We start from the raw sequence: 57,671 nt of genomic DNA, 5'->3' as shown, positions 1-57,671 counted from the left end.
GAAATGATTATTCTTTCCTCAACCACTTACCATTAATACCTTGCACGTACTCCCCCGGTTTAGCGCGAGCGACTAACTTTTGTCCGGCCATTTTTGCCACTTCCTCTGGCGGAATATTATTGCTCTCAGCCAGTTGCTGGTAACTGGCGCTTCGCGCCTTATTAATCTCACTCACCAGCGCCTGCGTTTCAGCATCGGTTTGTAGTGCCACCAGATAACCATTGAGTGTTTCCCCCACCCGCCCCTGAGTTCTGGCTTCATTCAGGGTCAACGCCCATGCATTGCTGGTGATAAAACTCAGCGCCACCAGGATCGCTGCAAGCTGTTTTTTCATCATTACCTCAGAACAGATCGCTGCGCGATTTCAATAAGCTCTCGACGTCTTTATCAACTTTGATATGAATCTCATGTTCGATTTTGACGTTCATATTAATCGTGATCGGCTCTTTTGGCGCAGCCACTTCGATTCTCGGGGTACAACCTACCACCAGAGATGAAGCCAGCAACCCCAGCATGGCGGCTATCGTTTTCATTGTTGTTCCTCACATTCCTTGCCTTCCAGGCAATGGGTTTCCGGCAGCGTTGCATTTTGCTCAAGCCATGCCTGTAAATTGTCGCCAAAACGCAAACTGCGCCATAGCGTAAAGACGTTTTCCTCGTGGGTGTAATTCAAATTAACCGTCCCCACTTTGCCATCTACCCGGCTATTGCCAGTAACGGTTGCCTGCATCGTTAAGACACCCAGGTTATCCAGGTTTATTTTCGTCCAGGAATGGGTTATTTCCATATAGCGCAGCCAGTTAATTGCCGCGCCAGCCGCCATATTATCTTTAACGACGGCATCCGCCGTGTCTTTATCAATACGCAGCGTCATCGGACCTGGGTTGGTTAACCAGCCGTCTTTGATGATCCACTTTTCGTTATCCAACCATAATGGCAACGCGCCGCTGACCGGACCCGACATAGCGAACTGCTTGGGGTTAACAGCGCTAATAAGCTCGCTGGAGGAGATATTCTGCACCCGTAATAAGGCCGGGTCGTGCTGTGGCATCCGCAGTTGCCGCATGATGACTTTGCCTCCCAGCAGTTCGGCGCTGACATCGCTCAGCAGTAACGGATTGCCTTCACTCCAGGGGTACGCTCCCTGTAGATCGGCAGTAATATTTTTCGCCGTCACCTGATTCACGATTTCCGCAATACGCAGTGAAACAGGACCACGCGTACCCAACTGCCATGCGCCTTCGCTAAACCGAAACGGTAAGATAAAATCGACGCCATTAATTTGGTTATCAGGCATCCAGGCGCTACCGCCTTTTAATACCCCATGACCGCCCGCTTCAAAGCCCTGTTCCGGCGCGGCCGAGAATGCGACCTGCGCATAGAGATCACCTTCACGCAGTTTCATTTTCCAGTCAGGCGGGAGCAGCGGCTGGAACACGGTGAGTGATTGTTTTGGCCACCAGGCCTGTCCGCGCAGACGGATCCCGTCCCAACGGCCATTTAGCTGTACGGGGCCAATCGCCCCTGCGTGAAGCTGGCCCTTGAACTGGAAAATCGTCGGGTCGCTGCCTTCCACGCTGAACTTTAGCGTTGAGGGAGGTAAGACGCTTCCGCCGGTGAAGACGGTTTTTCCTGCGTCCAGTGACAGTGCGCCGCTAAACGTCGGTTTGGTCGCGTCCCGTACCCATACGATCGGTTCGTCCATTACCAGGCGTGGGTTTTCCACCGTCATGGTGCCGTATTGCAAGTGGTCAAATCCGGTGGAGAGATCAAAGAGCTTCAGCGTGTTGTCATGCCACTCTCCCTTACCCGCCACGTCCCAGCGGGCATGCATCGGCGTAAAGCTGCCTTCGCCCCAGTAGCGCCATTGCCAACGACCAGCATCAGGAAGAAAATCATTTGCCAGACCATCCAGGTGCAGTTCAAAGCCCCCCATCTGGTTTTCATGCGCACGCAAAATAGCCTGTAGACGACCATCCACACCGCGTTGTGTTACCTTTACGCCCGCCAGCGGCCAACGAATCTCGTCAATATCCAGCGAATCAATTACCCGACCACGCGAACGCAGCAGCGCCCCTGGCTCAAACGCCAGTTGCGGATCGTTCAGGCTACCGGTGAGTTTGGCGGGTAATTTCGCGTAGAAGATCAGATCGCCCTGCTTCGCTTCGCCGATCAGCTGTAACGGCATCTCGTTGTTATCGATACCCAGCTTACCCGGCCCCAGCGTTAAAACGGCGTTTCCTTTGCCTGCATCGCCTTGCGTCAGAACGTTCAGCCGCCCGCTCACCACCGCGTTTTCCAGCCCGGCCTGCCAGTTTTCAACTTTCATGCCCAGCCGCCCGCTTAGCGGGAATCCCTGATAAGGCCAGTTCCAGCGACCGTCGCTGATAGTCAACTGCTGGCGGGTTATTTCCCACGGAAGATCGAGCAGCGGATCGGCACTATCGCGTGCCATGACGATCAGTTGTCCGCTGTTTTCTTGCCACTCCAGTTCGGCGTCCACAAGCGTAGGCTCCTGCGGCAAGTTCAGCGTCGCAACGGCATGACCGCTCACCGGTAACCCATCAGGAACCAGCGGCATGGTAAATTCACCGACCAGTTTTACCGGCGGTTGCCCTTCAAATGCAGCGATATCCAGCTCATTTACCGTGAGATTTTGCCCGTGCAGCCGCCCCTGGAATTTAACCTTTTCCCCCTGGTAGCGCAGTTGCTGAGTAGAGGGCGTTAGCGAAAGCGACAGTTTCCCCTGCCATTCCTGCCAGGGAGAGAGAATAAGTTTGTCGATGTTAATCCAGGTATTGGGCAGCATCGATTGCCATTCAGCCAGCGTTTTGGGTGCTACCGGAGACGCTTCTGTCTGCGGTAATTTGGCCAGGCAAGCGGAATCCAGCTCAATTGTCCCGACATTGAGCAACCAGCGGCTGGGATGGGACAGGTCCGCCTGAGTAATGCGCGCCAGCGGGCAATCATCGACCAGATAGCGGAGTTCAGGGATATGCAGCCCATGCCGTGTCAGCCGTGGACTCTCATCCAGCGCGATACGTGTCCCCACAGGTAACCAGACGCCCACCAGGGTCGGGACCCACAGCCCAAGCGTCATCACCAGCGTCAGCGGCACGAGAATCAATAATAAGAGGAGTGCCAGAACGGCTTTATATTTACCCTTCATGGGTAGTTAATATCCTGAATTAGCAAAAATTTAAGCCGGTTTAGGCCTGTATTGTGGCATGTTTAACTGCATATTCCCACATTAAGGACAGATAACAGCGTTATGTGGCACGCTGTTACACGTGCCGTCAGGAATGATTCCAACACAGTAGCGCGTGGATTCGGACTCAATGATGGTTCAGTTGTCCATCGCTATGTTTAGGTCCTATCCGACCAGCCTCTATCAGTATTTCTTCTATAAGTTCTTCAAGACACTCCTTGCCATGATGATCACAGACAAGATGCACCTGGCGGGAAATTTCTTCAGGTTTCATTCCATCGCATAAAGCCGCCTTAAGCATTAAGGTGGCCCATCGTTTTGCTTCAGAGTGAGTTAGCATAACTCCTCCCGATATCTGCTACCTGTATAAGCGTAGCTGTCTGGATGTGAATCACCTGGCTTTTTGCCCACACTACCTGCTCAGCGAATGGAAAATATCCAGTTGTTGAAATCGCGTAACCTGCCCACACTAACAAAAGATACGCTTTAAACATTCATTACTTCTATGACTATCAATAACTTTTTATATTTTGTAAAATAATTTTAATTGGATTAATGTGACGTCAAAATCACTGGAGAAAGTCTTATGAAACTCGCCATCTATAGTACAAAACAGTACGACAAAAAGTATCTGCAGCAGGTTAACGAGGCTTTTGGTTTTGAACTTGAATTTTTTGACTTTCTGTTGACGGAGAAAACAGCTAAAACAGCCCATGGTTGCGAAGCTGTATGCATCTTCGTCAACGACGATGGCAGCCGACCAGTTCTGGAAGAACTGAAAAAGCTGGGTGTGAAATATATCGCCCTGCGCTGCGCCGGATTCAATAACGTCGATCTCGACGCGGCAAAAGAGCTGGGCCTGCAGGTGGTACGCGTCCCGGCCTATTCGCCTGAAGCCGTCGCTGAGCATGCGATTGGCATGATGATGACCCTGAACCGCCGTATTCATCGCGCGTATCAACGTACCCGTGATGCCAACTTCTCTCTTGAAGGGCTGACCGGCTTTACCATGTATGGCAAAACGGCCGGGGTGATTGGTACCGGTAAAATCGGTATTGCTGCGCTGCGGATCCTGAAAGGTTTTGGTATGCGCCTGCTGGCGTTCGATCCCTACCCAAGCGCCGCTGCTCTGGAATTAGGCGTGGAATATGTCGATCTTAAAACGCTGTTTGCTGAGTCCGACGTTATCTCCCTGCACTGCCCGTTAACGCCGGAAAATTATCATCTGCTCAATCAGGAAGCCTTTGAGCAAATGAAAAACGGCGTGATGATTATTAACACCAGTCGCGGAGCGCTGATCGATTCACAGGCGGCTATCGATGCCCTGAAAAACCAGAAAATTGGTTCTCTGGGTATGGATGTGTATGAAAACGAACGCGACCTGTTCTTTGAAGATAAATCCAATGATGTGATTCAGGATGATGTGTTCCGTCGCCTGTCAGCCTGCCATAACGTGCTGTTTACCGGGCATCAGGCGTTTCTGACCGCCGAAGCGTTGACCAGCATTTCTGAAACGACACTGCAAAATCTGGAACAAATCTCCAAAGGCGAAACCTGTCCAAACGCCCTCTTTTAATCCCTGTGCTCCCCTGATTTAAGGGGGGCATTTTCAGACAATTGCCGATGATAAAACAGTCAGTATCATTATCATATTGAATGTATTCCGGTCACGAAATTAGAGAATGTTAATGAAGAAAGTTGTCACGTTGATTGCCCTCAGCACGCTGATGGCTGGCTGTGTGAGCAGTGGAAACATTTCCGTCAATCGCGACCAGTTACAGCATCACCGTTTCGTTTTGCAGAGCGTGAATGGTAAAGCCGTTACCGTCGCCAACAACCCACCCGAATTGAGTTTTGGCGAAAACATGACGGTATCGGGAAAGATGTGTAATCAATTCCACGGTCAGGGCAAGTTGTCCGACGGCGAGTTGAAGGTGAAAGATATGGCGATGACCCGCATGATGTGCGCCGATCCACAACTTAACGCGCTCGACGGTATCGTCAGCGAAATGTTTAAGCAAGGCGCACAGGTAGATTTGACTGCTGACCAGTTGACACTGGCGACAGCAGAACAAACGCTGACGTATAAACTTGCGGATTTAATGTAATGAACGCGCAGGCTCAATAGCTCCCACAGCTTCCGGCGGCAAGCGACTGCTCACTACAGCGTTTGCCGTTGGGTAGCGCGCACATCCCGATGGCTGAGCCATCCAGCTGACGGGCAACGGAGAGCGAACCACCAATCATGGCGCAATTAGCTTCTCCAGAACTGGACATTGCTGCCTTCATGCCCGGTGCGACATGTGCTGCCGTTGCCTGCTGAACAGGTTCACTGCTACACGCCGATAATAATAACGCGGCACACCCTACCCAAAACGCTGCGCGCATCTTACTCCCCTCTGAAGATTAACCAAACGACACAGCCATAAATAATAGGCAGCAGAGACACCGCCGTCGAGAGGCAAACCACGCATTTATGCGCGCTGTTTACATTTTCTGGCAATTTTTTGGCTCCTCCTTTGATCAAACCATACATTCTCTTTATTCCAGGGACACAAAAGCGAAAATGCGCCTGAATGGCTTTTGCTAAAATAGAAGGATAATTACAGGACTCGCAACGCTTTCGCGTGTCCCTCTTTTTGCGCAATGTAAGGGTGTCAGTATGATCACAATTGACGGTAATGGTGCGGTTGCTTCGGTCGCATTTCGTACCAGCGAGGTTATCGCCATCTACCCGATTACGCCCAGTTCGACGATGGCGGAACAGGCCGATGCCTGGGCCGGAAACGGGCTTAAAAACGTGTGGGGAGATATCCCTCGCGTCGTAGAAATGCAGTCGGAAGGCGGTGCGATTGCGACCGTTCACGGCGCGTTGCAGACCGGTGCGCTCTCTACGTCGTTTACCTCATCACAGGGTTTGCTGTTGATGATCCCAACGCTGTACAAACTGGCCGGTCAGTTGACCCCGTTTGTACTGCACGTTGCAGCGCGAACTATTGCCACGCACGCGTTATCGATCTTTGGCGATCATTCCGACGTGATGGCTGTACGCCAAACCGGATGCGCGATGCTGTGCGCCAGTAGCGTTCAGGAAGCGCAGGATTTTGCGCTAATTTCGCAAATGGCCACCCTGAAAAGCCGGGTTCCGTTTATTCATTTCTTTGATGGATTCCGTACATCACATGAAATCAATAAAATTGTTCCGCTGGCTGATAACACCATCCTCGGGCTGATGCCTCAGGCGGAGATCGATGCTCACCGCGCTCGGGCACTAAATCCAGAGCATCCGGTTATCCGCGGTACATCAGCGAATCCGGACACCTACTTCCAGTCACGCGAAGCGACAAACCCATGGTACAACGCGGTTTACGATCACGTAGAACAGGCGATGAACGACTTCGCCGCAGCCACGGGCCGCCAGTACCAGCCATTTGAATATTACGGTCATCCGCAGGCAGAACGCGTCATTATTTTAATGGGCTCGGCGATTGGCACCAGTGAAGAAGTTGTCGAAGAGCTGATGGCGCACGGCGAGAAAGTGGGTGTGCTGAAAGTCCGTCTGTTCCGCCCCTTCTCCGCCAAACATTTACTGCGCGCGCTGCCGGAAAGCGCGCGCAGCATCGCCGTTCTGGATCGCACCAAAGAACCCGGCGCGCAGGCAGAACCATTATATCTGGATGTCATGACCGCGCTGGCGGAAGCGTTTAACTGTGGCGAACGAGAAACCTTACCGCGTGTGATTGGCGGACGCTATGGTCTTTCGTCCAAAGAGTTTGGCCCCGACTGCGTCATGGCGATCTTTAATGAGTTGAATAGCACGAAACCTAAACCACGCTTCACGGTCGGTATCTATGATGATGTCACCAATCTGTCATTGCCGTTGCCGGAAAACACCCTGCCCGGCACCGCTAAGCTCGAAGCGCTGTTTTACGGCCTGGGTAGCGATGGCAGCGTGTCGGCCACCAAAAACAATATCAAGATTATCGGTAACTCTACGCCATGGTATGCGCAGGGTTATTTCGTGTATGACTCGAAAAAAGCAGGCGGCCTGACCGTCTCCCACCTGCGCGTCAGTGAGCACCCCATTCGTTCAGCGTATCTGGTTTCACAAGCCGATTTTGTCGGCTGTCACCAGTTGCAATTTATCGATAAGTACCAGATGGCCGAACGCCTGAAACCTGGCGGTATATTCCTGCTTAATACCCCATACAGTGTGGATGAAGTCTGGGCGCGTCTGCCGCAGGAAGTTCAGGCGGTGCTGAATCAGAAGAAAGCCCGTTTCTACGTGATTAATGCGGCTAAAATCGCCCGTGAGTGTGGTTTGGCGGCGCGTATAAACACCGTGATGCAAATGGCGTTCTTCCACCTGACGCAAATTTTACCAGGCGACAGCGCGCTGGCAGAGTTGCAGGGGGCGATTGCGAAAAGCTACAGCAGTAAAGGCCAGGATCTGGTCGAACGTAACTGGCAGGCGCTGGCTCTGGCGCGTGAATCCGTCGCCGAAGTGGCCCTGCAGCCTGTTGATCCGCATAGCGCCAACCGCCCACCGGTGGTTTCTGATGCCGCACCAGACTTCGTGAAAACCGTCACCGCAGCAATGCTCGCCGGTCTGGGCGATGCGCTGCCCGTTTCCGCGCTACCGCCGGACGGTACCTGGCCAATGGGGACTACGCGTTGGGAAAAACGCAATATCGCCGAAGAGATCCCAATCTGGAAAGAAGAGCTGTGTACGCAATGTAACCACTGCGTTGCCGCCTGCCCGCACTCGGCTATCCGCGCCAAGGTGGTTTCCCCAGAAGCGATGGAAAACGCCCCTGCCAGCCTGCATTCTCTGGATGTGAAATCACGCGACATGCGCGGCCAGAAATATGTCCTGCAGGTTGCGCCTGAAGATTGCACCGGTTGTAATCTGTGCGTCGAAGTGTGCCCCGCGAAAGATCGCCAAAATCCTGAGATCAAAGCCATCAATATGATGTCGCGCCTTGAGCATGTCGAAGAAGAAAAAGTTAACTATGACTTCTTCCTCGATCTGCCGGAGATTGATCGCACCAAACTGGAACGTATTGATATTCGCACCTCGCAGTTGATTACACCGCTATTTGAATATTCCGGCGCCTGCTCAGGCTGTGGTGAAACGCCGTATATCAAACTGCTTACGCAGTTGTACGGTGACCGCATGTTGATTGCGAATGCCACCGGGTGTTCATCAATTTATGGCGGTAACCTGCCCTCAACGCCATACACCACCGATGCCAATGGGCGTGGGCCAGCATGGGCAAACTCGCTGTTTGAAGATAACGCCGAGTTTGGTCTGGGCTTCCGTCTGACGGTGGATCAACACCGGGCGCGCGTTATGCGTCTGCTGGAGCAGTTTGCCGATAACATCCCGGCTGAACTCAATGACGCTTTGCACGCAGAAGCCACGCCAGAGGTCCGTCGTGAGCAAGTCGCAGCCCTGCGCGAGCACCTGAAAGATGTCGAAGGCGCACAGCAGTTGTTAACCGATGCCGACGCGCTGGTTGAGAAATCCATCTGGCTGATTGGCGGCGATGGCTGGGCCTACGATATTGGCTTCGGCGGGCTGGATCACGTTCTTAGCCTGACCGAGAACGTCAATATTCTGGTGCTGGATACCCAGTGTTACTCCAACACGGGTGGGCAAGCGTCAAAAGCCACGCCTCTTGGGGCTGTCACTAAATTTGGGGAGCACGGCAAACGTAAGGCTCGTAAAGATCTTGGCGTCAGTATGATGATGTACGGGCATGTTTATGTCGCACAGATTTCCCTGGGCGCCCAGTTGAACCAGACGGTGAAAGCTATTCAGGAAGCAGAATCCTATCCGGGGCCGTCGCTGATTATCGCGTATAGCCCTTGTGAGGAGCATGGTTATGATCTCGTGTTGAGCCACGATCAGATGCGTCAGCTCACGGCAACCGGATTCTGGCCGCTGTATCGCTTTGATCCGCGTCGTGCAGACGAAGGTAAACTGCCGCTGGCGCTGGATTCTCGCCCGCCGTCAGATGCTTTGGCTGAAACTTTACTTAACGAGCAACGCTTCCGCCGCTTAAATGCCCAACAGCCAGAAGTCGCTGAACAGCTGTGGAAAGATGCAACAGCCGATCTGCAAAAACGCTACGATTTCCTGGCGCAACTGGCAGGTAAAGCGGAAAAGAGCGGAACCGAGTAATACGTTTAGATCACTATTAAAGTGGAACGAAAAAAAAGCCCGAACAGTTGTTCGGGCTTGTCAATTTATTCGCTGGCTAATTAATATTGGCTATCAATACGACAACGAAAAAATAAAACGTGACAATAAAGGCATATAACACGCGCAGAATAGCTCAACAAAATTCACTTGTATAATTTTTATTTTATATATATTAAATCCATACATTCATAATAATTATCACTGTTTCTGTAGAATTATTTATTTAAGGTTTTACTTAAGACGTAACAATTCATATTTATCTGTTTACGGAACTTCTCCTTTAGCATGCTTTTACTCCCTACATGGGTAGTCACAGGTTAATAAAAAAACTAAAGGATTATTTCAATGAACAGAAAAGTACTGGCTCTCGTAATTCCTGCCCTGCTGGCTGCAGGCGCGGCTCACGCTGCTGAAGTTTATAATAAAGACGGCAACAAATTAGATCTCTATGGCAAAGTAGACGGCCTGCATTACTTCTCTGACGACGCGAACAGCGATGGCGATCAGACTTATATGCGTATGGGCTTCAAAGGCGAAACCCAGGTTAACGATATGATCACCGGCTATGGCCAGTGGGAATATCAGGTTCAGGCTAACACTACCGAAAACGATAAAGGTAACTCCTGGACTCGTCTGGCGTTCGCGGGTATTAAAGTTGGTGACTACGGCTCATTCGACTACGGTCGTAACTACGGCGTACTGTACGATGTGGAAGCCTGGACCGATATGCTGCCAGAATTCGGTGGTGACTCCTACACCAAAGCGGATAACTTCATGACCGGTCGTGCTAACGGCGTAGCGACCTACCGTAACACCGACTTCTTTGGTCTGGTTGACGGTCTGAACGTTGCACTGCAGTATCAGGGCGCGAACGAACAGACAAGTGATGAGCAGGAAGGCACCAACAATGGTGGCGACCGTAATGTGAAGAATTCCAACGGTGACGGTTTCGGTATCTCCTCTACCTACGATCTGGGTATGGGCGTAACCTTCGGTGCTGCCTATACCTCTTCTGACCGTACCAACGAGCAGGTGAACCATTCTACCGCTGGCGGCGATAAAGCTGACGCGTGGACTGCTGGCCTGAAATACGATGCGAATAACATCTACCTGGCAACCATGTACTCCGAAACCCGTAATATGACCCCGTACGGCGGCTCTGACGGTAGTGATTACACTATTGCCAACAAAACTCAGAACTTCGAAGTTACTGCGCAATACCAATTCGATTTCGGTCTGCGTCCGGAAGTGTCTTTCCTGATGTCTAAAGGTAGCGATCTGGCTACTGTAAATGGTAACGATGATAAAGATCTGGTTAAATATGCTTCTGTAGGTGCGACTTACTTCTTCAACAAAAACTTCTCCACCTACGTTGATTACAAAATCAACCTGCTGGACGAAGACGACAGCTTCTACACTCGCAATGACATCTCTACCGATGACACTGTAGCTCTGGGTATGGTTTACCAGTTCTAATTTTGTCAGCCCGCCGGCAACGGCGGGTTTTCTTTCTGTTATCGCAATTCTGTTTTATCCAGATCAAAACATTATATCTGTTGCTTCAAAACACATCCCTGATAGATGATATATTGCATAAAGACCTGTAGTAGAGGATACCTGCAATGAATCATCACCCTGTAAAATCATCCCGTATTGCATCCGTCGGTTATGACGAATCCTCCTGCACGCTTGAAATTCGCTTTCATCAATTGTCTACACTGCAATACCAGCATGTGCCTGCCCGTATTTTTCGTGATTTCCTGAGCGTAGTCTCTAAAGGTCGATTTTATGATGGGGTAATAAAAGGAAAATTCCCTGAAATCAAAATAAAGTGATGCCAAAATGTGATCTTTGTCATTGTACATAAAGTGCCATTACGCGGTAAGCTTTAGATGGATACTTAAACAGGAGGTTTTATGAACAGAACGATTCTTGTACCCATCGATATTTCAGACTCAGAATTAACTCAACGCGTTATTGCCCATGTTGAAGCAGAAGCAAAAATTGACGATGCGCAGGTCCATTTTTTGACCGTTATTCCGTCACTGCCCTATTACGCTTCCCTGGGACTGGCCTACTCGGCAGAGTTGCCGGCCATGGACGATCTGAAAGCCGAAGCGAAATCTCAACTGGAAGAGATTATCAAGAAGTTCAATATCCCAACGGACAGAGTGCACGTTCATGTCGCGGAAGGTGCGCCGAAAGATAAAATTCTGGAGATGGCTAAAAAATTACCGGCTGATATGGTCGTTATCGCTTCTCACCGACCTGACATCACCACTTACCTGCTGGGTTCTAACGCCGCGGCCGTGGTGCGTCATGCTGAGTGTTCAGTTCTGGTTGTCCGCTAAGCTGTCTGGCCCGCACATCGTGGCGGGCTTTTTGTTTTCCCCTTCATACCCCGATTCCTGTCCTAAATGTGCTGACATTTTTCCCGCTTATCCGTACCATACACGCCACGGTTTTTATATCAGACTTCTTTTGCCGGACTATCCGGCGTGATGCATACTCTTCTGATGCCACACTATGAATTGAGCCTCTATTAAATGTCGCAAAATCAAGATATTAGCAAGAAAGAACAATACAACCTGAACAAATTGCAAAAACGTCTGCGTCGCAACGTGGGCGAAGCGATTGCCGACTTCAATATGATCGAAGACGGCGATCGCATTATGGTGTGCCTTTCCGGAGGGAAAGACAGCTACACCATGCTGGAGATCCTGCGTAATTTGCAGCAAAGCGCCCCGATCAGTTTTTCCTTAGTTGCGGTTAACCTCGATCAGAAACAACCCGGCTTCCCCGAGCATATTCTGCCGGAGTATCTACAACAGTTGGGTGTTGAGTATAAAATCGTCGAAGAAAACACCTACGGGATCGTCAAAGATAAAATTCCTGAAGGCAAAACGACCTGCTCGCTCTGCTCTCGCCTGCGTCGCGGCATTCTGTACCGCACGGCAACCGAGTTAGGCGCCACCAAGATTGCGCTCGGCCACCATCGTGATGACATCCTGCAAACGCTGTTTTTAAACATGTTCTACGGCGGGAAAATGAAAGGTATGCCGCCGAAGCTGATGAGCGATGACGGTAAGCACATCGTGATCCGTCCACTGGCCTACTGCCGTGAGAAAGATATTGAACGTTTCTCCGAAGCGAAAGGTTTCCCGATTATTCCGTGTAACCTGTGCGGCTCCCAGCCTAATCTGCAACGTCAGGTCATCGCTGATATGCTGCGCGACTGGGACAAACGCTATCCAGGCCGCATTGAAACCATGTTCAGCGCAATGCAGAACGTTGTGCCTTCTCATTTGAGTGATATCAATCTGTTCGATTTTAAAGGCATTAAACACGGTTCAGAGGTGGTGGACGGTGGTGATTTAGCGTTTGACCGCGAAGAGATCCCGCTGCAACCCGCGGGCTGGCAGCCAGAAGAGGATGATACCCAACTGGATGCGCTGCGCCTGAACGTGGTGGAAGTGAAGTAACTTATCATGCCGGATAAACGGAGCGCCATCAGGCGCTCCGACGCGCATTTATTTCAATAAACGAACGCGGCAGGTCTTGCCTTTAATCTTACCGTTTTGCAATTGTTTCCATGCCTTATGCGCCACAGTCTGGCGAACAGCGACGTAAACATGCGCCGGATGGACGGCGATTTTGCCGATATCAGCGCCAGCCAGACCAATATCACCGGTCAGAGCGCCCAGAACATCGCCGGGACGCATTTTAGCCTTTTTACCGCCATCAATGCATAACGTGGCCATCTCAGCGTCCAGCGGCAGAATTGAACCATTGCCCGGCGCAGGCAACCAGTTCAGTTTTAGCTGCAGCATTTCAGCCAGGATATTGGCACGTTGCGCTTCTTCCGGCGCGCAGAAGCTAATCGCCAGACCGCTGTTGCCAGCGCGAGCGGTACGGCCAATACGATGGACATGAACTTCCGGATCCCACGCCAGTTCGAAATTAACCACCAGTTCCAGCGACTTGATATCCAGGCCACGCGCGGCCACATCGGTAGCGACCAGTACACGTGCGCTACCGTTGGCAAAACGTACCAGCGTCTGATCGCGATCGCGCTGTTCAAGATCGCCATGCAATGAGAGTGCGCTTTGCCCCGCCGCATTCAGTGCATCGCATACGGCCTGACAATCTTTTTTGGTATTACAAAAAACCACACAGGATGCAGGCTGGTGCTGGCTGAGCAATTTTTGCAGCAACGGAATTTTGCCGTGGCTGGACGTTTCAAAAAACTGCTGTTCAATAGCTGGCAGCGCATCAACCGTATCAATTTCGATCGTTAGCGGATCTTTCTGTACCCGGCCGCTGATGGCGGCAATCGCCTCCGGCCAGGTCGCAGAAAAAAGCAAGGTCTGACGTGACGCAGGCGCAAAGCGGATCACCTCATCAATCGCGTCGCTAAACCCCATATCCAGCATACGGTCGGCTTCATCCATCACCAGCGTATTTAGGGCATCCAGAGAAACGGTGCCTTTTTGCAGGTGGTCAAGTAAACGCCCCGGCGTGGCGACAATAATATGTGGCGCATGTTGCAGGGAGTCACGCTGTGCGCCAAAGGGCTGGCCGCCGCACAGGGTTAAGATCTTAGTATTTGGCAGAAAGCGCGCTAAACGACGCAGTTCCCCTGCCACCTGGTCGGCAAGCTCACGCGTTGGGCACAGCACCAGAGACTGCGTCTGAAACAGCGCGGCATCAATATGCTGCAACAACCCCAGACCAAAAGCAGCCGTTTTGCCACTGCCGGTTTTAGCCTGCACGCGAACATCCCTCCCCGCCAGGATTGCCGGTAACGCAGCAGCCTGAACAGGCGTCATTTCAAGGTAGCCCAGCTCGTTGAGGTTCTCGAGTTGGGCGGCAGGTAAAACATTCAGGGTTGAAAAAGCGGTCACAATTTAATCTCGCGGTAAAAACTCACATTCAGCAGGCGCGTATCCTCGCAGATCTGCGCCCGCGATGCGACAATTTAATCGGCTCCTCATCCGGTGGCGGATCCGGCATCGGCTGCGGACGAGGTAGCGGATCGGGAACAGGAACCGGGTCGGTGGGTAGCGAATCAGCGTTTGGTACTTGCCACTGTAGCATTGCAATCAGACAGGTCATATAGCCCTCCAGTCATCAGGTTGACTCTTTTAGGGTAGACGCTGATTTCCTGCAGGCAAAAAAAAGCCGACTAATCTAAGTCGGCGTCGTACGAATCAATTGTGCTATGCAGTAATTCAAAAAAGGAAGTAAGACAATATGGAGCGCAACGCCCATCGCTTGACGTTGCATTCACCTGCGAGTGAGATATTGCCCCGAATAGGTAGATGGTTTATTGACTTCGCTCAAAAACCTGGCCGTTTTCATGCGCAAAAGCCACTAAAAAATGTTGTTGTTACAACCATTTACTACGATGCAACCATAAAGTAACACCACCAATCAGGACCACTAACAGAATACAGAAAAATGAGAAACCAAACTGCCAGCCGCCGCCGGGGATACCACCGAGGTTAACGCCAAACAGTCCGGTTAAAAATGTACTGGGTAGGAAAACCATCGCCATCAAGGACATTGTATAGGTTCGGCGCGCCAGAGACTCCTGCATAACCTGCGCAATTTCGTCCGCCATGATACCGGTCCGGGCGATACAGGCGTCTATCTCATCCAGCCCTCTTCCCAACCTGTCGGCGATATCCTGCATCCGTCGCCGATGATCGTCGGTCATCCAGGCTAAACGCTCACTCGCCAGGCGCGCATAGACATCGCGCTGAGGCGCCATATAGCGGCGCATCACAATCAGTTGCTTGCGCAGTAATGCCAGGAACCCACGCGGGGGGATTTGCTGATCGAGCAGGTTATCCTCCAGGTCTATAATCTTGTCGTGCAGTTGCTCGATAAACTCGCTGGCATGATCGGTTAACGCATCGCAGACATCCACCAGCCAGCTACCGCAGTCAGCCGGCCCTGTACCTTCCTGGAGATCGCTGACCACATCATCCAGTGCCAGTACTTTGCGCTGGCGCGTTGAGACAATCAGACGTTCATCCATATATAAGCGCATAGCGACCAGTTGGTCAGGTCGCTCGTCGGTGCTGCCATTAATACAACGCAGCGTGATCAACGTACCTTCCCCGACTCTGCTTACACGTGGGCGCGTACTTTCACCCGCCAGCGCATCACGCACATTATTAGGAAGCAGAGGCGTGGTCGCCAGCCATTGCGCACTTTCAGAATGGGTATAATTAAGATGCAGCCAGCAGGGATGCTGAGCGTCGATAACATCGTTATTTTCCAGCGTTTTCACCCCGCCACGGCCATCCAGCAGCCAGGCAAACACGGCATCCGGCACATTAACATCCGTTCCCTTAATGGCTTCCACAGCGCCTCCACAAACATTCAGCTTTTTTCGATAGTCTAGCCGTCAGAATGGGTTAAGCAATATCTCATTGTCCCATTGCGCTGAAATGATTCATAAAAGTATCTGATAACAGAAAAAGCGCCGACGAATGCGACGCTTGTGGTGAGAGAGATCCTGTTATGCTCGCTGGCGTATTGCAGGCTCAAGAGTTTTACTTAAGCGAAATTGATGGGTTCGGGACTGGAGATCAATCACCTGGTTTTTCAGGATGCCCGAGGAATCAGAAAGCTCATCCACCATGGCGGCATTACTTTGGGTTACGTTCTCCAGTTCGGCCAGAGCATGAGTGATCCTGATAATCCCTTTCTCCTGCTCCTGGGTGGTCGTTAATATCTCGCCCATCAACTGGCTTAATTGTCCGGCGCCCCCGACGATATCCTGCATATTTTTTTCTGCTTCGCGTACGATAGCCGCGCCTTGCTGAACATTTTGATGAGTCTGGGCAATCAGCTGTTTAATATTTTTAGCTGCATCTGCGCTGCGGTGCGCCAGCTTCCTTACTTCACCAGCCACAACGGAAAACCCTTTTCCATGCTCCCCGGCCCTCGCCGCTTCCACCGCTGCATTCAATGCCAGAATATTTGTCTGGAATGCGATACCATCTATCAGCGTAATAATTTCGGTCATCTGCTCCGCGCATTCGGTGATTGAACGCATATTTGCCGCTACCTGCACCATTAGTTCTCCTCCCTGTCGGGCGCACTGCGTAGCAATTGTCGCCTGAGCGCTGGCTATTTGCGTGTTATCAGCATTATTTCGCGTATTCACCGCGATCTCATCCATGTTGGCAGCCGTCTGCATTAATGCTCCGGATTGCTGTTCTGTTTTCACTGAAAGCACAGCGCTGCGTTCTGCAAGCTGTTCTGAGAGCGCCATCGCCGTTTGTGAGGATATCCTGATCTCATTCACAAGTGTTGAAATATTACTTGATAAGCTATTGATGCCTGGTATAAGTCTACCCGCGCAGTTATTACCAAATTCTGGAATGCTGATCGCCAGATTTCCGGACGTAACCTCTTCAATACTTCTTTTAACCGTATTAATCGGCATCACCAGATATTTGGTCATATACCACCACAGACATAATAGAGAAATAATGCTTACCGAATTGCTGCCAATAATAACATCAATACCGGCTGCAAGTATTATCTCCACCACATTAAGAGTCACTGCTGTTATTACCAGAAATAAAACAATAAAAGTCCTGACGCTAATATTATTTAACATTTTAGCCCTGTTTACCAAGAAAATGAGGTGAATATTATTTTTTATAGCACCTGCCATGCAAATTGCCATTACCCTGATACAAAAGGCGAATATTCAATAAGAGTCGGCAGCCCTTTCACTTAAATCACAGAATGATGCTGATTATTTGTCTTAATCTGGTGGTTTGCTCTACAAAAAATGATTGCCAGGCTTGTTATCAGATTATTGTGATGGTGAGCACGCAGAGAATACAAAATGTACAGAATTATAATTAGCATGAATGCTTATATAAGCATTACCGCATTAATATCAATATTTTCATGTTCTAACTAATACACATTGTAAAAGCATGAGTACAGCAAGGTGGCGATCTCTGGCCGACGTTGATCTACCTTCTGGCGGGTATCTGGTGGCGCGACAGTGTGTATGGGGATCACCATTTTTATTGATGATTCCAGCGCCATTCATTCAAATATATTGATGATTAAATCACGTCCAGCACTGACATTAAAAATTGAAAGTCTATTTGCCAAAGATTTTAGCGATAACAGTAAAAATACCAAAATAGTGTCTACTATTATTGGCATAGCCTGTAGCATGAACTGATAACAACATCAGACTAAAGCCAGTTGTATCCCCTTGTCTCACCGACAATCAATAACATTATGAGACGGTAATATAAAAACATTCGCCATTAAATGGGCAACACAGCAGATAAGATAACGGGATTATCGATGAGTATAACCGCGCTGCACTCACTGGACTTATTAACTCTTCCGGTGTGGATTGTTTCACCACATACCGAAGAACTTGTGTTCGCTAATACCGTTGCACGGGAGCTAATGCAGGATTCCTGTTTTGCTACACTGCGAAAAGGCATATTCTCGACATATGCCCAAAATGATTTAACCATGTATCTCAGTGACTTGAAAAATCATCACCCTATTGTGGAAATTCTCACGGTTTATCGCAACGGTGAAGAAATCGCGATGGCCAGCCGCCTGTCCATTAAGTCGCTCCCGGATATGGGGGACATCATTATTTTCGAAGGCATTGAAACACCGACCGCGCAGGGGTTGAAAGCCAGTCGTTCTGCGAACTATCAGCGAAACAAGCAGGGATTTTACGCGCGCTTCTTCCAGACCAATGCGGCGCCGATGTTACTTATCGATCCGTCCCGCGATGGTTTGATCGTCGATGCGAATCTCAGCGCACTGAATTTTTATGGTTACAGCCATGATGTGATGTGCCAGAAACATACATGGGAAATCAACATGCTGGGCCGTCATATCCTACCGGTGATGCATGAAATCGCCCACCTGCCCGGCGGTCATAAGCCCTTGCATTTTGTCCATAAGCTTGCAGATGGCTCCTTACGTCACGTACAAACTTATGCCGGGCCGATCGAAATCTACAGCAATAAGCTCATGCTGTGCATTATTCATGACATTACTGAACAAAAAAGGCTGGAGCAGGAACTCGAACAAGCGGCCCTGCGTGACGCCCTGACCGGATTACTGAACCGCCGACATTTTTATCAGGTAACCGAACCACATCAGACGCACGCGATGTCATTGACGCAGGACTACAGCCTGCTGTTAATCGACACCGATCGCTTTAAAAGCATTAACGATCTCTTCGGTCATTTAAGAGGTGACGATGTGCTTTGCGCTCTGGCGCGAACGCTGGAGTCCTGCGCGAGAAAAGACGACCTAATTTTTCGCTGGGGAGGTGAAGAGTTTGTACTCCTTCTGCCGCGAACCTCACTGGAGGTTGCCCTTAATCTCGCAGAAGTAATACGCGCGGCGGTGGCCAAGGTGACGCTTCCTGGCCTTCCCCGCTTTACCGTCAGCATTGGCGTTGCGCGGCACGAAACGAATGAAAGCATCGATGAGCTATTCAAACGCGTTGACGACGCGCTGTACAAAGCCAAAAACGAAGGGCGGAACCGGGTGCTGGCCGCCTGATGTTTATGTCGGTCAGCGACTGCGCTTAGCGTGACGCTCCCAGTTCTCCTGTTTTGCCTGCGCGGTTTTACGTAATGCCACATAGCATGCTCCGCTGCCGCCGTGATGCGGCAGTGCGGCGCAGTAGGCTTGTACATCTTCAAATTCCGTCAGCCAACGCGCTACATAGCTGCGAACAATGTTGGCATGAGAATTATCGTCGCGCCCCTTGCCGTGTATCACCAACACGTTACGCAATCCTTCTTGCTGCGCCTGCAGAATAAAACTGAAGAGCATCTGACGACAGGTTTCAACGGGCTGACGGACGAGATTGAGACTCGCCTGCTGCGGATATTTACCGGTTCGTAGTTTGTCAGTCACACCGTGCTGCAAACCTTCGCGGCGAAACTCCAATGGTACGCTCAACGGGACAATATCGAGAAAACCCGTTGAGAGAAAATTATCCAATTGCAGCGTATCAATACGAGCCGGAGCGCGGAGATTGCGTGTGGGCTGCCAGTGCACCTCGGTGCGGCTTTTCAGCGGTTGAACATCCCCCATCGCGTCAAGAAACAACGATGCGTCATCAAGGTTCATGTTTCATCCTCCAGCGTATTGCGACGGGTCTTATCATAACCGTGCACTATTATACCGACAACGGTTTACGATTATTTCCAATAATTCACCAGGTTCACGCAGTGGAAGCGATCTACTTCCAACAAACGGATATCCATTTTAGAGGTATAGCTGCGACGATAACTGGCGTGATAATGTGTCATCTTGCCTGTAATGTTGCAATGAGAGAAACGGATGCTGAACTTACTGGAAGACACCATCGCCACTCCGCTGGGCCCGCTGTGGATCATTTGCGATGAGCAATTTCGTCTGCGCGCGGTCGAATGGGATCAACACAGCGATCGTATGGTGCAGTTGCTGGACATTCATTACCGCGATGAAGGTTATCAGCGTATCGCTGCCAAAAACCCTGGCGGATTGAGTGATAAGCTGGCTGAATATTTTGCCGGCAACCTTAGCATTATTGACACACTGGAAACCGCCACCGCGGGTACCCCCTTCCAGCGTGAAGTCTGGCAAGCGTTACGTACCATTCCCTGTGGACAAGTCATGCATTATGGTCAACTGGCCGAACAACTGGGACGCCCTGGCGCTGCCAGAGCCGTCGGGGCGGCGAATGGGTCAAACCCGGTAAGTATTGTCGTGCCTTGTCATCGCGTCATTGGGCGTAACGGTACTATGACTGGATATGCCGGCGGTGTGCAGCGAAAAGAGTGGCTATTGCGTCATGAAGGCTATTTACTACTCTAGAATCCAGGCAATTAATGCCTTATTCATCACACTTCCACATAATACAGCCTTAAATAAAGTACGGTTAATCAGGTAGATACAAACATTCAACCCAGTTATGCCTGAATTATTCTCTATTGGGAGTAGCTCAGGCTTACGTGCTCACCAAAAAGATGTTAAAATTGACAAATATCAATTACGGCTTGAGCAGACCTATGATCCCGGAAAAGCGAATTATACGGCGCATTCAGTCTGGCGGTTGTGCTATCCATTGCCAGGATTGCAGCATCAGCCAGCTTTGCATCCCGTTCACACTTAACGAGCATGAGCTTGACCAGCTCGATAACATCATCGAGCGCAAAAAGCCTATCCAAAAGGGGCAGACGCTCTTTAAAGCAGGTGATGAACTTAAATCACTCTATGCTATCCGCTCCGGAACGATTAAAAGCTATACCATTACCGAGCAAGGCGATGAGCAAATCACCGGTTTCCATCTGGCAGGTGACCTGGTAGGTTTTGACGCGATTGGCAGCGGTCATCACCCGAGCTTTGCCCAGGCTCTGGAAACCTCAATGGTATGTGAGATTCCTTTCGAAACTCTGGATGACCTGTCCGGCAAAATGCCGAATCTGCGTCAACAGATGATGCGTCTGATGAGTGGCGAAATCAAAGGCGACCAGGACATGATCCTGCTGTTGTCGAAGAAAAACGCTGAAGAGCGCCTGGCGGCCTTTATTTACAATTTGTCCCGCCGCTTCGCCCAGCGTGGATTCTCGCCTCGTGAATTCCGTCTGACCATGACTCGTGGCGACATCGGTAACTACCTCGGTCTGACGGTTGAAACTATTAGCCGCCTGCTGGGGCGTTTCCAGAAAAGCGGTATGCTGGCGGTAAAAGGCAAATACATCACTATTGAGAATAGCGATGCGCTGGCAGTTCTTGCTGGCCACACGCGTAACGTTGCATAATCGTTCTGCAAGTATCTCTGTTATCCTTCTGTCAAATCACTAAATTTTCCCGATTTATTGATCTGGCAGGAGGTTCTCCCCTGTTTCAATCCACATTATTGGGTTACTCTTTTAATTACAAACTGCGATGACAGTTGTAAGGAGACCCTGTATGGCTATGTATAAAAATATGCTGGTCGTCATCGACCCTAACCAGGACGATCAACCAGCATTACGGCGAGCTGTTTATTTGCATCAACGGATTGGTGGCAAAATTAAAGCCTTTTTGCCGATCTATGACTTTTCCTATGAGATGACTACCCTGCTGTCGCCCGATGAGCGTACAGCAATGCGTCAGGGTGTCATCAGCCAGCGAACAGCGTGGATTCGTGAACAAGCGAAATACTACATCGAAGCAGGGATCCCTATTGAGATCAAAGTGGTCTGGCACAACCGTCCCTTTGAAGCCATCATCCAGGAAGTCATTAGCGCCAGGCATGACCTGGTGCTAAAAATGGCGCACCAACACGACCGTCTGGAAGCCGTAATTTTCACCCCGACCGACTGGCATTTATTGCGTAAATGCCCAAGCCCGGTGTGGATGGTTAAAGACCAGCCGTGGCCTGAAGGCGGTAAAGCCCTGGTTGCGGTGAACCTCGCCAGTGAAGAGGCCTATCACAACGCGCTCAATGAAAAACTGGTCAAAGAAACGCTGCAACTGGCGGAACAGGTTAACCATACCGAAGTGCATCTGGTTGGCGCCTACCCTGTTACCCCCATAAACATTGCGATTGAGCTCCCTGAATTTGATCCCAGCGTATATAACGATGCGATCCGTGGACAGCATCTGCTGGCAATGAAGGCATTACGCCAGAAATTCAGTATCGATGAGAAAGTAACGCACGTTGAAAAAGGATTGCCTGAAGAGGTTATTCCTGATTTAGCCGAACACTTACAGGCGGGCATCGTGGTCCTGGGTACCGTCGGACGTACCGGTATCTCTGCTGCATTCCTCGGTAATACTGCTGAGCAGGTTATCGATCATCTACGCTGTGACCTGCTGGTTATCAAGCCGGATCAGTATCAGACGCCAGTTGAACTGGATGACGACGAAGACGACTAACCACACCATACAATGCCGGATGGATATTCATCCGGCATGACAAACACTCAGTGTTTCTCGTCGCCACCAAGGAAATAGATGCCCAGCGGGATGGCCAGCAGAATGGTAAACACCATGCTGTAGACACAAATCATTGCAGATTGAATGGCATACATTGAGGCGGTCCAGTCGGATAGCGGAATGTCATACTGTTCAATAACGCCGCCGATCGTCGCTCGCGTGACTACCGACGCTGCGATAATAAACACTCCAAGCAGGCACAACAAAAACTTTCGTCCCTTCGCTGTCTTCAGCTTAGCCATGATCATAGTACTGTCCTTTTGCAGATGAAAATCTTGTTACTTTGCGCTAACAATACCATGACATCAGCTTACTGTCTGCTACATAACGCCCCTTCATCAGTGACGCCTGCGTGATTGCGCTGAAAATAGCGCTGATTGCATTATTTCTCTCGCCCTTTGATTAATGATCTGAGCGCCAAAACTGCGTAAAATATCCGATGAGCGGGATGTCAGATGATATTTAGCAACCACGGAGCTGCCAGGAAGGATCATGATCGCTGAACTGTTTATGAATAATGCGTTTAATTTGACGGTAATTCTCAGTTGCTTTACCGCACTGGTGCTGATGAGCGTTTGGTTTCACCGTGGTAAAAGACGTTGCAAAGGGTTCATATTTCATGCGGCACAATTTTTCGTCTATGCCATTATCATTGGAACCTTCGGCAGTATTGCCAATAACGTGATCGAGAGTTACGACCTGAAATTTATCTCTCCCAGCGTAGTCGATTTTATCTGCACCTCGTTAATTGCGCTGATTCTGACAATCAAACTTTTTCTGGTGATTAATCAGTTTGAAAAGACGCAGATTAATAAAGGCAGAGATATTACCAGCGCGAGGATCCTGTCGCGGATCATTAAGATTACCATCGTGGTCGCCATCATTTTGCTGTATGGCGAACATTTCGGCATGAGCTTATCGGGTCTGCTAACCTTTGGCGGCATCGGTGGTATCGCTGTAGGTATGGCAGGTAAAGACATTCTGAGCAATTTTTTCTCCGGCATTATGCTCTATTTCGACAGACCGTTTAGCATCGGTGACTGGATCCGTTCCCCGGACCGTAATATTGAAGGCACAGTGACAGAAATTGGCTGGCGAATGACCAAAATAAACACCTTCGATCATCGCCCCTTGTACGTCCCAAACTCGATTTTCTCCTCAATCAGCGTAGAAAATCCAGGGCGTATGACCAACAGAAGAATCAAAACGGTGATCGGATTGCGATATGAAGATGCCGATAAAATTGGGGCAGTTGTCGAGGCGGTCAGACAAATGCTGCAAAATCATCCGGGGATAGACCAGAAACAAACTCTACTGGTCTATTTCAATGAATTTGCTGATTCATCGTTAAATATCATGGTGTACTGCTTCACGAAAACTACCGTATGGCAGGAATGGCTTGCGGTACAACAGGACGTTTATTTGAAAATTATTTCGATAGTCCAGACAAACGGCGCCGACTTCGCCTTCCCCAGCCAGACGCTGTATATGGATAATCCTGAAGTATCGCCATCGACACACTAACAAACGTAAAGACGCGGAAATCCGCGTCTTTTTTAGCGTTATTTCAGCGAGGCAATATCAATCACAAAGCGGTATTTCACATCGCTTTTCAACATCCGCTGCCAGGCGCTATTAATATCCTGAATATTGATCACTTCGACATCGGCTGTAATACCATGCTGGCCGCAAAAATCTAACATTTCCTGCGTTTCTGCAATCCCACCGATAACCGAACCCGCGACGGATTTCCGCCCGAGAATCAGTGGAACCGTATTCAGGAACGGATCCAATGCGCCCAGATAGCCAACCAGCACCAGCGTACCGCTTAGCGCCAACGTTGGGATATAGGGATTCAGGTCGTGGACATACGGGACAGTATCAATAATCAGATCAAACTGATTACCGGCGGCCTTCATCTGCTCAGGGTCAGTGGAAAGCACAACGTGACTGGCACCCAGACGTCTGGCATCTGCTTCTTTATCTGGCGAACGCGTGAACAGCGTAACTTCAGCCCCCAATGCGTTAGCGAGTTTGATGGCCATATGCCCGAGGCCGCCCAACCCAACAACCGCGACTTTACTGCCCTCTCCAACCTGCCAGTGACGCAGCGGCGACCATGTGGTGATCCCGGCACAAAGCAGCGGCGCGGCGCCGCGTAAATCTATCCCTTCTGGAACCTTCACAACAAACTTTTCGGTAACGACAATCTTGTCGGAATAGCCCCCGAAGGTAGGCAGGCCATCATGACGATCGATATCGTTATACGTGAGCGTGTTACCCTCTTCGCAATATTGCTCTAGCCCCTGTTCGCAGGCGCTACAGTGCTGGCATGAGTCAACCATGCAGCCAACCCCGGCGAGATCGCCTACGGCAAATTTGGTCACCGACTTCCCGACATGCACCACACGGCCAATGATTTCGTGTCCCGGCACCATCGGATACTTAGCCCCGCCCCAGTCATTATAGGCATTGTGGATATCTGAGTGACAAACACCGCTGTATAAGATATCAATCACCACGTCATCTTCGCGCGGATCGCGACGAACAAAGCTGTGTGGAACCAGATCTTCTTTCACCGCCAGAGCGGCATAACCCTTCACGTTCATGACCATTAAGATTTCCTCAGGGATTAGGTATTACCTTAACCGCGACATTCATCAACAACCGCGCGGGCATTAGTTGCTATCTCACTACCACAATGCTGTTCGAGTATTGCAATAAATTCAATGAGTTGGTCAGTGGTAATGCCGATATTCAGACAGATAGCAAAATGGCTCTTCAGTTGACTGTCCACACCGCCTAATGCCGCTAACGCAGAAATCGTCGCCAGCTCCCGCATCTTCCAGTTGAGGACATCACGCTGAAAAATATCGCCAAATAAATGTGCCTTTAGCCAGACATCAATAGCAGGCGCAAAATCGAACAGCGGCCCACTGACCGGATGTCCGACGAGCTGGGTCTGGGTGCAACTCCCCGCCAGGAAACTGTCCCAGCCCTCCGTCGGCGGCGTGGCCGGATTTCCCTCTGGGTCGGTAATTCCTCTTTCTCTACGGTTTTTAACCACGGACATTAAACAAGCAAGTCCGTTCAGGCTGCGGGGGAAACCGCAGTAAGCATAGAGCTGTTGCAGAATTTCCTTCGCTTCATTGAGGGTGAGTCCCGCATCCAGCCCGGCATTTAATGCTGCATCCAGTTTTTCACTCTGACCTGTAGCGGTGAACGCGGCAATAGGTATGATTGCCTGCTGTCTGGCATCCAGATGATGTTGCATGTTTGATTCTCCAAAATAACGCCAGCGTACTGCCGGTGGGTACTGAAACAGTAAAATTATAGAGACCCAACGCACCGATGATTAGAGGGTTAAATAAGAACGAACCTATGAACAATATTCATCAATAATCAGCCACCGATGCCATTTATCAGCTGGGAAATTTGTACAACTTTAGGCGACAATCTCAATGAAATTACCATCAGGATCTCGTATTACCGCTTCGTAATAGCCATCACCGGTAGTTCGTGGAGCAGAAATTAAAATCCCCTGTTCCTGAGCGCGTTTCGCGATGGCATCAACTTTTGCCGCGCAGCCGACAGAGAGTGCAAGGTGCACCCATCCGCAGGTATTATTGTCTGGCTGCCATCTTGTCAGGCCCGGTTTGGTCATTATTTCAATCGCAATCTCATCACCAATACGAACAAAATAAGATTCAAATCCAGGGTTGGTTTTACTGCAGTATTTTTCGTTAATCTTGCCGTCAAAGAACGTGACCCAGAAACGCGCTTGCTGCTCGAGATCCTGTGTCCATAAAGCCATATGCGCAATCTTCATCGCGAACCTCTTCTCGTTATATTCCGAACAGTATGTTCTCAAGAATGTTGACATCGTTAATCATAATGCACGATCATGCGTGATTCTGCTCGATATTTTTATTTAACTGGAGTATTTATGCTCGATTATGCTGCTTTCCCGGAACAGCGCCAGGCGCTTATCTATCAGATCTTGCAGGAAAACGGCAGAGTTATTTGTTCCGAGCTCGCCAGTCGGTTAGGCGTTTCTGAACATACGATCCGCCGCGACCTGCATGAGCTGAGTAAAGATGGCGTGTGTAAAAAGGTTTATGGCGGCGCGGTCATTACCCTTCCTGAATCCGAAGACATCGCCGTACGCAAGAGCATTAATATGGCGAAAAAAAGCAGTATCGCGCAGAGGTGCGCCCGGTTGGTCAAATCCGGAAGCTGCATTTTTATCGACACGGGCAGCACAAATTTAGCGATGGCTGAAGCTCTGCCCGCCGAACTGGCATTAACCGTAGTGACCAACTCACCAGAGATTGCCGCCGTTTTGCTGGAAAAACCGCTGTTTGAGGTCATCATGTTGGGCGGCGCGGTGCAGAGATCCTCGGGAGGATGTGTGGGGTCCACCGCTACCGCACAAGTGCAGAACATCTTATTCGATCAGGGATTTATTGGCGGCTGCGCGATGTCGCCAGAATCCGGCTTAACCGGATTTGATTATGCGGATTGCGAGTTCAAAAAGGCGGTAATCAAACAGTGCAATGAAACTATCGTCGCACTGACGGCGGAAAAGATCCCGGCCGTCGCCCGTTATGTCGTCACCGAAAGCAGCAATATTGATGTGATTGTCGTGGAGGAAAATATCAGCAAAGAGTATGCCACGGCTTTCCAGGCGCATGACATTCGTATTTATACCGTATAGCAGCAGCGAATTTGTTGCGTCGTTACTCAACGAAAGCTCACGACGCTAAACGTCGCCCCGGCCGTCAGCGTAGCGATCGCAGACAAACGATCCAGACGAATTTTTTGTTGGTCGTCATGGCATTCCACCAGCAGAAATTCTTCTTTATCTCTGGTGGTGCAGGTGGTCAACGCTCTGGCATCCATACACGTGCCATCGGTTAGCTCAATACGCAACCAATAATGGTACAGGCAGGCGACCTCCAGATAATCATGAAGATCGCAATCTATCGGATGGTATTTTCCCGTCGCATTCATAACGTCTCTTCCTTACAGCTCCGTATGTTCGGGAAATTGCTTATGCCACTTCCCGAACGCACCGGGTTATTTCAGCGCTTCAATGGGGGCGCCAAAATTGATATGCAGCACATTGCCGTCGATCACCAGCGCCGGAACGGACTTCACGCCAGCCAGTTCGGCTTCCGCAACCCGGCCAGGTTGTTCTCCCAGATGAATAACATCGATTTCAACATCAGAGGACAGATGCTGAAGCAGCGCTTGTTCTGCGGAAACGCAAACCGGGCAACCGGCATGATAAAAACGGGCTTTCGTCATGATGGATCTCCTTTTAAATTATAGTATCGACTCGATACTATAATTCATGCTACGCCACTTTTATGCTTTGTCAATATAGTTTTTAATCGATACTATATATCGAGGAGGAAGTTGTTATGCACGATATGTCACTTTTCGATGTCCTGGACAGGCTTTCCAGCCTGACACGGATGTGGTTTCGCCAACATCCATTACTGGCGGATCTGCAGCCGGTACAACTCAGCGCGTTAATGTATCTGGCCCGTTGCAACCGTTATTCCAATACGCCGCTTGGCGTAACGGACTACCTCGGTCTCACCAAAGGCACCGTATCGCAATCGCTGAAGCTCCTGGAAAGCAAAGGACTGATTGTTCGCAAGCAGGATGCCCGCGATAAACGCAGCGTACATTTACAGTTAACTGAATCAGCCGGTACGTTACTGGATGCCCTGCTCCCGCCGACGTTTTTAGTGGCAGGTGAAACGGCGATGGGTGAACGCGCGACGGTACTTAAAGAGCTACTATTTGAACTGTTACGTGGGATCCAGCGGACTAACAATGTGCCTGGCTTTGGTCTTTGCCATAGCTGTCGATTCCACCAAAAAACGGGTGGACAGGGATTTTGTAATCTGACGAAAGAGGTGTTAAGTGAAGAGGATTCGTTGCTGATTTGCCGGGAACACCAGCCCCCGGAAACCTAAAATGGCTGGCGGAAAATCACACCAGCCATTTTAACGCAGGCAAAAAAGTTGTCCGTTTTACGAGCTCGCGACGTTTTCAACACGGTCAGTCGTGGATTTTAACGCCAAGGCAGCCGCGAACGAATTCAGGATTAAAATGCTTCACCGCCTCACCCACATAGCCTAGATCCAGCGCGCTGATTTGCGCCATTTCACTATCCGTGAGTGAGAAATCCCAGATGGCAAAATTCTCTGCAATACGCTCCTGCCGGGTGGATTTAGGAATCACCGTCACGCCGCGCTGCACGTTCCAGCGCAGAACAACCTGAGCAACGGTTTTTTTGTGGGTATCCGCAATCCCCTGAAGCATTTCATCTTCATATGGTTTATGCCTCCCACCGCCTAACGGCGCCCAGGCTTCAGGCTGAACGTTGTAGCGCTTCATCGTTTCAATGGCTACAGGTTGCGCAAAGTAAGGATGCAATTCGACCTGGTTCACCATCGGCTGAATTCTGACGGTTTCACAGAAGTTAGCTAACACATGCGCATAGAAGTTGGAGACGCCAATGGCCTTCAGTTTACCGGCTTCATAAGCCTCTTCCAGAGCGCGCCAGGCGCTGAAATAATCGCCCATGGCCTGATGCAATAAATAAAGATCAAAATATTCCAGGCCCGATTTTTTCAGCGACGCCTCAATACCGGCTTTAGCCATATCGTAGTTGGCCATATCCTGGACCCACAGCTTAGAAGTGATAAATAACTCCTCGCGGGTACACAAACCTTCGGCGATGGCTTCACGAACGGCCCCACCCACGGCATCTTCATTGCTGTATACGGCTGCGGTATCGATGAGGCGGTAACCGGTGCGAATAGCGCTTAAAACCGACTGCTTACACTCTTCCTTATCGGTGACCTTAAAAACGCCAAAACCAACCATCGGCATTCTGCAGTTGTTACTTAGTACTGAGTATTCCACGGCCTAGCCCCTGTCATGTTAAAACACTATTTTAGGCCAGAAACCCCGCCGTGATTACCCAGTCATCTCTGATTTGACCTATGCATGGCATTCATTAATACAGATGAGGTTGTTCTGTTAAAGATGAGGGTAAGAAAGGATAAAGGCTGCGATATCAGCCTTTATGAACGCATCAGGACAGGACTGGCTCTACGGAACCAACATGGCATATGAACCTAATTCATGGTTCCGGACATAGCCCCTTCTGGTCGACACTATAAACTCTGAGTAATGTTGTAGTCTGCATAACAGACTACAACATTCAGATGAGATCAAACTAATGATGCCACCTTTAATGGTGGCACCTGATCTGTAATACGTAACCATCAGCCATCGTCTGTATCCGTTTAAAGGATCCAGATGATGGTTTTACTGATTAAATCTTTCTTTAATGTGATTATCGCTTTTAACAAAAAAGTAGCACATCCCCATTACAACAAATATGAAACCGGAGCCAACGACCCAGTAACCGGGACCAAAGGCCTGGGGGTTCAGTATCATGTATATCAGGGATCCAATAGAGCAAAGCAAGACGCCTGTGCGTAAAACCCATTGGATAAGTTTTGTCTGTTCATCCTTCAGTAAATGCTGGGCAAACAACATAACAACCATAATAGCCGGAAATAATATCAAACTGACATCAAGATGCAGCATGCGGAATGCAAAACCATACTCCCCTAGTGGCACAGGGTTAGCTGAGTTATAAAGATCGGCTCGATACTCTTCCAGGAACCCCATACCTGCTACGGTAATCACTATGCTACACCATGTAAGGAAGATCCCCATAAGAGTGTACTTGCTGGATTTGTTTAGTTTGACGCCATTTTTCCCTTTTCCGAAAAGTATTGCGCCAATCAGAAGTAAACCGCCACATAAAATAAAGGTACCGATTGTAAAATCACCTAAATCAATACCAGCCACACTATGGCCTCTGGGTTCAAAGAATCCTTTTTCTGTAAATATATGAGGGATCTGTAAATGAGAACCACCGAAACCTGATACCACTAAAATAATAACAACAGCAACCAGCCCAAAAATAACCAGCCATTCACCAGTTGCTTTTATCTTTGCAGCATATCCGGATAAATATCTCCCGTATCTCCAGGTCACTGCCGACAGTATAAGACCAATGACAGCCACTACCATCATGTCAGAGTGAGAGCGTAGTAAATTGTCCTGCCATTCCGGTAGGGTATAACCAATCTTACCAGCATACCAACCTAATATTCCCAGCCAATCGCCAAAATCAAGAATGAACCCGGCTAAATCGCCAATCAGTGCGGCAATGACAGCTGTGCAGGATGCGGCTATAACCAGATAATATGTTCGTGATGACTTTAATTCTTTATTTTTTGACAGAATAAGTCCTGATAACATTGTTATCAGTATCACATCAAGCGATAAAAAAGAAAGAATTTGGTACCACAATGCAAGCTTGCTGTATTCCATAGAACGATTGATCGCACCACCACTTACACCAATTAAAATTGTGGCGATTGTGCAATAGAAAATAATTTTTTTGAATTTTCCGTCAAGACCATAAATCTGACTAACCAGTAGAGCAGTCAGACCAGCAAGACCTACAGACAAGCCATGAAAATACATTATTCTTGAGTAATCTACGGGAGTTACTCTGTCCACAAAAATAGAAAAAGGATTTGAAATAAAAACACTGCATACTGCATAAATGACCAGAATGATGAGTAGCCATTTAATTACCTGTGGCCAGCTATGTTTCCCCAGACCTGGTTCAGGTTCATAGTCCGTTGGTTTTATCATGTATGTTATCTCTGTTATGGCTTTTGCTGAGATTTTTGAACACGTGCCAGTGAGTCAAACTGACAGAGCAGTAAGACCAGTGGCCGCGTTTTCTTCTTCAAATTGCCTTATTAGTCCAAATATCTTTGTATAAAGTACCTTGCTCCTGGAGATCAGCCAGTGTGATCGTCAGGATCTGTTGGTCATATTATTGGTATAATAAGGTCAGTATATTGACCAAGATCTATAAATCTTTTGAAAGGTGACTCCAAAAAACGCAGATTATGTATGTATGACTCAGCAAGTCAGAAACGTTAATGACAGAATAGGCATAACAATAAAAACCCATAAAATCATATGGTTATATTCATCACCATAGCTTTAAGGGAGGTACTGTTGTCTGGAGATAGTCAAAACAAAGCAGGTCAGTGATTGAACAGCATCGCTATGCGATGAAAATGCCCGAGAGGCTGGTATTCTTCACCAGCCTTCAGTTTCCGGAGATAACAAAGCACGGGATCTGACAGACAGGTATATCGGGAACAAAGCCAGCCCGTAGTTATCTCTGAGAAATAGATCTTGAGCGTATGTCCGGACGATTTTTATCCCTACACATCTCACTCTTACGAGTTACTCAGGATGCTTTCTCATTCACTGTCATGATAAATATCAGTGGGCTCTCACCCCGGTTTTCATAGAAATGAGGGACATCCGTTTTGGCCGTTGCAGAACAACCGGAATTAACCAGATACAGATGCTCTTGTACGCCAAGCGTGAGCGTCCCCGTTTGTACATAAAACAATTCAAGTGTTCCCGTAGAGTGACCGGGAGAAGCAAACTTTTCTCCTGGCTGCATTTCCCACATCCAGAGCTCTGTCATATCCGGCCCCCCGGAACCAGCAAGAAGCCTTGCTCTTCCTCCTTTGTCGCCTTTCCAGAGTTCAGGGATCTCACCTTCAGCAATAAGATGGACGGTTGGTTTTGTTCCTACATCGACAAAATCAGCCACCGATACCCCCATTGCGGCTGCCAGACGGCATAACAGCGCAATACTGGGATTGGCCTTACATCCTTCAATCTCGACCAGCGCTCCCTTACTGACATTTGCCTGCCTGGACAGCTCATCAAGCGACATTTTTTTTTGTTTACGGTACTGCTTAATTCGCTGCGAAACAGCTTCATTGACGGTGCTGACATCCGCACCCGCATCGGTCATTAAGTTGACTTTTTTGGTCATTGGTCGATATCATAAAATAAATTGGTCATTACAGGATTATCCCGTGTTAACACATTCTCCGTCAATTGCCCCGGAAGTTTATCGTACTGCTCCCGGTTTTCGAGCGCTTAGTATCTACGTAAAAGCCGCGCCGGTACTGAATCCTGACGTTGGCAGGGCCGCCTTGCTGGAAGCTTGTGAGGCGGTTCTGGCAGGCAGACCGGAATGGGCGGAGTCTCATCTGGCCGCATGGGCTGGCGTTTTTCAATCATTTGGCGCCAAACCAAAGCGCACGCCTTGTTCAGCTGATGCGCTACGTAAGCGCGTGCTTCGTGATGGGATGATGCCAGCACTGGATCCTGTTGTTGATCTTTATAACGCCGTCAGCCTCCGCTATGCCGTTCCGGTTGGTGGCGAGAATATTTCCGCTTACCAGGGTATTCCGCGTCTGACCATTGCGGAAGGTACCGAGCCCTTTGACACGATGAAAGAAGGCACACCTGTTATCGAGTATCCCTCCCCCGGAGAGGTTATCTGGCGTGACAATGCTGGCGTCACCTGCCGTCGCTGGAACTGGAGGCAAGGGATAAGGACACGTTTAAGTGTTGAAGCGCAGCAAATGTGGTTTATTCTGGAAAGTCTGCCACAGATGCCGCTGGAAAAGCTTCATGAAGCAGGAAGAATGCTGACTGACGGTCTGGAAGAAATGATGCCGGGTCTGTGGTTTGAAAATACTCTCATCGAAGATCAGCACCAGTAATCTTATTCAGGACAAACACCTATGTTTACTGGCTTGTCTGCGTTTCCCTTAACTCCAGTCACCACCAGCGGCGTGGATGAAAAGGGCTTCAGTCATATTCTTTCTCGCCTAACAGAAGCCCGGGTTGATTCTATGGGTATCCTGGGGTCAACCGGAAGCTACGCTTATCTGACCCGGGAGCAACGCAAGCGCATCGCGACTCTGGCAACACAGCACGCCGGAGAGATCCCTGTCATGGTGTGTGTGGGAGCTGTCAGCACGGAAGCCATCCTGCATCTGTCAGACGATGCGCAAGCCGCGGGCGCAAGTGCCCTGCTGCTCCCGGCTGTCAGCTACCAGCCGCTCCGTGACGAAGAAGTCTTCGCACTATTTGAGACCGTTACCCGACACGCGTCTGTGCCGGTGTGCATCTATGATAACCCGGGCACCACACATTTTACCTTTACGGATGAACTGCACGGGCGTCTATCCTCACTGGAGGGGGTTCGCTCGGTCAAGCTCCCTGGTGTCCCGGATAGCCCGACTGCAGCGAGAGAGCGGGTAGAGGGATTGCGTCAACACCTGCGCCCTGACGTAACCATCGGTATCAGTGGGGATGCTTATGCCGGGCTGGGATTAAACGCCGGCTGCGAAGTGTGGTACTCCGTTAGCGGTGGTTTGTTTCCGGTGATGGCGAAACAAATTACTGACGCAGCGGCGGCGAACGATCATGAACGCGTTACTGCCCTGACAACGCGCCTTGAGCCATTGTGGGCGCTTTTCCGTAAACATGGCGGAAGCATCCGCGTTATTGCTGCTGCCGCAGGCGTGCTTGGACTTACCGATACGGACTGCCTCCCTCGCCCCCTGCAGCCTTTGTCAGCAGGTGATATCGCGGATATTGCCCGTGTGATAACCACACTGGAGCTGAAATAACCGCCCTTGAGGACCGGCTGTCTGCCGGTCCTTATGAAACCTGACCGGGCAATAACCTTCATGACGATCCTTCGGTGTACAAACGCTCCTGCAAAGGCAACTCTCGCACGCTATGCTCTGGCCGTAACGACCAGCGGGTCACCGCCTGACCGCCCTCAATACAGAAAACCTTCTCCCCGATAAGCAATTCCCGCTATTTCACCAGGTTTAGTGCTTCACAATATACATTGTGCGGCTGTATGCGACATCTTCAGGGTTAGTAATCGGGTACCCTTTCAGCCACGGTTTAATTAACCGCCCGTTGGTATACTGATAAATTGGCGCAATAGGTGCCTGTTCCATCAGAATTTTCTCTGCCGTATTATAATCCGCATTCCGCGCCTTCTCGGTATTTTCCAACGTAGCCTGAGTTAATACTTTATCGTATGCCGGATTATTAAAGCGGGAGATATTGCCCGTATGGGTCGATGTTAATAACGACAGGAACGTAGAAGGCTCATTGTAGTCCCCCACCCAGGAAGCGCGGATCACATCAAAATTGCCGGTATTACGGCTGTCGATATAGGTTTTCCACTCCTGATTCTGCAGTTTTACGTCGACACCGAGGTTTTTCTTCCACATAGAAGCCACTGCGATAGCAATCTTTTGGTGGTTTTCAGAGGTGTTGTACAGCAGCGTCAGTTTAAGCGGTTTCTGCGGACCATAGCCTGCTGCACGCAGCAGGGTTTTCGCCTGAGCATTCAACTCTTCCTGACTCATTTGCTCAAACGGCGAAGGTTCAGGTACAAATCCTGCCGTAACATCCGGCGTGAAATGCCAGGCGGGCTTCTCGCCGGTACCTAATACTTTCTCCGCCATCAAACGACGATCGATCGTCATACTCAGCGCCAGGCGCACGCGGGAATCGGCAGTCGGTCCCTTCTGGGTATTGAAGGCATAATAGTAAGTGCCAAGCTGAGGCGGGGTATAAACCTGGCCCGGAATATCCTTCAACAGTTTCTGATACATGTTTTTCGGGAAGGATTCCGTGATATCAATATCACCCGCAAGGTAGCGCTTAGTGGCTGCCGATTCCTGATTAATGGGCAGGAAGGTGACTTTTTGCAGAACCGTTTTACCGTTGTCCCAGTAATGCGTATTCGGTACAACGACCAGTTTTTCATTTACGACGCGATCTTTGAGCACGTAGGCGCCGTTACCAATCAGATTGCCCGGTTTGGTCCACTCTTTGCCGCTCTCAACGTTGGCTTTTTGTACCGGATAAAATGCAAAACTTGCCGTCAGATTGGCAAACCAGGGGAGCGGTTTATCCAGTTGAACTTTTAATGTACGCGCATCGACCGCGCTAACGCCAAGCTTATCAGGCGCTGCTTTGCCATCGATGATCGCCTGAGCATTGCTAATACCCGCCAGCGCAGCAAACCACGCAAACGGTGATAGTGTTTTGGGATCAACCAGACGCTGCCAACTGTAGACAAAATCCTGCGCCGTTACCGGTGTACCATCGGACCATTGCGCATTGTCGCGTAGCGTAAACGTCCAGATGCGGTTATCGTTACTTTTCCACTGGGTGGCGACGCCAGGAACAATTTCTCCCTTCTCATTCTGATTGACCAGCCCTTCAAATAAATCACGAATAACCTGAATTTCAGGAAGTCCGACGGCCTTTGCCGGATCAAGCGACGCCGGTTCATCTTTTATATGCCGCACCAGTTCTTGTTTCTCTGCCAGTACCGTTCCGCTGGGAACATCAGCAGCCCATGATAAGGAAATGCTACTAACCAACAGCGCACAACAGGTTACTGAAACAGAATGCTGCATAAAATACCCTCAATTCCGGCTACTAAGTGAATGTGTAATTATTTGTATCGCCAGCAGGAAATGCAATTAACTTCCGACAAGAAAGTGATATTACACCTGAAAAGATAAGTGTGTGAAAACGATTTGATTATCCATACATTTTGCACAACACTGCGAGTAACTATTCGAGCATTCAGAGATGACTATGACCGCTACCCGTCCCCGTGCCGAGCGCGGCGCATTTCCGCCAGGAACCGAACATTACGGACGTTCATCGTTAGGCGCACCGCTAATCTGGTTTCCTGCGCTGGCAGCCGATCATGAAAGCGGCCTGATACTGGCAGGTACGCACGGTGACGAAAACTCATCTGTCGTCACCCTTTCCTGCGCATTGCGTACGCTTAACCCTTCCCTGCGTCGTCACCATGTGGTGCTGGCGGTGAACCCCGACGGTTGCCAGCTTGGGCTGCGCGCAAATGCGAACGGCGTAGATCTTAACCGTAACTTTCCTGCCGCAAACTGGAAAGCGGGTGAAACGGTATATCGCTGGAACAGTAGCGCCGAAGAACGCGACGTGGTTTTGCTGACCGGCGAGCATCCGGGGTCAGAACCAGAAACCCAGGCGCTGTGTCAGCTTATTCACCGGATTCATCCCGCCTGGGTGGTTTCTTTTCACGATCCGCTGGCCTGTATTGAAGATCCCAGACGCAGCGAGTTAGGCGCATGGCTGGCGCAATCATTTGAATTGCCGCTTGTCACCAGCGTAGGTTACGAAACGCCTGGCTCTTTTGGTAGCTGGTGCGCCGACCTGAACTTGCACTGTATCACCGCCGAATTCCCGCCCATTTCATCCGATGAAGCGAGCGAGAAATACCTGCTGGCCATGTCCAACCTCCTGCGTTGGCACCCTAGAGATGAAGCTGTCCGGTCGTAAAATGCAGGGATGGCTCCGCGTCGCTGGCAAGCCAGGTAGGTCCATCGAGATCGGCAAAACTGACCTGCGGCGTGAGGGGTAACGCCGCGCTAATCGCCCGGGATGTACACAGCATGCAGCCCAGCATCAGCGCAAATCCCTGCTCGCGCGCATCGATGGCCAGCGCCAGCGCTTCGGTCAGGCCCCCTGTTTTATCCAGTTTGATATTGACCATTTCATAGCGCCCGTGCAGCGCTTTCAGGCTGCTGCGGGTGTGGCAACTTTCATCTGCGCAGATCGGTAGCGGATGCACAAAATTCTCCAGCGCGGCATCATCCTGCGCCGGGAGCGGTTGTTCCAGCATCGCAACCCCTAAATCAGCCAGAAGCTGACAGCGCGCGGCCAGGCCCTCTGCCCGCCAGGATTCGTTAGCGTCGACGATGATCGTGGCCTCAGGAACAGCCGCACGAATGGCAACCATCCGTTCGCTGATTAAACGGGCATCCAGTTTGACTTTCAGCAGTCTCGCCCCATTCTCCCACAGTGCCGCCGCGCTCGCCGCCATCTGTTCGGGCGTTCCAATCACCACCGTTTGCGCTGTCGTCACCACCTCAGCCAGTTCGCAACCCACCAGCTCAGCCAGAGACAACTGCTGTTGTCGCGCATTCAGATCCCACAACGCACAGTCCACCGCGTTACGCGCCGCTCCCGCTGGCAGCAGCTTTTGCAGTTCTTCACGCGTCAGTCCATTTTCCAGTTGTGGCGCAATGCTCATAATTTGCGCCAGCACTGAGGCATCGCTTTCACCGTAGCGCGGATAAGGCGTACACTCTCCGACGCCTGTGACACCATTTTCTTCCACTTCGACCACCACCACATGCGCTTCGGTTCTGCTCCCACGGGCAATAACAAAGGGAGTGTGCAGCGGCCAGGCTTCCTCATATACCTTTACTGTTCTCATTCGTTTTCCTTAGTGCAGTCCCTGAAGCGGATATCCGCAAATAGCGTTTGCCGTGTTAACTGCTGATGGCATAAACTAGCCTCGACGTTAACTATATGTAAACAGGAAGATAACCATGTCACAAACCGTTCATTTCCAGGGCAACCCGGTTGCAGTCGCTGGCTCCATTCCTCAGGCAGGAAGCAAAGCTCAGGCTTTTACCCTTGTGGCTAAAGATCTGTCTGACGTTACGCTGGGCCAGTTCGCCGGCAAGCGCAAAGTGCTGAATATTTTCCCAAGCATCGATACCGGCGTTTGCGCGGCATCGGTACGTAAGTTTAACCAACTGGCGACAGAAATCGACAATACCGTCGTACTGTGCGTTTCGGCCGACCTGCCCTTTGCACATTCTCGTTTTTGCGGTGCGGAAGGTCTGAGCAACGTTATCACGCTGTCCACCCTGCGCAATGCAGAATTCCTGAAAAACTACGGTGTTGAAATCACTGAAGGCCCATTAAAAGGGCTGGCCGCGCGCGCCGTGGTGGTTATCGACGAGAATGACAACGTTATTTTCAGCCAACTGGTCAATGAAATTACCAACGAGCCGGATTACACTGCCGCTCTGGACGTGCTGAAAGCGTAATAAACACTTAGCCTTCTATACAACACATTCTCAACCTCGCTACGGCGGGGTTTTTTATTGTGCACAGCCCCTCCAGCCAGGCTGGGGGTTTTCCATAGACAACAAGTAAGCCGTAACATTGCTGTTACGGCTTTGAAGGTGAGGACTTTTTTAACTTACCTGGACGCTTTTAACATCTCATCCGTTAAGGTAATCGAATCCAGCACGGTAAATATTTTTGCACTTTCACTACTGCCGTCGGCGGTAGCCGCATAAACTTTATCACCCGCTTTCAGTTTATTCACAGAGATAGTCTCAGAAGGCGACCAGTAACCCCGCTGCGAATTCAACACCGTGGAACAACCTTTACCGGACTTCTTGACCCCCCCATGGAACCATGAGCCACAAAAATTGGTGGTCGTTTTTCCTTTCGCGTCGGTTGAATCGTAATAAAAGTTAACGTACTGATACGTAATCATCATCGACGTACTTGCATTAATCGTATACGTCAACGAACCATTTTTAACCGACGTCTCTGACGATGCAATTTGCGAAGGGCTGCCCGTACTCACATCTTCAAGTGTGTACTGATAAGTTAACACAACGTTACCTTTCGCATCGGTAACTGTAACGTTATGCCCTTCGGTAATGAATCCAGACATTATGGATAACTTAACCGTGGAATAACCATTACCTGAATCGGTTATCGTTACCTGGTCGTTCCCTTTGTTGCCGTATTTACCGAAATAGTACGGCTCACCAACGGCATCAATATTCCAGCCATCGTGTTGCAATGTAACGGTATACTCCCCACTCTCAATACTGGCAGTATTTTGCGTCCATTTTAATTCCGGGTTAGATTTCGATTTGTCAACATTGATGTCTTTGATTTCCGTCTCTGCCGGTGTCTCATCGCTATGGGTAAACGGTGCAAACACTTCGCTGAAGGCGTATTGCGGTGCCTGAGATTCCGTTAACCCACTGTGTTCCGGCGAGACCTGACCGGCAACACCCGGCTGATCACGCATCATCGACCACATACCAATCATGCCCATATCGCGATCTTTGGCATCGTCCATCACCAGGTTAGCATCCGACAGATAGAACACTTCGCCCTGCACGTCGTTGTAGCCGTTCATCGGCGTAACGCCCATCATGGCGTTGATCTCGTCATCGCTCTTATCGGTGAATATCTGTTTTAACTGGCTGGACAGGTTTTCTATAGCTGAGGTTGCACATTTGCCATGAATATTCTGCCCTTCCGTACCGTCGGACTGACAGATACTGCTGCCGTAGTCCATCGCCATCACGTTTACGCCCGCCAGATTTACACCTTTGGCCTTCGCATCGTTCAGTACATACAGACCGTCATCGGTCAGACCGGTAGGCAGAATAGGCAACGTGTACCAGATCCCTACGCTACGACCTTCAGCTTTCCATTGATCCTGCGCAGCCTTAACGGCTTCGTTACGGCGGTTAATGGAGTCATGGTCGGCAACCCAGGTCCCTTCGATATCGAAGTCCAGCACGTTCAGGTTGAGGTTTTCAACGATGTCATAATAGTGTTGCTGCAGTTGTGATACGTCGGTACAGGCTGCCGCCAACGGCGAGTTGTTGGCGCCACCGATGGAGACCATGATATCTCCGCCTGCTTCACGCAGCGCTTTAATTTTACTGTACTGCGTGTAGTCATTAATGTTGTAGGCCGTGCCCCAGGTTGGCAGACAGGTATCAGCATCCTTCGCCACCACAAAGGCCATGGTGAAGTGGGTCACATTCTGGTTTTTGGCAAGACTGGCAAGGTCTGGCAGCGAGTTCAGGGTATAGTCGACATACGGCGCGTAGACATGAGCAGGCCATGCAGATGAAGGTGTCCCGACCATTGCTTTAGTGCCGGACCAGTCAATATAAATTTTCCACGGATTGGTATCGGCTGGCGTGACTTTCTGGACTTTAGCCTGGGAAACATAGTTTTCGCCGTTATATCGAATGAGTGTCCCGCTTTCATACAGCGTTGAAGAATTAAATTCAGGCGCATTATTGAGTTGATCCGTCGTATACGTTACGACAGCACCCAGCGGTTTCCACGGGCGACCATTGGTGCCAGACGGGTTCTGGTTTGCCTCCAGGGAAGGATCATCGCCAATGGTATAAAATAGCGCCTCATATTCCTGGCCGTCTTTCTGAACTTTATCGCCTTTATTGTACGTCGTGGTTGCCGACCACTGCGCGACTTCCGCATACACTTCCCATGGATTGGCTGCCCCCGGCGTGAAACCGTATGCGCTCTGTGCGGTAGAAGTCTGCCAGGTCGCACCGTTGTAGGTAACAATATCATTGGCATTGTAGGCATTTGCGCTACTGTAATCCGGATAGGTTACCGTACCGCCGCCAGTATCGCAGGTTGTCGGGTTACCGTATTCTGCGATTTCTGCAGCGGTTGCATCACGTTCAAAACGCCAGGGATTATTAGCTTCATCACCTGAGGCATTTCCCGGACAATCCGATGCGCCAACCCACCAGGCATTGGTATAGACGCCGCTGTCATAAATAACTTCGTAAGGGCCGGTTCCTTCTTGTCCACTCCAGGCTTCAAGAGCCAATACGGGTGCTGCGGCGCATAATGCGCCCATTCCAATTATTGTTTTGGTAAATATATTAAGTTTCATAATCATCCCTTATTAATAATCGCATTATTCAAAATGCGGTTAATTGTAAGAGGAATGCGGAATGAGTGAAATGAATAGCAACTACAGGGATAATTAATTAAGAATGAGGGATACTGGTCACATGAGTATTAATATTCAATATAAATACATTAAAATAAATTAATAATATGAACAAATAAAAAATGCCAACCCCATAATCAGGATTGGCAATAATACTTTATTCTTCACTTTTCTTTTGATTCAAACCATACTCGCGTAACTTGTTAGCGATCGCAGTATGTGAAACACCAAGCCGTTTGGCAAGTTTACGCGTGCTGGGGTAATTCATATACAGTTGCGTCAGCACAGAGCGTTCAAAGCGGCTGGTAATTTCATCCAGCGAGCCTTCCATCACCTCTTCTCCGACCGCAACCGTTGCCGCATCGTAATCTGGCAATAATATATCCTGTGGTCGCAACTCATATCCCTCTAACTGGGTCAACGCCCGATAGATGGCATTTTTAAGCTGGCGGACATTACCTGGCCAACCGTAGCGGGTTAATACCGTACTGAGATCCGCGGACAGTTTCGGACGCGGTACGCCCTGTTCGTCGGCAAAACGCGCCACAAACAGTTCGGTGAGCGGCATGATATCTTGCGGACAATCGCGCAGCGGCGGCAGGTTGAGGGTCAGTACGTTCAAACGATAATACAGATCTTCGCGGAACAAACCTTTCTGCACCAGCTCCACCAGGTTCTTTTGCGTGGCGCAAATCACACGTACATCAACATGGACTTCATGATCTTCGCCAACCCGGCGGAAGGTCCCGTCATTGAGGAAACGCAACAATTTGGTCTGCATGCTCGGCGACATTTCGCCAATCTCATCCAGCAGCACCGAGCCGCCGTTAGCCTGCTCGAAGAACCCTTTTTTACCTTCCCCTGCGTGACCAAACAGCTCGCTTTCGACCGCGTCTTCAGGGATCGACGCACAGTTCAGCGCCAGATACGGCTTCGCCGCACGCGGGCTCGCCAGATGACAGGCATGGGCAAAGAGATCCTTACCCGTACCGGTATTACCGGTGATCAGCAACGGTGCGCTCAGCGTCGCCAGCTTACGGGCCTGTTCTACGACATGCTTCATTTTGGCGCTGACGGCAATAATCTGGCTAAACGCACTCAGATCCTGCGTGGTCATATTTTGCAACTGACGCCCCATCCGGATGGTGGAACGCAGCATGACGACGGCTCCCGTCAGCATTTGCTCCTGATTTTCACCCTGCAAATGAACTGGCGTAATTTCCATCAGGAAATTCTGTCCGTTAATCACGACATGCTCGCTATGTGAATCCTGCGGATTGCTTTCGAGCCAGCGCTGGAAGTTAAAACCATTGATTAACTGGGCGGCAGTATGATTACGCATCCGTTCCTGAGAGTGAGCAAAAAGCTGACAGCTCGCAGGGTTCGCCATCTCAATTTTGCTTTTCATATCCAGAGAAAGAACGGGTTCAGGCAATGCCTCGAGCAGCGCACTCAGCGCCAGATGTTCCCGTTCGGAAGGCATCCAGGGGACGGTACGTACATCCGTAACTCCTGAAATACGGCGGATTTCAGCCATCAGACTACTGAAGTTGGTGAACTCCAGCTCCGCAAAATTTAGGTAAATTCGCCCGATGGGGTCAATCTCGATACCGCGTAAATCAATGCTTCTTAGCACCAGTAAATCGAGCAATTCGCGGGTCAGACCAAGTCGGTCTTCACAAAAGACTTCCAAACGCATAGGAACCTTCACCTGGACAAGGGATTATGTGTTAAATGATAAGACAGTATTTGGTTTGCAGGAAGAACTCTGTCAACAAATATTGACAGCACGCTGGAAAATTGGGCGCCGCGGCGTAAAGTTATACCATCGACGCCCTGTTCCAGTTAACTTTCACGCGGAGACTTGTTCTTTTGTAAGGTCTCTTTGACCTGACCAATCAACTGGCGGCGAAAATCCCCAAGTCGTGGTTTATCGTCATCGATCCACGGGAGCGGACGGCAGAGTTCCATCGCTTTAATACCCAGACGCGCCGTTAACAGCCCGGCACCAATCCCCTGCGCAGCACGTGTGGATAAGCGCGCCGCCAGATCTTGCGACATCCAGTCCATACCAACCTCGCGGACCAATTCGCTGGCGCCGGCAAAGGCGATATTCAGCAGCACCAGCCGGAACAGACGCAGACGACTGTAATACCCGAGCTCAATGCCATACAGCGAGGCAATACGATTAATCAGCCGCAGATTGCGCCAGGCGATAAATGCCATATCCACCAGCGCCAGTGGGCTGACGGCAATCATCAGTGTGGACTCCGCCGCAGAACGGCTGATCTCACGTCGCGCCTGTGCGTCCAGCACCGGTTGCACAAGATGGGCATACAGGCTGACGATTTCACGATCGTTTTGCGTTTCGTGGATAGAGGCATACCAGCGCTGTAACGCCGGATGGGACTGATCAATACCCGCCTGCTGCGCCAACTTTTCACAAAATGCGCGACCTTTTCCTGTTCCGTGGCTGTGAAGCAGGTCTCGCGCTTCATCACGTTCATGCGCTCGCTGGCGCAAACGCCACAACCTGCGCCACTCGGTCACCACCGACCCCACGCCTGCGCCGACAATTAGCGCACCCGCGGCGCACCCTCCGAGCGCGATCCAGTCCTGAGTCTGCCAGGCATTCATGGTCCACTGTACGCCCTGTGCGACAACACTCACACCAAACAGCGCCAGCCCGCCCATCACCATTTTGCGCCACAAACTGCGTTTAGGACGCAAGGCAGCATCAATCACCGCTTCTGCCTGACCTTCGTCTTCGAGAGGCTCATCCAGTGTCGCCGGAGCAAAGGTCTGCGCTTCCGTTTCATTGAACATTTGCTGCGCTTTAAACGCCGTGTTTTGTTCCACGTCCAGCGGACCTGAGAAATCGATACGCGGTTTTAACGGCTCGCTCATCGCAATTTATCTCCTATTAAAAACTCCAGCGCGGCATCAAGACGGATATGCGGTAAGGGTTTATCAACATCCATCACCTGCGGGCGAAATGCTTCAAACTGAAATCCCTGGCTGTCCCAGAATGCCTGTCCTGGCAGTCGTGCGGGCACTTCACCAGGATAGACGGTCAGCGGTTCGCCATCGCTCAGGCGATTGCCACGCAGCGCCGGGATCTTTTCGCCTTTCACATCAATCAGGCCGCTGGTGGTTGCCTGTACCGATGCCAGGCCCAGACAATCCATGCTAATACCTTCGAACGCGGCGTTTTGCCAGGCATCCTGAATCAGTTGCTGGAGCAACGACACCATATTGGCGTGCTGATCGACCGTGACATGGTCAGCTTTGGTGGCGGCAAATAACAGTTTGTCGATCACCGGAGAGAACAGCCGACGAAACAGCGTACGCTGCCCGTAATGGAAGCTTTGCATCAATTGGGTCAGCGCCAGACGCATATCATTGAACGCCTGTGGCCCGCTGTTGAGCGGTTGCAGGCAATCCACCAGTACAATCTGGCGATCAAAACGCAGGAAGTGATTCTTATAAAAGCCCTTCACAACCTTTTCGCAATAGTAATTAAACCGCTCGCGCAACATGCCTGCGTTGGTGTGTTTGTCCGCCTGCGCCAGCTTAGATTCGCCGTATTCTTCCACATCCGGCCACGGGAAGAATTGCAGCGCGGGCGCACCCGCCATATCTCCCGGCAGGACAAAGCGTCCTGGTTGAATAAAATGCAGTCCCTGCTGTTTGCACTGATGCAAATACTCCGTCCACGCGGCGGCAATTTCCGCCAGACGGTTTTCATCAGCAGGGGCCAGCGGATCCAGCCCCTGGCATAGCTGTCGCCATCTGGCCGACCATTCGCCCCGCTGACCTTGCAATAATCCGGTCATTTGCCGCGACCAGCTCAGGTAATCCTGCGCCAGCATCGGTAGATCGAGCAGCCACTCGCCCGGATAATCGACGATTTCCAGGTATAGCGTGGAGGTGTCTTTGAAGTGGCGCAGCAAAGAGTCATTGGACTTATAGCGCAGCGCCAGGCGAATCTCACTCACCCCGCGCGTCGGTGTCGGCCAGGCTGGCGGAGAACCATACAGCTGAGCCAGTCCCTCATCATAGGTAAAACGCGGAATGCCAAAATCACGTTGAGGAACCCGTTTAACGCCGAGCAGACGTTCTTCGCGCACGCAGCTGAGCAACGGCAGTCGCGCACCGGCATGAATATTGAGTAACTGGTTTACCATCGCGGTGATGAACGCCGTCTTACCGCTACGGCTAAGCCCGGTGACAGCCAGCCGCAAATGCCGATCTACGCCGCGATTAACCAGCGAATTGAGTTCATTTTTAAGTCGCTTCATCGCCATCCCGTTATGCTGAAGGAACCGAAGAAATTATAACAAACAGGAAGTAAAGATAGGGGTCAATTCTTATTTATCAACTACCTGAGCGGTGTCAGACGGCATTATTCCTGCCGCCTGTTACAGAAGATATACGGATGGTTTAGTTATTCTCTACTTTTGGCAGCGCGATCTGGTTGATTCCACCTTCATTCGTCACCTGCGTGTAGCCCATTTCAACGAGCATATCCTTCGCCTGCCCCGACTGACGCCCGGAGTTGCAATACAACTTCACGGTGTCGGTCTTATCAGGCACTTCTGTTGCGATACGCGCCTTCATCTCTTTTAACGGAATATTGACGGCCCCCTGAATGTGCTGCTGTTGGTATTGCTCAGGAACACGAACATCAATCCAGTGTTCGGCAGCATAAACCGGCATGCCAATGACCAGTGCCAACGCTAATACGCCTTTTTTAAACATAATATCTTCCTGATCGATAGTTGGATTTCACTACAACACTATACGCCAGTTCTTAAGAAAATATTGCGACTGCATTATCATCGTACACACCAGCAGATCGCATTGTTCTTCAGGTAACACATTGTGCGGTGTGTCTTTTGATTTTTCTGTCAGCATTCTGTGATTGTTGTCATTCGGCATTGAACTCCATAATATGTCCGCCATTGACTCTCGGACGGAGCTTGGGATCTATGTCTCCTACCATTTATGATATTGCACGAGCCGCTGGCGTATCAAAATCCACGGTATCGCGCGTGCTGAATAAGCAAACCAACATCTCGCCGGAAGCGCTGGAAAAAGTGCTGCGCGCTATTGATGAGTTACAGTATCAGCCCAATAAACTGGCTCGGGCGCTCACCTCTTCCGGCTTTGACGCAATAATGGTGATATCAACCCGTTCTGCCAAAACAACCGCCGGTAATCCCTTTTTCTCTGAAGTGCTGCATGCTATTACGGCCAAAGCCGAAGAAGTCGGTTTTGATGTCATATTACAGACGTCGCGAAGCACCGAAGATGATTTACAAAAATGTGAGAGTAAAATTAAGCAAAAATTGATCAAAGGCATCATTATGCTGAGTTCTCCCGCCGATGAATCTTTTTTTGCAAGACTGGATAAATATAACGTCCCGGTCGTGGTTATTGGTAAAGTGGAAGGAGAGTATGCCAATGTGTATTCTGTAGACACTGATAACTATCGTGACAGCATCACACTGACAAATGCGCTTATTGAGAGCGGCCACAGTAATATTGCCTGTTTACATGCCCCGCTTGACGTTCATGTTTCCATCGATCGCGTCAACGGGTATAAAGCCAGTCTTCAGGCACATAATATTCAAATACGCGATGAGTGGATTATTGATGGGGGTTATACTCATGAGACCGCCCTGCTCGCTTCGCGGAAATTACTGAGTCAACAACCGTTACCCGACGCAGTATTTGCCACCGACAGTTTAAAGTTAATGAGTTTATATCGCGTGGCGGCTGAGAAAAATATCGCCATTCCGCAACAGCTTGCCGTTGTAGGCTACAGTAATGAACTGCTATCATTTATGCTGACACCCGTGCCGGGAGGCATTGATGTCCCAACCCAGCAACTCGGCGAACAAAGCTGTAATTTATTATTTAATCTGATTGCCGGTGAGAAAGGATTGCAGAACATCACCGTGGGTACGCAAATATCGTTGGCCGACTCACTGGTGTAAAAACAGGGGCATAACAATGCCCCTGCACATTTTAGAATGCGTAATTCACACCAATCCCCGCATAATGGAATCTGTCGCTTTCACCTTCGTCGTGATCTTCCCATTCATAGGCATATTCCAGTGACATTGATAAACCATTTTGGAAATCATAAGCATACAGTAAACCAAGGCGATTGAAATCATGCCCTTCACGTTCCGGATCATCCTGCCAGTCCCAGTTTGACCAACGATCAAGGCCAATACGGGTGTACGGCGTCAGGGTGGTATTGCCTAAAGACAACGGTAAGTAAGCACGGATTTCCTGGGTCGAGAACTCGCCATTATTACGCGAATCCGCCAGATTAAAACCGCGTTCGAGATAATAGTTGACCGTTAAGCCCACCGTTTCGTTGAAGGTATAATTCAGACCGGTTTCGCTTTCAACGCGGCTATCTGAGTAACCCGTGGTACTCAAGTCATTGACGAATTGATACATTGCCAGCCAGCCGCTAAAACGCAAATCGTCGCTAAGTTTAATATCCCAGTCCGGCTGAACTTTCCAGCGCTGCATATTGGCAGTGTCTTTTCCTGGTTCATTAACATAGTGATAGCCGTAATTACGGAAACCACCGGTCAGGCCGAAATTAACATCCTCGCTTTCGAGGAATTGATAGCGAACTTCCAGTTCCGGGCGATCAAACCAGGTACCGCGTTTCCCCTCGCTGTAATCAACCGGACCTTCCTGATAATAGGCCACAGATATTTTCCATGGTCCATTGGACGCATTAAAATAGACTGACGGCTCAGCCAGTCCATCCATATCTTCGCCCTGACCTTCAACGTTTTCTATTTCGTACATGGCACCGATATTAAAGCGCCAGTCATTTTTTTCAGCGGCCTGCGCACAGGCCACTCCTGCGCTCATAATCAGCGCAGTAGCGGACAGTAGGGTTTTCATTATTATTCCTTGTTAAAATACTCTAAAAAAAACACCAAGATTCGGGGGGTGATTATCCCCTCCCCCCACGGGACTTTTATTAAATAGCCACTTCAGTTTCAGCATCAAAGAAATGGCATTTCGCCATATCAAAATGGATGGTAATGTTTTCTCCTGCGTGATAATCATTCACTGCCCCAGCACGGACCACCAACTCATGCCCCCCAACGATGGTATAAAGCATAAACTCAGCGCCTGTTAATTCTGCGACGCTAATTTTTGCTGATACATTATTTTCATTATTAGGCTGCGGATGTATGTCTTCAGGACGAATACCCAGCGTAACGGCCTGATGCTCATAACCCTGCGCTTTTAGCTGTGCTAATTTATTTTCGGGAATGGTTAACTTCAGCGTTTCGGTAACGAATTTATTACCATCAATCGCGCCACGAATAAAATTCATGGCCGGCGAGCCAATAAATCCGGCGACGAACATATTTGCCGGGTGGTTATACACCGTTTTCGGTGCGCCAACCTGTTGAACAATGCCATCCTTCATAATCACAATACGCGTCGCCATCGTCATGGCTTCGGTTTGATCATGGGTAACATATATCATGGTGGTATTCAGTTTCTGATGCAGTTTGCTAATTTCTGCCCGCATCTGCACGCGAAGTTTGGCATCGAGATTCGATAAAGGCTCATCCATCAGGAAGACCCCCGCCTCACGAACAATCGCACGTCCCAGCGCCACGCGCTGACGCTGACCGCCGGATAACGCACCAGGTTTACGCTGCAGATAATCGCGCAGGCCAAGGATTTGCGCCGCCCAGTTAACGCGCTCCTCGATCACCGCCGGAGCAATTTTCTGCATCTTCAGGCCAAACGCCATATTGTCATAGACGGTCATGTGCGGGTACAACGCATAGTTCTGAAAAACCATCGCAATATTGCGCGATTTCGCCGGCACATCATTCATCCGTTTACCGTCAATCAGCAGATCGCCGCCGCTGATCTCTTCCAGGCCGGCGATCATGCGCAACGTCGTAGACTTCCCGCAACCGGAAGGCCCAACAAAAACAATAAACTCTTTGTCTTCGATTTCCAGATTGAAGTCTTTAACGACGTGCACCTGGTTGTCGTAAATTTTTTGAATATGTTGCAACGAAAGCTGTGCCATGTTGAATCCTTTACTTGTCGTGTTGCCAGAAAGCCGATAAGCACGGCCACGTCAGAAATTCGGTTGAAGGGAGCTGCAAGTTTGCCCCGTTCAGCCCCGTACCGATGCCAACAGAGCGCATGCCGCAGGCGTTGATCGCATCAACGCCTGCTTGAGCATCTTCTATGCCAATGCACTGCTGCGGGTCAACGCCAAGACCCGCACAGGCAGCCAGAAAAATCTCCGGATCCGGTTTAGAACGGGTAATCAGCGCCGCATCCGCACAAAAGTCAAAACAAGCGCTAAGATCAAGCGCCTGTAAAATAGTGGGCGCATTGAGCGACACTGAGGCTAGCCCCACCGGAATCCGCTCTTCCCGTAATGTCATTAACAGTTCGCGAATCCCCGGCAATACCGAGTTAACCGTTAACTGGCGCAAAGAATGGACATACAGACGATTTTTTCTCTCAGCCAATTGTGCGCAAGTCTCGGGAGTAAACTCCCCCGCCTTTCCGCCGTGGTGCAAAATACGCTGCAGTGACTCGCCACGACTAATCCCTTTCAGGCTGTCATTAAATGCTTCGTCGATCGCAATCCCTATTTCGTCGGCTACCTGCCGCCACGCCAGGAAATGCAGATGCGCGGTATCGGTAATCACGCCATCCAAATCAAAAATGATGGCCTGTGGTTTGAGTATCATTCATCGTCCTTTTTTGTGGTAGCGGTCCCATAAATAGACGTAATAATACCGTCATAGGTAATCGCTGACGTCCCCTGGACGGCGATCTTTTCGCCATTAACCCACAAGGTAATACGCTCAGTGCTGCTAATGCGGCTCTCTGCTTTATTGATAGTGACCTGCATATCAACGCCCTGCCAACGCAGTGGGAAAGAGAGAGTTTGCCAATGGTCAGGCAATGCAGGGGCAAGATGTAACTCCCCGTGGCGAACATTCACGCCAGCAAATCCCTGAATTGCGCCCAGCCAGATGGCCCCCGTCGCCGCAGCGTGGATACCGTCATCACAGCTATGTGGATCGTCTCCGAGATCGATAAGCGATCCTTCACGCCACAAGCGATACCCCTGCTCTGAATCCCCACAACGCGCAGCCACAATCCCATGGATAGCCTTACTCAAAGACGAGTCATGAATGGTGCGCGGCTCGTAAAACCGCAGGTTCGCCAGACAGGTTTGCGGGTTGAATTGCTCCGGCAGCATATAGGTCAGCATCACCACATCGGCCTGTTTGAGAATTTGCATCTCATTGATCTCTGCGCGGGAGTAATCGAGCAAAATCGTCTGCTTGCCCGCTTTCGCTTTGTAACTGGACAGATCGATAACCGGTTTGCTCAGGAAGGTGTCGTCCTGAGGTAACACGCCATCAGACAACGCTTCCGGTCGCCACAGATGGCGTAAAAAATGCTCAGCACGGTGAATAAAGGTCTCATCGCTACAGCCCAGGCGACGCGCAAAACCGAGCGCCTGCTCCACGTTGTACCAGGCCATGTAGTTGGTGAACGCATTGTTGTTCACATGCTCTGTGTATTCATCCGGGCCAATTACATTGTGGATCTCTAAACGGTCATTAACCATGACGGCTCTGCTGATCCAGAACTTCGCTGTTTCCAGAAGCAGCGTAATACCTTCACGGGACATAAAGTTCATATCCCCGGTGGCATGCCAGTAATTGATTACCGCCCAGGCTATATCCGCCACAAGATGATGCTCAGCCTGTGCGGAGGCCACTTTCTGCCGTAGCCCGGTACGGATGTTGATCGCCGCGAATTCAGGCGTCTCCTCCTCACCGCTGCGCGCGCTCTCCCAGGGAAACAGCGCCCCCTGCCAACCATTGCGGCGGGCTTTCTCACGTGCGCCCGACAAATTATGCCAGCGGTAACGTAATAAACTTCTTGCGGTTTTCGGCTCGGTGAAGAGATGGAACGGTAACAGAAACACCTCGGTATCCCAGAAAACGTGACCTTTATACCCTTCGCCTGTCAGACCTTTCGCCGCAATACTGCTGCGCTCATCGTGATCTGGCGTCATTACACGCAAATGATAGAGCGCATAATCCAGCGCTCGCTGATCGCTCATATCATTACTGGTGACCTGAACGCGACGGCTTTGCCACCAGGCATGCCAGTTAGCGGTCGACTCCGCCAGCAGCGCATCGTATCCCTGCTGGGCGCACGCTTCCAGATTACGTAGCGACTGGCGTGCCCAGGTTTCCAGCGACAGGCTGCGCTCGCTCGCCCAGTCTATCCAGCTAATTTTCGTCAGCGTAACGCGTTGTCCGGTTTTCGCCTGCACGCTATTGTGTTGTAACAACCGACGTTCTTTGGCGGTGAAGCAGCGCTGCGCCGCACCGTCTACGTCGCAAAACGTCGCGATCGCGATATCGTTGCGATTGTCCTGGGTGGTGTAAATGCCTTGCAGCAGATGCTGACCAAATACCCGGACCTGCGTTTCATCCAGATGCTGACGTCCATGATTGGTGATCGTGGCATCAATCCCGGTTGAGATGCCAATGCTCGCATCACCATCCAGCGGGGTAACGGCAACTTCCATAGCAAACAGCGGCAGTTTTTGCGCCGAGACAAACCGCCGACTCTCAATAGCAAAACGTGCGCCGCCGGGCGCTCGCCAGACCAGGGTACGGCGTAATTCTCCGCTGGCAAAATCCAGTTCACGATGCCAGCGCTCAATCACGCCGCTGGTTAGTGAGAAAATCTCGCCATTAAGCGCGATCTCCACGCCCACCACATCAGGCAGATTAACCAGTTCATTAATCTCACCTTTCCCCGCCCGGTGATACAGTCCCGCCAAATACATGCCGCGAGTTTGTAAGGTGTAGGCTTCTTCGTGGCTGGCGCGAATCCCCATATAGCCGTTGCCAAGCGTCATCAGCGACGCATATTTGTTGAGGCTGTGTGGGCAAAAAGCCGGTTCGGTTAGCATTACTGGCTTCGTCATAAGTCTACATATGTTCCTGTTTCAGCCGATTCATACAGTGCGGCAACCAGTTGTTGAATAACGACGCCCTGCTCTGCGTCCGCAATAGCGACAGGCTCGCCCTGAACGTGATTCACGAAGGCCTCCATGCTGCGAAAATGACGATTGTCATCGGCTATTTCGCGCTGGAACAGCACATCCAGCGTCCCGTCACGATCGGTATAGACCTGCGCCGGAAATAAGGTCGCCCCGGCAAGATCGCCGCAGAAATTGACGTTCATAATCGATTGTTCAGGAATATTCAGCGCGAAAGAGGTCTCAAGACGCAGGATCCCACCGTTATGAAATTCGATCGTGCCGAACAGAGAATCCTCAACGGTGTATGTCTCGGGATCCCATGCCCCGAACTGGCCGCTGCTCTTACGTGTGCCAATACGCTGATAGCTGTGCGCGTTAACACGCTTTACCGCCGGGAAGCCCAACACATACATCGCGGCATCAAGCATATGGATACCGATATCAATCAGCGGCCCACCGCCCTGCAGTTCCTTGTTGGTAAAAACACCCCAGCCGGGTACGCCGCAGCGACGCAAAGCGCGGACATTAGTGACATAGATTTCGCCCAGCGCGCCTGTCATCACCTGTTCGCGAAGCAACTGGGTATCCAGTGCGAAACGATGGTGAAAATCATATGCCAGTACTTTTCCCATCCGCCGCGCCGTTTTACACATCTCCAGCGCCTCGTCTGGCGTCATGGCCGGGGGCTTTTCGCACATCACATGGCAGCCAGCGTTCAGCGCCAACATGGTGTGTTCATAATGAAAACGATTGGGCGAACAGATGCTGACGATATCTGGCTTTGCTTCGCGTAACATCGTCTGCGGATCGTCCCAAACCTGCGGATTACCGTATTTCTCTGCCAGCACCTGCGCCTGTGACAGGCGGCTGTCACAGACAGCCACCAGTTCCAGATCGTTGCGGGTGCAGTAGTACGAAGCATGAACTTTATCCGCTACCTGCCCGGCGCCGATAATGGCGACACGTAGCGGAGCGCTTGTCAGTGCACTTTTCACGGATATCCTCTTAGCAGGTACGCAGCCAGGCCAGCGACTGACGGTATGCTTCCGGCAGGTTCTCCGCCCGTACCCGTCCTTCATACACTACGTAACCCTGATAATTATCTTCACGCAGTTGGTCAAACAGCGCAGAGAAATCCAGCGTACCGCTCCCCGGCTGATAACGATGGTTATCCGCAATATGCACGTGACCCAGCAGATCGCGATTATCGTGCAGCGCCTGCGCCATATCGTCTTCTTCGATATTCATGTGGTAAAAATCACCAATGATTTGCACATGCTTCAGGTTGTTTTCCACGATATAGCGGCGAGCATCCGCCAGGGTGTTGATCATATGATCCTGATAGCGATTGAGCGGCTCGAGATACACCACCGTGCCCGTACGTTCAGCGACTTTATCGAGATAAATCAATGAATCACTGACGGCTTTACGATCACCTTCCAGGCTACGCGGAGAGGTCATCGGCGGTAGGCGGAAGGTAAACATGCCCCAGGCGGCAGGGACAATAATCCCTTGCCCGCCGACTTCGGCCAGCGCTTCAAGAATGCGGGTGATCTGCTGTAAACCATTCAAACGACGTTCTTCGATAAAATCACCGATCCAACCGTCATAGCCCCCGCAGGCGGTGGTCACGGGCAGACCTGTTTCTTTGATCGCCGCTTTCACTTCCTCAAGATTGTTGACCAGCAATTTGCCGTCAATTTCAAAACCATCAAAACCCATCTCTTTGATATAACGGAATTTCTCGAGAATATTTTCCGGGAAAAAAGCCTGATTCTGTGTTCCGATTTTCATTTTCTGCATTCCTTAATTAAAACGTCACGCCCATTTTGATGCTTTGTTCCGGATGGCGATCGACATACTGCATATAGCTTTCCGGGCTGCTGGCGAAGGTAACTACCGGGTCGATAAGTTCTTCACAGTTCAGATAACCGTTCATCAACAGTTCCCAGCAGGTCTCCTCAATGCGCTTGCGATTCCAGCGCGGATAATCTGGATTTGGTTCACTGCAGGCGCGGGAGAAGACAATTTTGGCGTTGTTGAAATGCGCCTCACGGCCCAGGTTAAATCCTTCGGCAAAAGGCTTAGCGAAGGCGACATAGGAGATGGTGCCGCCATAGGCCAGCCCGCGTAACGCTGATTGCAGCGCATCCGCATAGCCGCTGGTTTCGATGATCACATCTGCGCCCTGTTTGCCGGTCAGCTTTTTAATTTCCATGCCCACGTCAGTGCCAATCGGGTCCAGACAGAAATCAGCCCCATGGCGACGCGCGATATCACAACGATGGGCAATCGGATCCACGCCAATCACCACTGACGCTCCCGCTTTCTTAGCCAGTTGCACGGCGATCTGGCCAATTGCCCCTAACCCGACGATGACCACAAAGTCACCGACGCGCACATTGGCATCACGCACACCGCTCATAGCGAACTGTGCAGGGTCATAGCACACGGCATTTTTCCACGAACTCCCTTCCGGCATTTTGCGCAGTTTGTAGTTGTTCACGGCATTAAAGATGACCGTTTCTGCCAGTGGACCATATCCGCAGACAGAGTCGCCGACAGCGTAATCGGTCACATCGCTACCACACTCAATGACATCGCCCACCACCATGTTGCCAAGCTGGAACTTACCGAACTCGATTCCGCGCGGCGCCCCTTCCGGACGCGGCATAAACATTTGCCATTCGCCGTTAAAATCTTCATCAATAAACGGACTGGCAGCGCGGAAATCGACTACTTCAGTGCCATGTTTGGGTGCGCCAAAACGTACGCGGATTTTCACTTCATTGGCGGATACCGCTCTGTCTTCATATTCCACCAGCGCTGCAACACGCGGTTCGGTGGCAACTAACTTCTTCATTTACAACTCCTTAATTAAACTGGCCGCTTAGCCTTTCACGCCGCCTGCGGTCAAACCACTCTTAATAAAACGTTCGGAAAGCGCATACATAATGACCACCGGCAATGCGGTAACCAACGATGCGGCCATCATGCGTCCCCAGATATAGTCAGGCGTACTGAACAGCGCGTTCAGACCGACCGGTAAGGTAAAATTGCTGGCGCTGGAGAGGAAAATCGAGGCAAACAGATAGTCATTCCACGCGACCATAAAGCAGTACACAAAGACCGAAACCAGACCAGACATCGCCAACGGCACGGTGATGCGAAAGATAATTTGCAGACGATTCAAACCATCCATCATCGCGGCTTCTTCAATCTCATCCGGAATGGTGTCGAAATAGCTTTTCAGCATGAACACGGCTGTCGGCAGCGTTTGGGTCACCATGGTGATAATCAACGCCATTTCGGTGTCATAAATGCCGAGCGCCGTAATGATTTTGAACAACGGCACCACCAGCAAAATTCCCGAGAACATGTACACCGTGTAAAAGCTGGCGTTGATGGTCATCCGTCCCTTAAAACGCAGGCGGGAAAGCGCATACGCCCCAAGCACGCCGAGAAACACCGCCACCACCGATGAAGTGACCGATACCACCAGGCTATTACGGAAGTAGTCAACAAATGGGAAGATCATCGGGTTAAAGATGTCGATGTAATGTTCCAGCGTCCATTGCTGAGGTAACAGCGTGGGATGCAGCGAAATCGCCTCTTTTGCGCTTTTAAATGAGGTCATCAGCATCACAAAAAACGGAAATAACGTGATACCGAGGAAGACAATTAATCCACAGTAAAAGCCGATGCGGCCAAGCGTGCGCTTATTTGTTGCCATTGAGGTTCACCCGTTTTCTGGTCAGCAGGATAACAGCGAAAATGATGACGAAGAGGACGACAGAAATAGCAGCCGCTTTACCCAGGTCATTGAATGCAAACGCCGTTTTATAGAGATAGACCCCGAGAATATCGACTTTGGTGGTCAGCAGATAAACATCGGCGAACATATAGAACATCCAGATCGTACGCAGCGTGACTACGGTCGCCAGCACCGGCATGATCGCTGGCAGCGTGACGATACGAAACCGTTGCCAGGCGTTCGCGCCATCCATTTCCGCCGCCTCATACAACGATTTATCAATAGTCTGCAAAATCGCCAGAAATGAGATAAAGGCATACGGGAAGTAGCGCCAGATGGCGAAAAGTACAACCAGTGCGAAGCTGCTGCCGGGATTGTCGAACCACAGCGGCGCCTGATCGTACAGATGCAGCAGATCCACGCCGAGGTAGTTCACAATGCCGTAGCCGTTGTTGAACATGTATTTCCAGGCAAACACCAGCGAAATTGATGGCGTTACGTAAGAGAGGATCACCAGCGAGCGCGCCGTTTTCCGCAGACGAAACTCACGGTTAAAAAACATCGCCACTCCCAGTCCCAGCACCGTGCTCCCGGCAACAACCAGCGCGGTATACCAGACCGTCATCCACAGCGAATGCCAGAATCCGGGATCGGTTAAGATACGGATATAGTTGCTCAAGCCGACAAATGTTGACTCAATTTGTGGATTAAGCGGCAGACGCATAAAGCTGATTTCGATGTTAGATATCATCGGCCATGCGACTAAACCACCCAGCAAGAGCAAGCTGGGCGCCAGCAGCAGCATGGCAAATGGCATATCCGATCGACCTGAGAAGAACTTATTCATCACGGCTTTCCATTTCCCCATTAGCGCTGTTCAACAAGGTCATCCAGTTTGGTCTGGCTTGCCTTCATCGTCGTTGAAAGATCGGCTTTTCCTACCGTGACGTTGTGCACCATGGTGCTTATGACACCGGAACCCGTAACGTCGCCCATGCGGGTAAAGTTCTTATCGCCGACTGCGCCAAACACCTGAATATTCGGCAGTTCGGCAATCAGTTGATCGGGTAATTCACCCAGTGCTTTAATAACGGGGTTATCTTTCCACGTTGCGGTATTCACCACTGCTTTATTGACCGGGAGCGCAGCGCCAGGGGACATCATCACCCAGTCAGCAATGTTGTCGGCCTGCTCCATAAAGGTGACAAATTTTTCTGCGGCTTCTGTCTCTTCGGTTTTTTGACCTGCGGTTATGGTCAGCGATGTCAACATGCCGTAGACGGCAGACGTTTTTTCCGTCGGAACCATAAAACCAACATTTTTAGGATCCCCCTCCTTAATCACCGCCGGGAGGATATAGGTGGAATAAATAGCCATCGGCGCAGTGCCGTTCATGAAAGCGTCTTTGACCTCCATGATGTCGTTAGATCCCGGCATGGTATTCATCGCAAGCTGGCGGTAATACTGCAACGCCTGGGCCATCTCCGGCGTGTCGAGCGTGATCTTTCCCTGCGCATCGAAAACGTTAGCCTGGTTAGAGAGCGCGAATTGAGAGAAGGACTGTTCGGTCAATACGCTTTCCGCCGTGGGTAGCGCAATACCATATTTTTTACTGCCCGGATCGTTTAACTTCTGCGCCACTTCGAGCAGTTGCTGCCAGTCTTTCGGCTCTTCCAGCCCTGCTTTTGCCAGTGCATCTTTGCGATACCAGACCCCGCCAATCCAGGCGCTAACCGGTACCCCGGTCCATGCAGAGCC

General features: G+C 50.4%; 54 protein-coding genes and 1 pseudogene (1 of these 55 only partly in view). 19 read left to right on the top strand and 36 right to left on the bottom strand.

From position 1 onward, the window contains the following. Positions 1-7: 7 nt before the first annotated feature. From M4I31_RS11175 to M4I31_RS11160, 4 genes are all read right to left on the bottom strand, one after another. The gene (locus M4I31_RS11175) at positions 8-334 is read right to left on the bottom strand and encodes a YdbL family protein (protein WP_038640808.1); all 327 of its coding nucleotides are present in this window, start codon (positions 332-334) and stop codon (positions 8-10) included. A gap of 7 nt (positions 335-341) precedes the next feature. Further along, positions 342-533, bottom strand: a complete 192-nt coding sequence (locus tag M4I31_RS11170) for a YnbE family lipoprotein (protein WP_038640810.1) — start codon at positions 531-533, stop codon at positions 342-344. After that, positions 530-3,169: a YdbH family protein gene (locus M4I31_RS11165; RefSeq protein ID WP_161668022.1), complete on the bottom strand. Its 2,640-nt coding sequence runs from the start codon at positions 3,167-3,169 to the stop codon at positions 530-532. Before M4I31_RS11165 ends, M4I31_RS11170 begins: the two co-directional genes overlap by 4 nt. 166 nt (positions 3,170-3,335) lie before the next feature. Then, positions 3,336-3,548: a hypothetical protein gene (locus tag M4I31_RS11160; protein WP_074458538.1), complete on the bottom strand. Its 213-nt coding sequence runs from the start codon at positions 3,546-3,548 to the stop codon at positions 3,336-3,338. Positions 3,549-3,794: 246 nt separating this feature from the next. Between M4I31_RS11160 and M4I31_RS11155 the strand changes: the two genes are divergently transcribed. Together M4I31_RS11155 and hslJ are read left to right on the top strand one after the other, a co-directional pair. Further along, positions 3,795-4,784, top strand: coding sequence for a 2-hydroxyacid dehydrogenase (locus M4I31_RS11155; RefSeq protein ID WP_038640813.1), 990 nt, complete (start codon positions 3,795-3,797; stop codon positions 4,782-4,784). A 112-nt stretch (positions 4,785-4,896) separates the two neighbouring features. Beyond that, positions 4,897-5,316 carry a heat shock protein HslJ gene (hslJ, locus tag M4I31_RS11150; RefSeq protein WP_085048266.1) on the top strand — a complete coding sequence of 140 codons (420 nt, stop codon included), beginning with the start codon at positions 4,897-4,899 and terminating at the stop codon, positions 5,314-5,316. A 13-nt stretch (positions 5,317-5,329) separates the two neighbouring features. Here hslJ and M4I31_RS11145 read toward each other — a convergent pair whose 3' ends face one another. Continuing rightward, a complete protein-coding gene (locus tag M4I31_RS11145; RefSeq protein ID WP_003833199.1) occupies positions 5,330-5,596 on the bottom strand; it encodes a DUF333 domain-containing protein in 267 nt (88 codons plus the stop codon). Positions 5,597-5,870: 274 nt separating this feature from the next. On the opposite strand from M4I31_RS11145, the gene nifJ reads away from it, so the two are divergent. From nifJ to ttcA, 5 genes are all read left to right on the top strand, one after another. After that, entirely contained in the window at positions 5,871-9,395 is a 3,525-nt protein-coding gene (gene nifJ / locus M4I31_RS11140; protein WP_161668399.1) for a pyruvate:ferredoxin (flavodoxin) oxidoreductase, read from the top strand. A 366-nt stretch (positions 9,396-9,761) separates the two neighbouring features. After that, complete coding sequence (gene ompC / locus M4I31_RS11135; protein ID WP_038640818.1) at positions 9,762-10,892, top strand: porin OmpC; 1,131 nt, start codon at positions 9,762-9,764, stop codon at positions 10,890-10,892. 146 nt (positions 10,893-11,038) lie between these two features. Further along, positions 11,039-11,251, top strand: a complete 213-nt coding sequence (locus M4I31_RS11130; protein ID WP_069324961.1) for a KTSC domain-containing protein — start codon at positions 11,039-11,041, stop codon at positions 11,249-11,251. Between the two features lie 81 nt (positions 11,252-11,332). Beyond that, a complete protein-coding gene (uspF, locus tag M4I31_RS11125) occupies positions 11,333-11,767 on the top strand; it encodes a universal stress protein UspF (RefSeq protein WP_085048138.1) in 435 nt (144 codons plus the stop codon). Positions 11,768-11,962: 195 nt separating this feature from the next. Then, positions 11,963-12,898: a tRNA 2-thiocytidine(32) synthetase TtcA gene (gene ttcA / locus M4I31_RS11120; RefSeq protein ID WP_038640822.1), complete on the top strand. Its 936-nt coding sequence runs from the start codon at positions 11,963-11,965 to the stop codon at positions 12,896-12,898. A gap of 48 nt (positions 12,899-12,946) precedes the next feature. On the opposite strand, the gene dbpA is transcribed toward ttcA, so the two are convergent. The 4 genes from dbpA to M4I31_RS11100 all read right to left on the bottom strand — a co-directional run bounded on the left by dbpA (position 12,947) and on the right by M4I31_RS11100 (position 17,055). Beyond that, on the bottom strand, positions 12,947-14,320 hold the full coding sequence (gene dbpA, locus M4I31_RS11115) for an ATP-dependent RNA helicase DbpA (protein WP_085048137.1): 1,374 nt from the start codon (positions 14,318-14,320) through the stop codon (positions 12,947-12,949). Between the two features lie 28 nt (positions 14,321-14,348). After that, entirely contained in the window at positions 14,349-14,513 is a 165-nt protein-coding gene (locus M4I31_RS11110) for a hypothetical protein (protein ID WP_369708829.1), read from the bottom strand. A gap of 292 nt (positions 14,514-14,805) precedes the next feature. Then, the gene (gene zntB / locus M4I31_RS11105) at positions 14,806-15,789 is read right to left on the bottom strand and encodes a zinc transporter ZntB (protein ID WP_038640826.1); all 984 of its coding nucleotides are present in this window, start codon (positions 15,787-15,789) and stop codon (positions 14,806-14,808) included. Positions 15,790-15,945: 156 nt separating this feature from the next. Further along, the gene (locus tag M4I31_RS11100) at positions 15,946-17,055 is read right to left on the bottom strand and encodes a methyl-accepting chemotaxis protein (RefSeq protein ID WP_085048265.1); all 1,110 of its coding nucleotides are present in this window, start codon (positions 17,053-17,055) and stop codon (positions 15,946-15,948) included. A 713-nt stretch (positions 17,056-17,768) separates the two neighbouring features. On the opposite strand from M4I31_RS11100, the gene M4I31_RS11095 reads away from it, so the two are divergent. Then, positions 17,769-19,001 (top strand): sensor domain-containing diguanylate cyclase, encoded by a 1,233-nt coding sequence (locus tag M4I31_RS11095; protein WP_085048135.1) that lies wholly within the window; start codon positions 17,769-17,771, stop codon positions 18,999-19,001. 12 nt (positions 19,002-19,013) lie between these two features. Here the strand turns inward: M4I31_RS11095 and smrA are convergent, their stop codons facing one another. Next, positions 19,014-19,577: a DNA endonuclease SmrA gene (gene smrA, locus M4I31_RS11090; protein ID WP_038640833.1), complete on the bottom strand. Its 564-nt coding sequence runs from the start codon at positions 19,575-19,577 to the stop codon at positions 19,014-19,016. 213 nt (positions 19,578-19,790) lie between these two features. Between smrA and ogt the strand changes: the two genes are divergently transcribed. The 3 genes from ogt to uspE all read left to right on the top strand — a co-directional run bounded on the left by ogt (position 19,791) and on the right by uspE (position 22,355). Continuing rightward, complete coding sequence (gene ogt / locus M4I31_RS11085) at positions 19,791-20,306, top strand: methylated-DNA--[protein]-cysteine S-methyltransferase (protein ID WP_085048134.1); 516 nt, start codon at positions 19,791-19,793, stop codon at positions 20,304-20,306. Between the two features lie 194 nt (positions 20,307-20,500). Further along, complete coding sequence (gene fnr, locus M4I31_RS11080) at positions 20,501-21,253, top strand: fumarate/nitrate reduction transcriptional regulator Fnr (RefSeq protein ID WP_003020397.1); 753 nt, start codon at positions 20,501-20,503, stop codon at positions 21,251-21,253. Between the two features lie 151 nt (positions 21,254-21,404). Continuing rightward, a complete protein-coding gene (gene uspE, locus M4I31_RS11075; RefSeq protein ID WP_038640838.1) occupies positions 21,405-22,355 on the top strand; it encodes a universal stress protein UspE in 951 nt (316 codons plus the stop codon). Between the two features lie 47 nt (positions 22,356-22,402). Here uspE and M4I31_RS11070 read toward each other — a convergent pair whose 3' ends face one another. Next, positions 22,403-22,663, bottom strand: a complete 261-nt coding sequence (locus M4I31_RS11070; RefSeq protein ID WP_038640840.1) for a DUF2534 family protein — start codon at positions 22,661-22,663, stop codon at positions 22,403-22,405. Positions 22,664-22,907: 244 nt separating this feature from the next. On the opposite strand from M4I31_RS11070, the gene M4I31_RS11065 reads away from it, so the two are divergent. Beyond that, complete coding sequence (locus tag M4I31_RS11065; RefSeq protein ID WP_085048133.1) at positions 22,908-23,939, top strand: mechanosensitive ion channel family protein; 1,032 nt, start codon at positions 22,908-22,910, stop codon at positions 23,937-23,939. A 38-nt stretch (positions 23,940-23,977) separates the two neighbouring features. Here M4I31_RS11065 and M4I31_RS11060 read toward each other — a convergent pair whose 3' ends face one another. From M4I31_RS11060 to M4I31_RS11050, 3 genes are all read right to left on the bottom strand, one after another. Continuing rightward, positions 23,978-25,030 carry an NAD(P)-dependent alcohol dehydrogenase gene (locus tag M4I31_RS11060; RefSeq protein ID WP_085048132.1) on the bottom strand — a complete coding sequence of 351 codons (1,053 nt, stop codon included), beginning with the start codon at positions 25,028-25,030 and terminating at the stop codon, positions 23,978-23,980. Between the two features lie 29 nt (positions 25,031-25,059). Then, positions 25,060-25,740, bottom strand: coding sequence for a carboxymuconolactone decarboxylase family protein (locus tag M4I31_RS11055; RefSeq protein ID WP_256470074.1), 681 nt, complete (start codon positions 25,738-25,740; stop codon positions 25,060-25,062). Positions 25,741-25,860: 120 nt separating this feature from the next. Further along, entirely contained in the window at positions 25,861-26,244 is a 384-nt protein-coding gene (locus tag M4I31_RS11050; protein ID WP_085048130.1) for a VOC family protein, read from the bottom strand. A 117-nt stretch (positions 26,245-26,361) separates the two neighbouring features. Here M4I31_RS11050 and M4I31_RS11045 point away from each other — a divergent pair, with 117 nt between their 5' ends. Further along, positions 26,362-27,132, top strand: a complete 771-nt coding sequence (locus M4I31_RS11045) for a DeoR/GlpR family DNA-binding transcription regulator (protein WP_085048129.1) — start codon at positions 26,362-26,364, stop codon at positions 27,130-27,132. A 26-nt stretch (positions 27,133-27,158) separates the two neighbouring features. Here M4I31_RS11045 and M4I31_RS11040 read toward each other — a convergent pair whose 3' ends face one another. Together M4I31_RS11040 and M4I31_RS11035 are read right to left on the bottom strand one after the other, a co-directional pair. After that, entirely contained in the window at positions 27,159-27,428 is a 270-nt protein-coding gene (locus tag M4I31_RS11040; protein ID WP_085048128.1) for a Rho-binding antiterminator, read from the bottom strand. A 66-nt stretch (positions 27,429-27,494) separates the two neighbouring features. After that, positions 27,495-27,725: a glutaredoxin domain-containing protein gene (locus M4I31_RS11035; protein WP_085048127.1), complete on the bottom strand. Its 231-nt coding sequence runs from the start codon at positions 27,723-27,725 to the stop codon at positions 27,495-27,497. A 116-nt stretch (positions 27,726-27,841) separates the two neighbouring features. On the opposite strand from M4I31_RS11035, the gene M4I31_RS11030 reads away from it, so the two are divergent. Continuing rightward, entirely contained in the window at positions 27,842-28,405 is a 564-nt protein-coding gene (locus tag M4I31_RS11030) for a MarR family winged helix-turn-helix transcriptional regulator (protein ID WP_038640857.1), read from the top strand. Positions 28,406-28,490: 85 nt separating this feature from the next. Here the strand turns inward: M4I31_RS11030 and M4I31_RS11025 are convergent, their stop codons facing one another. The 3 genes from M4I31_RS11025 to M4I31_RS11015 all read right to left on the bottom strand — a co-directional run bounded on the left by M4I31_RS11025 (position 28,491) and on the right by M4I31_RS11015 (position 32,394). Then, the gene (locus M4I31_RS11025) at positions 28,491-29,360 is read right to left on the bottom strand and encodes an aldo/keto reductase (protein ID WP_085048126.1); all 870 of its coding nucleotides are present in this window, start codon (positions 29,358-29,360) and stop codon (positions 28,491-28,493) included. Positions 29,361-29,768: 408 nt separating this feature from the next. Then, on the bottom strand, positions 29,769-31,178 hold the full coding sequence (locus tag M4I31_RS11020; RefSeq protein WP_085048125.1) for a hypothetical protein: 1,410 nt from the start codon (positions 31,176-31,178) through the stop codon (positions 29,769-29,771). 613 nt (positions 31,179-31,791) lie between these two features. Then, positions 31,792-32,394 (bottom strand): helix-turn-helix transcriptional regulator, encoded by a 603-nt coding sequence (locus M4I31_RS11015; protein WP_085048124.1) that lies wholly within the window; start codon positions 32,392-32,394, stop codon positions 31,792-31,794. A 43-nt stretch (positions 32,395-32,437) separates the two neighbouring features. On the opposite strand from M4I31_RS11015, the gene M4I31_RS11010 reads away from it, so the two are divergent. Both M4I31_RS11010 and M4I31_RS11005 read left to right on the top strand, forming a co-directional pair. Next, positions 32,438-33,133, top strand: coding sequence for a B3/4 domain-containing protein (locus M4I31_RS11010; RefSeq protein WP_085048123.1), 696 nt, complete (start codon positions 32,438-32,440; stop codon positions 33,131-33,133). A 21-nt stretch (positions 33,134-33,154) separates the two neighbouring features. Then, entirely contained in the window at positions 33,155-34,048 is an 894-nt protein-coding gene (locus tag M4I31_RS11005; RefSeq protein WP_085048122.1) for a dihydrodipicolinate synthase family protein, read from the top strand. Positions 34,049-34,255: 207 nt separating this feature from the next. Here the strand turns inward: M4I31_RS11005 and mppA are convergent, their stop codons facing one another. Beyond that, positions 34,256-35,869 (bottom strand): murein tripeptide ABC transporter substrate-binding protein MppA, encoded by a 1,614-nt coding sequence (gene mppA / locus M4I31_RS11000; RefSeq protein ID WP_038640874.1) that lies wholly within the window; start codon positions 35,867-35,869, stop codon positions 34,256-34,258. A 184-nt stretch (positions 35,870-36,053) separates the two neighbouring features. Between mppA and mpaA the strand changes: the two genes are divergently transcribed. Beyond that, complete coding sequence (gene mpaA, locus M4I31_RS10995) at positions 36,054-36,782, top strand: murein tripeptide amidase MpaA (RefSeq protein WP_038640876.1); 729 nt, start codon at positions 36,054-36,056, stop codon at positions 36,780-36,782. Here mpaA and ycjG read toward each other — a convergent pair. Continuing rightward, entirely contained in the window at positions 36,757-37,722 is a 966-nt protein-coding gene (gene ycjG, locus M4I31_RS10990) for an L-Ala-D/L-Glu epimerase (RefSeq protein ID WP_038640881.1), read from the bottom strand. The genes mpaA and ycjG overlap by 26 nt on opposite strands. Positions 37,723-37,837: 115 nt before the next feature. Here ycjG and tpx point away from each other — a divergent pair, with 115 nt between their 5' ends. Beyond that, the gene (gene tpx, locus M4I31_RS10985; protein WP_085048121.1) at positions 37,838-38,344 is read left to right on the top strand and encodes a thiol peroxidase; all 507 of its coding nucleotides are present in this window, start codon (positions 37,838-37,840) and stop codon (positions 38,342-38,344) included. A gap of 899 nt (positions 38,345-39,243) precedes the next feature. On the opposite strand, the pseudogene M4I31_RS10980 reads toward tpx, so the two are convergent. The 5 genes and pseudogenes from M4I31_RS10980 to pspE all read right to left on the bottom strand — a co-directional run. After that, positions 39,244-40,923: pseudogene (locus M4I31_RS10980) on the bottom strand (glycosyl hydrolase family 18 protein); the annotation flags it as partial. A gap of 286 nt (positions 40,924-41,209) precedes the next feature. Next, the gene (tyrR, locus tag M4I31_RS10975) at positions 41,210-42,751 is read right to left on the bottom strand and encodes a transcriptional regulator TyrR (RefSeq protein ID WP_038640886.1); all 1,542 of its coding nucleotides are present in this window, start codon (positions 42,749-42,751) and stop codon (positions 41,210-41,212) included. Positions 42,752-42,897: 146 nt separating this feature from the next. Continuing rightward, on the bottom strand, positions 42,898-43,959 hold the full coding sequence (locus M4I31_RS10970; protein WP_085048119.1) for a YcjF family protein: 1,062 nt from the start codon (positions 43,957-43,959) through the stop codon (positions 42,898-42,900). After that, positions 43,956-45,353, bottom strand: a complete 1,398-nt coding sequence (locus M4I31_RS10965; RefSeq protein WP_069324996.1) for a YcjX family protein — start codon at positions 45,351-45,353, stop codon at positions 43,956-43,958. Before M4I31_RS10965 ends, M4I31_RS10970 begins: the two co-directional genes overlap by 4 nt. A 142-nt stretch (positions 45,354-45,495) precedes the next feature. Then, positions 45,496-45,813 carry a thiosulfate sulfurtransferase PspE gene (gene pspE, locus M4I31_RS10960; protein WP_038640891.1) on the bottom strand — a complete coding sequence of 106 codons (318 nt, stop codon included), beginning with the start codon at positions 45,811-45,813 and terminating at the stop codon, positions 45,496-45,498. A 230-nt stretch (positions 45,814-46,043) separates the two neighbouring features. Here pspE and M4I31_RS10955 point away from each other — a divergent pair, with 230 nt between their 5' ends. Further along, positions 46,044-47,054: a LacI family DNA-binding transcriptional regulator gene (locus tag M4I31_RS10955; protein WP_038640893.1), complete on the top strand. Its 1,011-nt coding sequence runs from the start codon at positions 46,044-46,046 to the stop codon at positions 47,052-47,054. Between the two features lie 31 nt (positions 47,055-47,085). Here the strand turns inward: M4I31_RS10955 and M4I31_RS10950 are convergent, their stop codons facing one another. From M4I31_RS10950 to M4I31_RS10905, 10 genes are all read right to left on the bottom strand, one after another. Then, positions 47,086-47,991 (bottom strand): OmpG family monomeric porin, encoded by a 906-nt coding sequence (locus M4I31_RS10950; RefSeq protein ID WP_085048118.1) that lies wholly within the window; start codon positions 47,989-47,991, stop codon positions 47,086-47,088. 79 nt (positions 47,992-48,070) lie between these two features. Continuing rightward, positions 48,071-49,150, bottom strand: coding sequence for an ABC transporter ATP-binding protein (locus M4I31_RS10945; RefSeq protein WP_085048117.1), 1,080 nt, complete (start codon positions 49,148-49,150; stop codon positions 48,071-48,073). A 10-nt stretch (positions 49,151-49,160) separates the two neighbouring features. Next, the gene (pgmB, locus tag M4I31_RS10940; protein ID WP_038640899.1) at positions 49,161-49,829 is read right to left on the bottom strand and encodes a beta-phosphoglucomutase; all 669 of its coding nucleotides are present in this window, start codon (positions 49,827-49,829) and stop codon (positions 49,161-49,163) included. Beyond that, entirely contained in the window at positions 49,826-52,102 is a 2,277-nt protein-coding gene (locus M4I31_RS10935; RefSeq protein ID WP_139815558.1) for a glycoside hydrolase family 65 protein, read from the bottom strand. Before M4I31_RS10935 ends, pgmB begins: the two co-directional genes overlap by 4 nt. Next, positions 52,099-53,154 carry a Gfo/Idh/MocA family protein gene (locus M4I31_RS10930; RefSeq protein ID WP_085048115.1) on the bottom strand — a complete coding sequence of 352 codons (1,056 nt, stop codon included), beginning with the start codon at positions 53,152-53,154 and terminating at the stop codon, positions 52,099-52,101. The genes M4I31_RS10935 and M4I31_RS10930 overlap by 4 nt, the downstream gene beginning before the upstream one ends. Positions 53,155-53,164: 10 nt before the next feature. Continuing rightward, entirely contained in the window at positions 53,165-53,953 is a 789-nt protein-coding gene (locus M4I31_RS10925; protein WP_038640905.1) for a sugar phosphate isomerase/epimerase, read from the bottom strand. A gap of 16 nt (positions 53,954-53,969) precedes the next feature. After that, complete coding sequence (locus M4I31_RS10920; protein WP_250856870.1) at positions 53,970-55,022, bottom strand: zinc-binding alcohol dehydrogenase; 1,053 nt, start codon at positions 55,020-55,022, stop codon at positions 53,970-53,972. A gap of 27 nt (positions 55,023-55,049) precedes the next feature. Next, positions 55,050-55,892, bottom strand: coding sequence for a carbohydrate ABC transporter permease (locus M4I31_RS10915; protein WP_003020474.1), 843 nt, complete (start codon positions 55,890-55,892; stop codon positions 55,050-55,052). Continuing rightward, the gene (locus M4I31_RS10910; protein WP_038643191.1) at positions 55,879-56,760 is read right to left on the bottom strand and encodes a carbohydrate ABC transporter permease; all 882 of its coding nucleotides are present in this window, start codon (positions 56,758-56,760) and stop codon (positions 55,879-55,881) included. The genes M4I31_RS10915 and M4I31_RS10910 overlap by 14 nt, the downstream gene beginning before the upstream one ends. A 20-nt stretch (positions 56,761-56,780) precedes the next feature. Continuing rightward, positions 56,781-57,671, bottom strand: the 3' portion of a protein-coding gene (locus tag M4I31_RS10905) for an ABC transporter substrate-binding protein (protein WP_085048114.1). 402 nt of this gene lie beyond the right edge of the window; 891 of the gene's 1,293 nt are visible here — the last part of the coding sequence; its start codon lies beyond the right edge, outside the window; its stop codon occupies positions 56,781-56,783.

The sequence above is a fragment of the Citrobacter sp. XT1-2-2 genome (genome assembly GCF_023516235.1).
Taxonomy (GTDB): domain Bacteria; phylum Pseudomonadota; class Gammaproteobacteria; order Enterobacterales; family Enterobacteriaceae; genus Citrobacter; species Citrobacter werkmanii.
This window is presented reverse-complemented; position numbering and strand designations above follow the sequence as displayed.

What these genes read in the sequence shown, in the direction of transcription:
- M4I31_RS11175 (WP_038640808.1), bottom strand. Translation starts at nt 334, where the DNA reads ATGAAAAAACAGCTTGCAGCGATCCTGGTGGCGCTGAGTTTTATCACC.
- M4I31_RS11170 (WP_038640810.1), bottom strand. Translation starts at nt 533, where the DNA reads ATGAAAACGATAGCCGCCATGCTGGGGTTGCTGGCTTCATCTCTGGTG.
- M4I31_RS11165 (WP_161668022.1), bottom strand. Translation starts at nt 3,169, where the DNA reads ATGAAGGGTAAATATAAAGCCGTTCTGGCACTCCTCTTATTATTGATT.
- M4I31_RS11160 (WP_074458538.1), bottom strand. Translation starts at nt 3,548, where the DNA reads ATGCTAACTCACTCTGAAGCAAAACGATGGGCCACCTTAATGCTTAAG.
- M4I31_RS11155 (WP_038640813.1), top strand. Translation starts at nt 3,795, where the DNA reads ATGAAACTCGCCATCTATAGTACAAAACAGTACGACAAAAAGTATCTG.
- hslJ (WP_085048266.1), top strand. Translation starts at nt 4,897, where the DNA reads ATGAAGAAAGTTGTCACGTTGATTGCCCTCAGCACGCTGATGGCTGGC.
- M4I31_RS11145 (WP_003833199.1), bottom strand. Translation starts at nt 5,596, where the DNA reads ATGCGCGCAGCGTTTTGGGTAGGGTGTGCCGCGTTATTATTATCGGCG.
- nifJ (WP_161668399.1), top strand. Translation starts at nt 5,871, where the DNA reads ATGATCACAATTGACGGTAATGGTGCGGTTGCTTCGGTCGCATTTCGT.
- ompC (WP_038640818.1), top strand. Translation starts at nt 9,762, where the DNA reads ATGAACAGAAAAGTACTGGCTCTCGTAATTCCTGCCCTGCTGGCTGCA.
- M4I31_RS11130 (WP_069324961.1), top strand. Translation starts at nt 11,039, where the DNA reads ATGAATCATCACCCTGTAAAATCATCCCGTATTGCATCCGTCGGTTAT.
- uspF (WP_085048138.1), top strand. Translation starts at nt 11,333, where the DNA reads ATGAACAGAACGATTCTTGTACCCATCGATATTTCAGACTCAGAATTA.
- ttcA (WP_038640822.1), top strand. Translation starts at nt 11,963, where the DNA reads ATGTCGCAAAATCAAGATATTAGCAAGAAAGAACAATACAACCTGAAC.
- M4I31_RS11110 (WP_369708829.1), bottom strand. Translation starts at nt 14,513, where the DNA reads ATGCTACAGTGGCAAGTACCAAACGCTGATTCGCTACCCACCGACCCG.
- M4I31_RS11100 (WP_085048265.1), bottom strand. Translation starts at nt 17,055, where the DNA reads ATGTTAAATAATATTAGCGTCAGGACTTTTATTGTTTTATTTCTGGTA.
- M4I31_RS11095 (WP_085048135.1), top strand. Translation starts at nt 17,769, where the DNA reads ATGAGTATAACCGCGCTGCACTCACTGGACTTATTAACTCTTCCGGTG.
- smrA (WP_038640833.1), bottom strand. Translation starts at nt 19,577, where the DNA reads ATGAACCTTGATGACGCATCGTTGTTTCTTGACGCGATGGGGGATGTT.
- ogt (WP_085048134.1), top strand. Translation starts at nt 19,791, where the DNA reads ATGCTGAACTTACTGGAAGACACCATCGCCACTCCGCTGGGCCCGCTG.
- fnr (WP_003020397.1), top strand. Translation starts at nt 20,501, where the DNA reads ATGATCCCGGAAAAGCGAATTATACGGCGCATTCAGTCTGGCGGTTGT.
- uspE (WP_038640838.1), top strand. Translation starts at nt 21,405, where the DNA reads ATGGCTATGTATAAAAATATGCTGGTCGTCATCGACCCTAACCAGGAC.
- M4I31_RS11070 (WP_038640840.1), bottom strand. Translation starts at nt 22,663, where the DNA reads ATGATCATGGCTAAGCTGAAGACAGCGAAGGGACGAAAGTTTTTGTTG.
- M4I31_RS11065 (WP_085048133.1), top strand. Translation starts at nt 22,908, where the DNA reads ATGATCGCTGAACTGTTTATGAATAATGCGTTTAATTTGACGGTAATT.
- M4I31_RS11060 (WP_085048132.1), bottom strand. Translation starts at nt 25,030, where the DNA reads ATGGTCATGAACGTGAAGGGTTATGCCGCTCTGGCGGTGAAAGAAGAT.
- M4I31_RS11050 (WP_085048130.1), bottom strand. Translation starts at nt 26,244, where the DNA reads ATGAAGATTGCGCATATGGCTTTATGGACACAGGATCTCGAGCAGCAA.
- M4I31_RS11045 (WP_085048129.1), top strand. Translation starts at nt 26,362, where the DNA reads ATGCTCGATTATGCTGCTTTCCCGGAACAGCGCCAGGCGCTTATCTAT.
- M4I31_RS11040 (WP_085048128.1), bottom strand. Translation starts at nt 27,428, where the DNA reads ATGAATGCGACGGGAAAATACCATCCGATAGATTGCGATCTTCATGAT.
- M4I31_RS11035 (WP_085048127.1), bottom strand. Translation starts at nt 27,725, where the DNA reads ATGACGAAAGCCCGTTTTTATCATGCCGGTTGCCCGGTTTGCGTTTCC.
- M4I31_RS11030 (WP_038640857.1), top strand. Translation starts at nt 27,842, where the DNA reads ATGCACGATATGTCACTTTTCGATGTCCTGGACAGGCTTTCCAGCCTG.
- M4I31_RS11020 (WP_085048125.1), bottom strand. Translation starts at nt 31,178, where the DNA reads ATGATAAAACCAACGGACTATGAACCTGAACCAGGTCTGGGGAAACAT.
- M4I31_RS11015 (WP_085048124.1), bottom strand. Translation starts at nt 32,394, where the DNA reads ATGACCAAAAAAGTCAACTTAATGACCGATGCGGGTGCGGATGTCAGC.
- M4I31_RS11005 (WP_085048122.1), top strand. Translation starts at nt 33,155, where the DNA reads ATGTTTACTGGCTTGTCTGCGTTTCCCTTAACTCCAGTCACCACCAGC.
- mppA (WP_038640874.1), bottom strand. Translation starts at nt 35,869, where the DNA reads ATGCAGCATTCTGTTTCAGTAACCTGTTGTGCGCTGTTGGTTAGTAGC.
- mpaA (WP_038640876.1), top strand. Translation starts at nt 36,054, where the DNA reads ATGACCGCTACCCGTCCCCGTGCCGAGCGCGGCGCATTTCCGCCAGGA.
- ycjG (WP_038640881.1), bottom strand. Translation starts at nt 37,722, where the DNA reads ATGAGAACAGTAAAGGTATATGAGGAAGCCTGGCCGCTGCACACTCCC.
- tpx (WP_085048121.1), top strand. Translation starts at nt 37,838, where the DNA reads ATGTCACAAACCGTTCATTTCCAGGGCAACCCGGTTGCAGTCGCTGGC.
- tyrR (WP_038640886.1), bottom strand. Translation starts at nt 42,751, where the DNA reads ATGCGTTTGGAAGTCTTTTGTGAAGACCGACTTGGTCTGACCCGCGAA.
- M4I31_RS10970 (WP_085048119.1), bottom strand. Translation starts at nt 43,959, where the DNA reads ATGAGCGAGCCGTTAAAACCGCGTATCGATTTCTCAGGTCCGCTGGAC.
- M4I31_RS10965 (WP_069324996.1), bottom strand. Translation starts at nt 45,353, where the DNA reads ATGAAGCGACTTAAAAATGAACTCAATTCGCTGGTTAATCGCGGCGTA.
- pspE (WP_038640891.1), bottom strand. Translation starts at nt 45,813, where the DNA reads ATGTTTAAAAAAGGCGTATTAGCGTTGGCACTGGTCATTGGCATGCCG.
- M4I31_RS10955 (WP_038640893.1), top strand. Translation starts at nt 46,044, where the DNA reads ATGTCTCCTACCATTTATGATATTGCACGAGCCGCTGGCGTATCAAAA.
- M4I31_RS10950 (WP_085048118.1), bottom strand. Translation starts at nt 47,991, where the DNA reads ATGAAAACCCTACTGTCCGCTACTGCGCTGATTATGAGCGCAGGAGTG.
- M4I31_RS10945 (WP_085048117.1), bottom strand. Translation starts at nt 49,150, where the DNA reads ATGGCACAGCTTTCGTTGCAACATATTCAAAAAATTTACGACAACCAG.
- pgmB (WP_038640899.1), bottom strand. Translation starts at nt 49,829, where the DNA reads ATGATACTCAAACCACAGGCCATCATTTTTGATTTGGATGGCGTGATT.
- M4I31_RS10935 (WP_139815558.1), bottom strand. Translation starts at nt 52,102, where the DNA reads ATGACGAAGCCAGTAATGCTAACCGAACCGGCTTTTTGCCCACACAGC.
- M4I31_RS10925 (WP_038640905.1), bottom strand. Translation starts at nt 53,953, where the DNA reads ATGAAAATCGGAACACAGAATCAGGCTTTTTTCCCGGAAAATATTCTC.
- M4I31_RS10920 (WP_250856870.1), bottom strand. Translation starts at nt 55,022, where the DNA reads ATGAAGAAGTTAGTTGCCACCGAACCGCGTGTTGCAGCGCTGGTGGAA.
- M4I31_RS10915 (WP_003020474.1), bottom strand. Translation starts at nt 55,892, where the DNA reads ATGGCAACAAATAAGCGCACGCTTGGCCGCATCGGCTTTTACTGTGGA.
- M4I31_RS10910 (WP_038643191.1), bottom strand. Translation starts at nt 56,760, where the DNA reads ATGAATAAGTTCTTCTCAGGTCGATCGGATATGCCATTTGCCATGCTG.